The organism is Rhabdothermincola sediminis (genome assembly GCF_014805525.1).
Classification (GTDB): Bacteria; Actinomycetota; Acidimicrobiia; order Acidimicrobiales; family Acidimicrobilacustridaceae; genus Rhabdothermincola; species Rhabdothermincola sediminis.
This window is the reverse complement of the sequence record NZ_JACFSZ010000017.1, coordinates 1-57,671: the sequence shown is the minus strand read 5'-3', so window position 1 is coordinate 57,671 and position 57,671 is coordinate 1. Positions and strand designations below refer to the sequence as shown.

The window sequence follows — 57,671 nt, the reverse complement described above, 5'->3', positions numbered from 1 at the left end:
GTGCCGAGCGCGATCGAGCGGCGCTCGCCCTTCTCGTGGTACATCGCGGCGTCCGCCTCGCTCAGCAACCGGTCTCCGTCGTCGTCACCCGAGCCGACCGCGACGCCGACGCTGACCGAGACGTTGACCCGGTGCTCGCCGACCCGCATCTCCTCGGCCTCCAGGCACGCATGGATCCTGGTGGCGAGCGCTCGAGCTTCGTCCTCATCATTCACACCGTCGAGGAGCACCACGAACTCGTCGCCCCCCACCCGGGCGACCGTGTCGATGGCCCGTACCGAGTCGCGGAGCCGTCGAGCCACTTCCTCCAGCACCTGGTCCCCCGCCCGGTGCCCGTAACGGTCGTTGACGGCTTTGAGCTCGTCGACGTCGACGAACATCACTCCCACCTGGCTTCCGGTGCGCCGGGCTCGTGCCTGCGCGACGTGGAGGCGGTCCATGAGCAGTGCCCGGGTGGGGAGCCCGGTGAGGTCGTCATGGGCGGCCTTGCGGCTCAGCTCCTCGCGGACGTGGCGCCATTCGGTCACATCCCGGGCCGAGACGACGAGCCAGGTGATCTCACCCCCGGGACCGGTGCCACCGACGATCGTCACCCACATCTCCAGGGGGACCTCGCTCCGTCGCCGTACCGGCAGGTACCCGTTCCACGCCTCACCGCGCAGCAGCCTCGGCCGGATCTGCTCGTAGTAGAGCTCGAACACGGTGCCGGGGAAGAGGTCTGCGGTGGTCACGCGACGGGCCGCAGGATCGAGGCCGAGGCGCTCCCGCGCCGTGCGGTTCAGGTAGACGACCTCGCCCCGCTCGTTGGCCACCCCGACCAGGTCGGTGGTTCGCTCCAGGTACGCGACGAGGTGCCGGGCCACCTCGGGCGTCGGGTAGCGAGCCCCGGAGGATGCGGCGCTCATCGCCGGCTTCCTACCCCAGATCCGGGGTGATGCGACCGCCGATCATGGCAGTCGCGCTGAGCGATGTGCTCCCCAGCGGAGCGGGTGTCCGGATGGATCACCCGGACCCGGAGAGGCTGCGGACACCCTCGAGGAGGAAGGATCGGGGCCGGGTCCCGAGGACCTGCTGCACTCGATCGATCCTCGGTCTCGGTGTTCGTCTCGGCATTCCTCAGCGGTGTGGCCGCCCGCCGTGACGCGGGAGTGACCACCGATCGCTACGGTGTCGCCGGTGCACGCCGATGACCCGACGCCGGCGACGCTGGACGTGGACGCGTACCTCGCGGACCCCGAGGACGAGCTGCGGCGGCTCGCCGAGTCGTACTGGTACGCGAAGGGGGCCGACGCGCACGGCCAACCGGTGCCGTTCGTGCTGAGCATGGACGGGGTGCGCGAGGTACTGCGCGACCGGCGCCTGTCAGCCCGGTCGTTCGTGGAGGACATGGTGGCCGGTGGCGTCTCGCCGGAGACCGCCGCCCAGTTCACCCCACTGTTCGGCCGCGACGGCGAGGAGCACCGCCGGTTCCGGGCCTTGTTGTCCGCCGCGTTCACCCCACGGCAGGTGGAGCGTCTCCGCCCGGTCGCCGCAGCGACCGCCGACCGTCTCGCCGGCGATATCGCCGAGAAAGGAGGCGAGTGCGAGTTCGTGGGGTCCTTCGCCGCACCCCTGCCACCGGAGGTGTTCGCGGTGCTGTTCGGTCTACCCGTCGAGGACGCCGGCCGGCTGGCCCGATGGGCGACCGTCATCGCCCGGGCGTTCATGCCCCCCCTGGCGCCCGAGGACCTCGCGGCGGTGGAGGAGACCGCGGCGGCGATGCGCGACTACGCCCGGGCGCTCATCGAGCAGCGCCGGCGCGCGCCGGCCGACGATCTCGTCACCCACCTGCTGGAGGTGGACCTCGACGGTGACCGGCTCGGCGACACCGACGTCATCGCGGTGATCACCGGCTTCGTGTTCGCCGGATCGGAGACCACCAAGCAGCAGCTCGTGGAGCTGATCCTTGCGTTCGCCGAGTACCCGCAGCTGTGGGAGCGCGTGGGGCGCGACCAGGCGCTCATCCCGGCGGCGGTCGAGGAGGTGCTGCGCCACCGGCCGATCGTGCCGGGTCTCTCCAGGCTGGTGATCGAGCCGGCGAGCCACCGCGAGCTGGAGCTGGCGCCCGGCGACCGGCTCATGGTCTCCTTCGTCACCGCCAACCACGACCCCGCCCAGTTCACCGAGCCGTGGCGCTTTGACATCTGCCGGTCCAACGCCTCGGATCACGTCACCTTCGGTTGGGGCGCCCACTTCTGCCTCGGTGCCGGCCTGGCCCGGGTCGAGCTCCAGGAGGCGCTGCGTGCCCTGGTCGAGCGGTTCGGTCCACCCCGGGTCGAACCGGAGTTGCTGGCATCGCCAGCGGTGCGCGGCTGGTCCACTGAGCTCCCGGTGGTCTTCGAGCTGCGGGCGCGCTGAGCCTCCGAGCTCTCAGTTCACTGGGACGAGAGGATGGCGGCCAGCTCGGCCCGCAGGTCCCGGTAGGGGTCGCCTCCCACGTCGATCACCGCCCGGTGGATGGTGCCGGTGAACCGGAACGGAGCTTCGTAGTCCAGCGAGACCGCAGGGCCGACCTCGTAGCCGCAGGTGAGCCCCGAGCCGGCGATCGAGAACCGGGCCGGGGTGGTGAACGGCAGCTCGCCCTCACCGGCGAGCCGGTCGTCGACGTAGAGCCGGCCGATGCCCGCGAACTCGGCGGTCTTGGTGTACTCGAACCCCAGTCGGTGCCGGCCGGGCGGGAGAGGGGGATGCTCGCCGAGCACCCGGTGGCGTTGTGCGCCGGCCACGTTGTGCTCGTAGCGCAGCACGCCGCCGAGCAGGTAGAGCGTCCACCCTCCGAGCACCGACCCCTGGGCCAGCAGCACCCCGCTGGGGTCACGCCCGGGCTCTACGGTCACCTCCACCGCCATCACGTGGTTGCGGTTGCGGACCTGCACCGACACCGCTTCGGGCACCGGCGCGGTGTGCGGGAAGTAGACGTAGCGCTGCCGCTCCCGGATACGGCTGGGCCTGGGTGCCTCCAGGGCGGCCAGCGGCCGGTTGTCGAGCGGCAGCACCTGGTGGGCCTCGGCCTCGGCCCACCATCGCTCCACCAGATCCGCCAGCTGGTCGGGCTCCGTCTCGGCCAGGTCGTGCACCTCCGCCGGGTCGACCGCCACGTGGTACAGCTCCCAGCGGTCGTCGTCGAAGGGCGCGTCGGGGTCCAGCCCGTCGTCGTAGAGGCCCCCCAGCGGCTTGAACGTCACTGCCTTCCAACCGTCGTGGTAGATGGCCCGGCTGCCGAGCATCTCGTAGTACTGCGTGGTCCGCGTCGGTGGGGCCTGGCCGTCCCGCAGCACCGGCAGGAAACTCCGGCCTTCGATCGGCGACTGTGGGACCCCACCGAGAGCCTCCGGAGCGTCAACGCCGATCGCGTCGAGGATGGTGGGGAGCACGTCGATGGCGTGCGCGTACTGGTGGCGCACCGCCGACGGCTCGGCGTCGAGGCCCCCGGGCCAGCACACGATGCACGGATCGGCGATGCCGCCCTCGTGGACCTCCCGCTTCCAGCGGCGGAAAGGCGTGTTGCCGGCCATGGTCCAGCCCCACGGATAGTTGTTGTGCGTGCTGGCGGTTCCGATCTCCTCCAGCCGGGCCCGCAGCTCTTTGCGGCCCGCCGGGATGCCGTTCCAGGTGCGGGCATCGTTGATCGAACCGTTCCGGCCTCCCTCGGAGGACGCGCCGTTGTCGGACACGACGATCACCATCGTGTTCTCGAGCTCACCGAGCCCCTGCTCGATGAACTGGATCACCCGACCGATCTGCGCGTCGGCGTGGCTGAGGAAGCCGGCGAAGCACTCCATGAACCGCGCGGCGACCCGCTGGTCCTCGGGGTCGAGCTCGTCCCAGGCGGGCACCCACGGCGGGCGCGGGGAGAGCTCGGTGCCGGGCGGCATCACCCCGAGCTCGAGCTGCCGGGCGAAGGTGGTCTCCCGCCAGCGGTCCCAGCCGCCGTCGAAGTGGCCGGCGTAGCGCTCGATCCACTCCGGAGGGGCATGGTGGGGTGAGTGGCAGGCGCCGAAGGCGAGGTAGGCGAAGAACGGGGAGTCGGCGTCCACCGCCCGCAGCTCCGCCAGGTACGAGATCGTGCGGTCGGCGAGGTCCTCGCTCAGGTGATAGCCGTCCCCGGGCCCGGCCGGTGGCGGCACCCAGTGATTGTCCTCGAAGAGGGTGGGCACGAATTGGTGGGTCTCGCCTCCGTGGAAGCCGTACCAACGCTGGAAGCCTCGACCGACCGGCCAGCTACTGCGGTCGGCCGCCATGTGGGTCTGGTCCTCGGGGGTGAGGTGCCACTTGCCGACGGCGATCGGCAGGTACCCGTTGGCGGCGAGGATCTCGGAGGCGAAGCCATGCTCGCGACCGATCATCCCGTTGTGGCCCGGGAATCCGATGGCGAGATCCGCGATGCGGCCCATGCCCACCGTGTGGTGGTTGCGTCCGGTCAGCAGGCAGGCCCGGGTCGGTGAGCAGAGCGAGGTGGTGTGGAAGTTGGCCAGCCGCACGCCCTCGGCGGCGAGGCGATCCATGACCGGGGTGGCGATGTCCGAGCCGTAGCAGCCGAGCTGGGCGAAGCCCACGTCGTCGAGCACCACCAGCAGTACGTTCGGCGCGCCCGCTGGCGCTCGGACCTCTGGTGCCCACCAGGGCGTGGACTCCCGCCAGCTCGGACCGATCACACCTTCGAAGCTCGTCATGGCCGGAGTCTCGCGGATACCGGCCGTTCACGCGGCTCCCCCCGTAGCCTGGCGGGGATGGCTGGCGTGCTGCGCGACGCGTTTTCCCTCGGTTTCCAGTGGCCGACCTTCGACCCGTTCCTGTTCTGCGTCCATCACCTCGACGAGTACCCCGCGGGGAACGAGCAGATGGGCCCCGCAGCGTCGCTGCACGGTCGTGAGCTCGGTATGGACTTCGCGGGCATCGACGGCTGGCGGATGTACCACGGCACCGTCGTCCCGGGATTCCCCGGCCATCCGCACCGGGGCTTCGAGACCGTCACCTACGTCCGCCGTGGCGTGATCGACCACGCCGACTCGCTCGGGGCTGCGGCCCGGTTCGGCCGCGGTGACGTGCAGTGGATCACCGCCGGCTCCGGGCTGGTGCACGCCGAGATGTTCCCCCTGCTGGACCGCGAGGGGCCCAACACCCTCGAGTTGTTCCAGATCTGGCTGAACCTGCCCGCCGCGGACAAGATGGCCGAGCCGTACTTCGCGATGCTGTGGGATCAAGACATCCCCCGCCACGTGGTGGAGGAAGCCGGGCGCCGGGCGGCGATCACCGTGATCGCCGGCGCGTTGCACGGCCTGCAGCCCCCGCCGCCTCCCCCTCGCTCATGGGCCGCCAGGCCCGAGGGCGACGTGGCCATCTGGCACGTACGCCTCGAACCCGGCGCTCGTATCGACCTGCCCCCGGCAGCGTCCGCTGGCACGATCCGCACCCTGTACCTGTTCGACGGGGGTCCGCTCGTGGTGGCGGGGGAGGCGGTCGAGCCTGCCACCGGTGCGGTCGTCCAGCCCGACGTCTCCGTCGAGCTCGCCGCGCCCAGCGGGGCGGAGGTGCTCGTGCTGCAGGGCCGACCGATCCGGGAACCGGTGGCGCAGTACGGGCCGTTCGTGATGAACGACCGGGCCGGGGTGCAGCAGGCGCTGGAGGACTACCGGCGCACGGGCTTCGGCGGGTGGCCGTGGCCCACCGACGATCCGGTGCACGGCCGGGACGAGACCCGCTTCGCCCGGTACCCCGACGGTCGGGTGGAGCGGGCCCCTGTCTGAGCGCCCACGATCGCGGGCCCGTCACCAGGCGATCTACAGTGCCGCCGGCCCGCATCCGGCGAGAGGACTTCGACATGGCTTCCATCCGCTATCACGCCCGCATCGACCGCTCACCTGACGAGGTCTGGGCCCTGGTGTCCGACGCCGGCGGCCTCGAAGCGTGGTTCCCGGGCGTCGACGCCTGCACGTTCGACGGTGAGGTGCGCACCGTGTCGACGATGGGCATCGAGATCGAGGAGCGGGTCGTCCTGTCCGACCCCGACCTGCGCCGCTTCCAGTACACGATCGTCGGGGGGCCGATGGTGCCCGAGCACCACCTGGCCACCGTCGACGTGCTCGAGGACGGCGACGGGTCGCTGCTGGTCTACGCCTGCGACGTCCGTCCCGACGACGTGGTGGCCCTGCTCGCCCCGGTCTACGAGAGCGCGACCCGCGCCGTGAAGGACCACCTCGAAGGCACGTCCGGCTGACGGCCCGGCACCACAGGCTCAGCCCTCGGGCGCCCGAGCGATGTCGATGATCGTGAGGTCCTCCGCCACCACGACATCCGGGAAGACCTCGGCTGCTTCCCGCAGGTGGCCCTCCGCGCTCGGGTATCGCGAGGAGAGGTGGGTGAGCACGAGCTGACCGACCCCTGCCTCGCGGGCGATCGTGGCGGCCTCTCGGGCCGTGAGGTGCCCGTACCCGACCGCCAGGTCCACCTCCGACTCGAGGAAGGTCGCCTCGCACAGCAGCAGGTCGGCGCGCTCCGCCAGCGCCACCGCGTTGTCGCAGGCCCGGGTGTCCATGACCACCGCCACGGCCATGCCGCGGCGGATCTCGCTCACGTCCTCCACGTTGATCCGGCGCCCACCGTGCTCGACCCATCCCCGCCGTTCCAGCTCACCGACGGCCGGACCGGCGAGGCCCAGCGCCTCCAGTTCGGATCGCAGGAAGTGCCTGCTCGCCGGCTCTTCGAGTCGCCACCCGAGCGTGTCGACCCGATGGTCGAGGGGCAGGGCGGTGATGCGCAGTGGCGGTCCCTCCTCGACCAGGCCGCCGGTCACGGGCACGGGATCGAGGCGCACGGCCTGGCGGCGGCCGATGCTCGCGTCGCAGAGTCGCTCCACGTAGGGTGCGCCGCTGGCGGGGAAGTGGATCGGGATCTCATCCGCGCTCGCATCGAGGGCCAGTCTCTGCAGGATCCCGGGCAGCCCGAGGCAGTGGTCGCCGTGCAGGTGTGTGAGGCAGATCCGGTTGATGCGGCCGGCGGACACGCCGGCGAAGGTGAGCTGGCGCTGGGTTCCCTCACCGGGGTCGAAGAGGATGGCCTCGCGGTCCCACCGCAGGAGGTACCCGTTGTGGTTGCGCGATCGGGTCGGCACCTGGCTGGCGGTCCCGAGCACGACCAGGTCACGTCCGCTCATCCGTGTGAGTCTGGCCGACCGTGCGTCGCAGGGGTGTTCGGTGGACCCGACTGCGCCGGGTGATCAGACGGGATGGCCGATCTCGGACCACGCCTGCGCTAGCGACGCGGACGGGATCACCGGATCGGCGGCTTCCCCCACTTCGAGGTGCAGGCCGACCAGGTGCGCGGTCGCCACCTCGATGGTGCCGGTGAGTGCCTCCACCCGGGCCATGAGCGCACGGACCTGCTCGTGTGGTTCGCTGGTCTCCGGGTCGGGCGCGATGACGGAGCCGACCGCGCACAGGCGCGCCGCGTCACTCACGCAGGTCCCCACCGCCTTGCGTATCGACCGGGCGCGCTCGGCCAGCGGCCCGTCGGGCAGCAGGTTGGCGACCGCGGCGAATCGCGCCGCTGCCTCGTCGACCAGGGATTCCAACTCGGCCCAGGTGCTGGCCGAGGTCGGAGGGGCAGGGGCAGGCGCGCCGTTGAGCCGCGCCGCCACCGCGAGACCCCAGCGGCCGTTCTCGTCGCGCAGGGCTTCGAGCGAGTAGGTGCCCTGGTAGCGGAAGGGGCGGGGGCGATGGCGCCGGGGCCGGCCAGCGGCGTGGAACACCACCGCGCGCCAGCTGGCGGCGAGCTGCTCGGCGGTGCGCCGGTCGGTGCATCGCCGCTGCAGGGCAGCCAGCGGTGTCACGGTCGAGCCGCAGAGGGCCCGCACGAAGCGCTCACCGTCGAGGTCGGCCCGGTCCTGGGGGCTCATCGCCAGGTCGAGTAGGCACCCGTCCACCCCACGGGGCCCGCCGACGAGGCGGATGACCGTGCTCTGGCTCGTCGTGGCTGCATCCATGGGGACCTCCTTCACGGGCGGGGGAGACGACCGCTACCCACCTTCGACCGTCGAGAGCCCGGGAGCAAGCCCCTTGTCAGGGCTGGAGCGCCGCGGCGGTGGCGGCAGGCTCAGCTGTCTGAGTCGACCCTGTTGAGCTCGTCGACGACCCGGAGCAGGTCTCCCTGGTCGTAGAAGTTCACCCCGACGATGTTCGGGAACAGGTTGCGCTCTGCCCGGCACTGCTGGACCCGGGCCATCAGCACGTCGTAGGAGTTGACCTCCCGTGCCTGCTCGACCGATGGCGGTTTGGTGTTGGTGATCCAGTGGTTGATCTGGAACAGCGGTGCGTTCGCCGGGCCCCGGTTGGGCGCGCAGCTGAACTGGCTCGGGTCGGCGAACGTGTAGGGGGTGTCCTGCCAGAGGCCGTAGCCCTGGACGTTCCATGGTGGGGGCGGGCCGGAGTTCTCCTCGAAGAGGAGGATGTTCTGCTTGGACTCGATCAGCTGCCGGAGCGTCGGCAGCGGCTGGTCGGGGTCGTACTGCCAGAGCCGGTCGAGCAGTCCCGCCTGCTGGAAGGACGCCTGTGTGTCCTCGGTGGTGATGTAGTCGCCGGCGAAGAGGATGATCACCTCGTGGGGGTTGCGAGCGAGGAATCGCTTGATCGAGGCCAGCACGTCACTGAACTTCGTGGCCCCCAGCTCGCAGTAGACGTGGCAGAGGTACACCTGCTTGCCCACGTTCGGCACCTGGGCGTTGGCCGCGATCTCACGGGCCTTCGCGGCCGCTGCGGGTGAGATCTCCTCCTCCGAGGCTCGGGGCCGGGCCGCGGTCTCGGCCGCCTTGTCCGTGACCACGATCTCCGCGCCGCCCACCTTGACCCCGGTCGGCACCCCGTAGTGGGTCTTGATCAGGAACGCTCGGATCCCGTACTCGAGTTGTTGGGGGATCCCGAACAGGTTCTCGGCGAACAACCAACCGGGATCGGACGCGGCCGACATGGCGTTGTGGGCGCCGGCGAAGGCGACCTGGTCGATACGTCGATCACACAGCTCGGTCGACCCGTTGCATCGCAGCTCCGTGGACGCCCGCGCTTGGGCCCGTGCCCGCTCGGACGACACGTAGAGCCCCGCCCCCAGCACGCCGATGACGATGGCCGTCGCCCCGACGAGGACCGTGCCCTGCCGGAGCAGCTTGCGTTGCCCGGCGGTGGGCGCGAAGCGGGCCCGGGCGTCGGCGCGGCTGCGCGCGCCGGTGATCTGGAGCACGCGGAACAGCCCTCGGTACACGAGGTAGGCGCCGGTGAGGCTCAACAGCATCGGCACCAGCGCGTCACGCAGCCCGACCACCAGGAGGCCCGCGACGATGATGGCCAGGCCTTTCGCAACCTCGAGGCCGGGGCTGGCCTGTTGTTGGGCGGAGACCCGGGCCCAAGCCCACCGGGCCAGCTCCACGGGATCGACCGGCTGGCCCTGGGGCGCCACCGCAGCGGCGAGGGCGATGGCCACGGCACCGAAGCCTGCGAGCCAGAAGCCGAAGGTGTGGAGATCGCCCATGAATGCCGCCGAGCCGTCCTCGACCGCCTGGGACAGGTCCGGGTTGCGGAAGGCGTCGCCGGCCGCGATCGGCACGAGCGTGGTGATGCCCACGACCACGATGCCCGCACCGACCACCGCGAACCCCGCCTTCACGAACCCGCGAGCCCGGTGCGGGTCGAGCGCGACCGTGCCTGCCAGCGCGCCGATCGCGATCAGCAGGAGCGCCGCGGTGTCCCGAGGGAGAGCCGGTTCGAGCTGCCACAGCCCGAGAGCTCTGAGCTGGTCGGAAACGTCGACGATGATCGACTGGGTGCTCTGCGGGAGGCGTTCGGCCACCTCGGGGTTGATGATCTCGAGCGTCGAGGTGACCACCTCGAGCGAGTTGCTCAAGTTGAGGAAGAAGTCCTGCCCGCCCTCGGTGAACACGATGCGATGGGCCTCGCGCAGGGCGTCGAACAGGATCTCGCGGAAGCCGTCCGTCGCGGTGACCTCTTCGATCACGGTCACGAGCACGGAGCGGAACTCGACGAGCACCGACGATGCCTCGATCAGCTCGTCGGTGATCTCCTCCGCCAGGGCGTGGCGGACCGTTCTCGACTCGAGCATGGCGGTCGTGCGGCGAGCGAATTCGTCGCCATTGAAGATGGCGTCGTCGACCCAGGCCACGACCACCGCCGCGACGAGAGCGAACGTCGCGAAGAGCGCGAACACAGTCGACCCGTGCTGCCGCCACCGGATCCGCCGATGATCCGTCCCGACCCTCCTCGCTGGTGCCAGGCCCCCGTTCATCCACTCCCCTCAAGCTCCGGGACAGGCACGCTACCTGGCCACACGGGGGCATGGCGGGCAACCCGGCATGGTGGGCGGCGACGGACGAGCGAAGGGAGCCGTTCGGACGAGGCTCACGGGACCTTCGGCCCTAGGGGGTGACGAGAGCGTGCCGTGAAATGCAGAGGCAGGATCCGTCTCGTGTCAGCGCACGGGATTCTCGTCGGGGTGCCGGCCCATCCCCTTCCCCTTCTTTCGGCCGGCGCCCCGGCGCTCGTCGGCGGGGCTGGTACAGGGGCCTCGGGTGCCCGCACGGAGCAGTGATCGGTGGGTCGCCCCTTCAGGCCGTTCCGTAGGCGGCCGTCACCTCCCAGGTACGTGGACCGTGCTCACCACTGGCCCGTGCTCCTGCTCAGAATCGGATCGTGAACACCGCGCCCGGGCCCGGAACGGTGTCGTCGACGCTGATGGTGCCGTCGTGGGCCTCGATCACCTGCCGCACGATCGCCAGGCCCAGGCCGGAACCAGGCATCGCCCTCGCGGCGTCGGTGCGATAGAACCGCTCGAAGATCCGCTCCCGCTCGGCAGGGGGGATGCCAGGGCCGTGGTCGCGAACCGACAGGGAGCCCTGCGTGACCACGATCTCGATGGGCGTGCCTCGCGGGTTCCACTTGCAGGCATTGTCGACCAGGTTCTGCACCGCTCGCTCCAGCATGGTGGGGCGCCCCCAGGCCAGCCAGCCCGGCCCGCTCACGGTCACCACCTGGCCGGTTCGCTTGCTGGCCCGCTCGGCCACCCGCTGGGCGAGGGCTCCCATGTCCACTTCGACCTCCTGCTCGACCTGGCGGGTGTCGGTGGCGAGCTGCACGAGCTCGGCGGTGAGCTCGGTGAGCTCTTCCACCTCGGTCCGGATGTCGGAGACGATCTCGGCTCGGGTGGCGTCGTCGAGGTCGCTGCGCCTGAGCAGGTCGACGTTCGTGCGGATGCTGGTGAGCGGGGTTCGCAGCTCGTGGCTGGCATCGACTACCAACCGTTGCTGCTGCTCGCGGGAGAGCTTCAACGCGGCCAACATGTGCGAGATGCTCGCGGTCAGCTGACCGATCTCGTCGTCGTGGGTGGCAGCCAGCGGAACGTCGAACTCGAGCGTGTCGGCCACGTGCTCGGCCGCGCGGGTCAACTGCTCGACCGGCCGCGCGGAGCGGCGCGCCACCCACCAACCGACCGCCGCGGCGAGGACCGTCCCGGAGATCGACACCGCCACCAGCGCCAGCGCGAACCGTGAGAGGGTGGCTTCCACCTCGTGGAGCGGGCGGGCGATCTGCACCGCGACCTGCCTGCCGGTGGATGCCGTCACCATCCGGTAGCGCTCGCCGTCGATCGAGACGGTACGCAGCCGGGTGGTGCCGTCCGGGCGGGTGGCGATGGCCTCGTCGGCCGCGTCCACCGGGAGCTCGTCGGTCTGCGTTGGTGGCGTGGTGATGGTCCCGTCGGCGCGCACCACCTGGAAGAGCACGTCGGTGGGCAGGGGCTGCCCTCGGCGCGCACGGAGGGCCAGACCGGGGCGCCGGGCCTCGCTGGCCCCGGCCAGCTCCGGCAGGGCAAGCGGCTCGTCGGTCGCACGCCGGAGGAGGTCACTGTCGATCTGCGCCACCATCTGCCGGCGCACGGTGAGGTAGCCCACGACGGAGCAGGCGATGACCGCGGCCACGAACGACAGGCCGGCGAGCAGGGCGATGCGCCGACGGAAGGTCATTCGTCGCCCGCTCTCAGGACGTAGCCCACGCCTCGCACGGTGTGGATCAGTCGCGGATCCCCGTACTGCTCGGTCTTGCGTCGTAGGTACCCGATGTACACGTCGAGCGAGTTGGAACTGGTCTCGAAGGCGTATCCCCAGATCCGCTCGAAGATGAGGTCGCGAGTCAGGACTTGGCCCGCGTGCTCGGCCAGCAGCGACAGCAGCTCGAACTCGGTCTTGGTGAGGACCAGCTCCCGCTCGCCGCGCATCACCCGCCGGGACCGCCGATCGATGCGCAGGTCGCCCGCCTCGATCACCCCGTCGTTCGTCGGTGAGGCGCGGCGGATGAGGGCTCGCAGGCGAGCCAGGAGCTCGTCGAGCGCGAACGGCTTCACCAGGTAGTCGTCCGCGCCGGCATCGAGACCCGCGACCCGATCGGCGGTCTCGTGGCGCGCTGTGAGCATGAGGATCGGTGTGCGGTTGCCCCGTTCCCGCAGGCGGCGGCAGACGTCGAGGCCGCTCAGGTACGGCATCATCATGTCGAGGACGACAGCGTCCCATTGGGCGCCTTCGATGCCTTCGAGGCCGGCCAGCCCGTCGCTCGCCTCCTCGACGTCGTAGCCGTCCAGGTCGAGGGCGCGTCGCAGCGCTTGCCGGAGGTGTGGATCGTCTTCGACCACCAGGATCCGAGGCATGCCCATGTGACTGTATTGAGCGTCCTGGCGGCTCTCCCGGGTTCTTAGGAGCTTCTTAGTTGACGTTCAAGGAGATCTGAGGTCAGCTCGCCACGATGGGCTTCGAAGCGTGAGAGCCACGCTTCGGACAAGGAGGTATCGATGAACAGCACGGTCCGAAGCCTGCTGGTCAGTACCGCACTGGTCGGCGGCCTCGCGGTGACCGGTGCCGTCGCGTTCGCCCAGGACGGCACGACATCGAGCACATCGACGGAGGTCCCGACCACGGAGGCCCCCTCGACCACGGCCCCGTCGGTGGAGACCCCCTCGACGGAGAGCCCGTCCACGGAGGTCCCCGCTCCGGACGCCGCTCCCGACGGCACCGCTCCGGAGGGTTGCGCGCGGGGCCATCGGGGTGAGCACCGGGACCGGTTCGATCAGGCCTTGGCGAACCAGCTCGGCATCTCGGTCGATCAGCTCCGGTCCGCACGGGACGCAGCCCACGAGGCGGTCGTGGCGGAGATGGGTGAACCGGAGCGCCCCGAGGCTCGGCCCCCCACCCAGGAGGAGCGTGACGCGCTCCGCCAGCAGTTCGAGCAGCGCAAGGCGCTGTTCGACCAGAAGCTCGCCGAGCAGCTCGGTATCTCGGTCGACGACCTGAAAGCCGCCCGGCAGGCGGTGGCCGAAGCCGGGATCGCCGAGAAGGTGGCGAGTGGCGAGATCACCCAGGAGCAGGCTGATCGGATGCTCGAGGCTCTGCGCAATGGTGACCCTCCACCGTTCGGGCTCGGTGGTCACGGGCCTGGCGGCTTCGGTCGGGGGCTCGGCCGGGGCCCACGCTGACCTCCAGCTCGCTCGCTCTGTGCATCGTGGTCGTGGATCGTGGGTCTCCGGGCCCGGGATCCACGACCACGAGCGCGTGGGGTGACCTACGCTCCAGGGGTGACCGAGGCGCCAGCCCCCCGAGGCGACCCGGAGCTCGTGCAGCGGCTGATCGACACGCTCCCGGCCGCGGCGTTCGTGATCGACGCCGGGGGGACCGTGCGCTTCGTCAGCGAGCCGGCGGCGGCGCTCGTCGAGCGGGACCGCTCGGAGCTCGTCGGTGAGTCCGTGCTCTCGTTCGTGGACGAGGGCACCGCGTGGGCCTATGCAGCGGCTGTGGCGATGGCGGGCGACTTCGGCCACGTCGTCCTCGGTCCGCTGCGGGTCTCGTTCGTCACGGCCGGAGGCCAGTCCCGGGCGGCCGACCTGTGGGCGATCAACCAGCTCGACGATCCCGTGGTCCGGGGCATCGTGTGCCTCCTGACCCCGGAGACCGCGGCAATGGGGTTGAGCGAAGCGATCACCGCGCTGGTGGGCGACGCCCCGTTCGCCACGGTCGCGGCCCGGGTGGTGCGGGCCATGCAAGGTCACCCGACGGTGGCCCGGGCTGCGCTGCTCGCGGCCGGGCCGTCGGGCATGCGCCTGGTCGCGGGCACCGACGACGACCTGCCCGACATGAGCGGGGAGGGTCCCTGGGAGCAGGCGGTGCGCACGGGTATGCGTCAGCTCGCCGCCGACCTCGGTGAGGTGCCTGCAGCGGTGTCCGAGGCGGCCCGCGCTGCGGGCTGCGCCACCGTGTGGGTGGAGCCCGTCTCGAGCGGGGAGCTGCCGGCTCGTGGAGCACTGGTGCTGTGGCGGACGTCCACTGGCCGGCCCACCCCGAACGAGCTCCATGCCATGCACCAGGCGGCTGCCGTGCTCGCGCTGGCCTGGGAGCGCCACGACCGGGTGGCGTGAAGGCTTGCCGGTCTCAGGCGACCACCCCGCGGGCGCGCAGGTCCTCGAGGCGGTCGGCACTCACCCCGATCCCGGCGAGGACCTCGTCGGTGTGCTGGCCGATCTCCGGCGCGGCCCAGCGTCCCTCGATCGGCTGCCCGTCGAACTGCGCCGGGCTGGCCACCAGTCGGGTGGTGCCCCGAACAGGGTGCTCCACCTCCACGAGGTACCCGTTGGCCCGGACCTGGACATCATCGACGTACTCCGACGGCGGTTGCACCGGAGCCCACACGATGTCCTCGGCGTCGAGGTGCTCGGCCCACTCCGCCCGTGGCCGGGTGGCGATGATCGACCGGAGCAGGTCGTGCAGCTCCTCGTTGGCGGCGGCGCGCTTCTCCGGTGTGTCGAACCGCGGGTCGCTGAGCAGGTCGACCTCCAGTGCCCGGCACACCGCGGGCCAGTACGCCTCGGGGTTCATCATGGTGAAGACCAGCCGCTTGCCGTCCTGGCACTCGTACCAGGTCATGAGTGGGCCGGCGCCGCGCCCGTCCGGCCCGCTGCGGGGCAACTCGAAGCCGTTGGTCAGGAAGTTGGCGATGTCCGGGCCGATCATCCAGGCGCCCGAGGCCAGCAGGGACACCTCCACGTCGACCCCTTCACCGGTTCGTTCCTTGCGGACCAGCGCGGCTGCGACGGCCCCGGCGAGGAAGTTGCCCGCCGTGGTGTCGATGAATCCGGCTCGCTGGCCGGTGAGCGGGCCGCCCTCCGGGGTGAGCCGATCACCCACCCCGGCCCGGGCCCAGGCCGACACGTAGTCGTAGCTGGGACGCTCGGCGTCAGGGCCCTTGCTGCCCTGCCCGGTGGCCAGCGCGTACACCAGGCTCGGGTTGACGGCTCGCAGATCCGCGGGCTCGAGGCGGAACTTGCGCCGAAGCGGCGGCAGGTAGTTGGTCAGGAACACGTCGCTGGAACGCACCAGGTCGTCGAGCAGCGCCCGCCCCTCCGCGGTCGCCAGGTCGATGCCGACGGAGCGCTTGTTGCGGTTCCACTGCTCGTGGAGGAAGTTGACCATCGCCCCCTCGGCGAAGCTCACCGCGCCGAAGATCCCCCGCAGGGGGTCGCCTCGCCTCGGATCCTCCACCTTGACCACGTCCGCGCCCCAGTCGGCGAGCACCGTCCCCGCCGAGGGGGCGAAGCCCCAGTTGTCGACCTCCACCACCCGGATGCCCTCGAGCACGCGCGTCATCGGTTCCCCCCTGGTCTCGTCAACCGCTGCGACGGCGGTCGCGAGCCTACGGTGTGGTCTCGGAGCGCGTGTGATCGCCGTCCTCGCCGGCGATCATGGAGAGCTGGCCGGGCGCGTCGAGCCGGGCCACCACACCGCAGCACTCGCGGTCCGCGAGCCGAGCCGCGACGTCGCGGTCGCTCGACACCACGACCGAGCGGGCCCCACCGGCTTCGACCACGGCCACGGCCCGGCCTGGCTCGCCCCGGTCGTGGATCACGGTGCAGGCGAGGATCACCCCGTCGCCGGTCAGGTCCGGATCGAGTGGCAGGACCTCGGTGGCCGCCGCCGCTTCGGCGGTGACGTCCCGGGCCTGGAAGGGACCCCGGGGTGCCTCGGACGACCACAGACCGATGCCCGGCTTGGTGAGCATGCCACTCACCGAGGTGACCGCTCCCCGAGATCGGGGATCGGCGCGCAACCGCTGTGCCATCGCCACCATCGCCTGCAATACGTAGTTGTTGAGCGGGCCGCCGGCGAAGGTCATTCCGCCGGTCACCGTCAGGCCACGGGGGTCGTCCAGGCTGAGCCCCAGCTCGGCCGCCTGGACCTGCACCGCGGCGGGGAAGCAGCTGTACAGGTCGAGGTGCGCCACGTCGTCGATATCGCAGCCTGCGGCCTCGAAGGCGGCGCGGGCGCAGGCCCGGAAGGCCGGCCACCGCCCGATCGAACGCCGGCACGGCAGCGGCACCATGAGATTCGACTCAGCGGCCACCAGCGGGAACACCCACCGGTCGCGCTCGATGCCCAGCGCGCCAGCCACCTCCACCGAGCACAGCAGGAGCGCGGCCGCCTGGTCGACGTTCCACTGCGAGCAGAGCAGCTTCGTGTAGGGCGTGGCCACCATGCGGTTGGTCGCGGTGGGCGTCACGATGGCCTCCGGGGGGAGGGCGTCGTGGCTCCAGGCGAGGGGGTTGCGCGCGGCCACCGCCGCGAACCGGGACCACAACGCACCGAGCGCGGCCCGGTGCTGGGCGGGCGAGCGATGGGCGGCGGCTCGCAGCGCGCTCTCGACCAGCGCGTACTGGTGCGCCGGCACGGCCAGTTCCCGCTCGATCTCGGTGGCGGTGAGGATGTCCCCGTCCGGCAGGAGCAACTCGTCCGGTTCCGTCCCAGGTGGCTGGCTGGTTTCGGGTGCCTCGGCGCCGGTGATCGCGGCCCGCAGCGAGCGGTGCTTGGCCTCGCCCCCGCAGATCGCCACCACCCGTACCCGTCCTGCGGCGATGTCGGACGCAGCCCGGGTGATGAGCGTCTGCTGGAGCACCCCCACCTCGGCCAGGACGGTCCGAGCGGATGCCCCTGCTCGTTCTGCCAGGAGCCGCCCCGGGTCGGGGTAGCTCCAGGTCCCGTTGGGTACCGCGATCACGTCGATCCGATCCAGCAGCGCTCGGGAGCCGGCGTCGTCGGCCGCGGCGAGGAGTGCCTGCTCCATCAGCACGATCGCTTCCGCAGCAGCGGACGGGTCATCAACGCGTTGGGTGAGCGCGGCCGCGCCCACCAGCACCGGTGTGCGGGGATCGAGTGCCATGCCGGCGGCATCCTCCTTCGCTCGTCGGCCCCCCGCTGCACCCTAGGCTGCCAGCCGATGGTCTCCGAGCTGTTCGATCCCGCCGCGTGGCGCCCCGTCGAGGGCTTCGAGTTCGCGGACATCACCTACCACCGGGCAGTCGATCACGGCACGGTGCGCATCGCCTTCGATCGGCCCGAGGTCCGCAACGCCTTCCGGCCTCGCACGGTCGACGAGCTGTACCGGGCGCTCGACCACGCCCGCATGACCAGCGACGTCGGGTGCGTACTGCTCACCGGCAACGGGCCGTCGCCGCGGGACGGCGTGTGGGCCTTCTGCTCAGGAGGCGACCAGCGCATCCGAGGCCGGGACGGGTACCGGTACGCCGAGGGCGAGACCGCCGACACCATCGACCCCGCCCGCACGGGCCGCCTCCACATCCTCGAGGTGCAGCGGCTCATCCGCATGATGCCGAAGGTGGTCATCTGTGTGGTCCCCGGCTGGGCCGCGGGAGGGGGCCACAGCCTGCACGTGGTGTGCGATCTCACCCTGGCGAGCCGCGAGCACGCGCGCTTCAAGCAGACCGACGCCGACGTGGCCAGCTTCGACGGCGGGTTCGGCTCCGCCTACCTTGCCCGCCAGGTCGGCCAGAAGTTCGCCCGGGAGATCTTCTTCCTGGGACGCGAGTACACCGCGGAGCAGGCGCACGCCATGGGGATGGTCAACGAGGTCGTGGCCCACGAGGACCTGGAGCGGGTGGCACTGGAGTGGGGCCGGATGGTGAACGGCAAGAGCCCGACCGCGCAGCGCATGCTGAAGTTCGCGTTCAACCTGATCGACGACGGCCTCGTCGGCCAGCAGGTCTTCGCCGGGGAGGCGACCCGGCTGGCCTACATGACCGAGGAAGCCGCCGAAGGCCGTGACGCGTTCCTGGAGAAGCGCCCCCCCGACTGGTCGCCCTTCCCCTGGTACTTCTAGCGGGTCCGGCACACGCACCCGTGCCGGTCGTCCGGAGGTCGGGTGGTGCGCCCGGGTCACTTAGGCTGCAGACATGGCAGACCCGCGCACGATCGCTCCCGCCACCGGCCGGCTCGGCGTCCTCACCCCTGGTCTCGGTGCGGTGGCCTCCACCTTCATCGCCGGGGTGATGGCGGCCCGCGAGGGCCACGCCGTGCCCGTCGGTTCCCTCAGCCAGCTCGCGCACATCCGGCTCGGTGATCGCAGCGAAGGACGCAACCCCCTGATCCGCGACTTCGTGCCGCTGGCCTCACTCGACGACCTGGTGTTCGGTGGTTGGGACCCGATCTCGCCCAACGCGCTCGAGGCGGCGCGCACGGCGGGGGTGCTGGAGGAGCGCGATCTCGCCCCGGTGTCCGCGCAGCTTGAGGGTGTCGTGGCGATGGACGCGGTGTTCGACCGTCGATGGGTCAAGAAGCTCGACGGGCACCGGGTGAAGCCTCAGACCTCGAAGTGGGACCTCGCCCAGGCGTTGATCGACGACATCGAACGGTTCCGCGCTGACAACGACTGTGACCGCCTGGTCATGGTGTGGTGCGGCTCGACCGAGGCGTACCAGGAGCCGTCGGCGGTGCACGCGTCGCTGGAGGCGTTCGAGCAGGGGCTGCGCGACGACGACGAGAACATCGCACCGAGCCAGATCTACGCCTACGCGGCCATCGCCTCCGGGGTGCCGTACGCGAACGGTGCCCCGAACCTTTCGATCGATCTCCCCTGCATGCTGGAGCTGGCCACGGCCCGGCAGGTCCCGATCTGCGGGAAGGACTTCAAGACCGGCCAGACCCTCATGAAGACGCTGATCGCACCGGGGCTCAAGGCCCGGATGCTCGGCCTGCGGGGGTGGTACTCGACGAACATCCTCGGCAACCGCGACGGCGAGGTGCTCGACGACCCGGAGAACTTCAAGACCAAGGAGATGTCGAAGCTCGGGGTGCTCGACACGATCCTGCAGCCGGAGCTCTACCCGGAGCTCTACGGCAACATCGACCACGTCGTGCGCATCAACTACTACCCGCCTCGCGGTGACAACAAGGAGGGGTGGGACAACATCGACATCTACGGCTGGATGGGGTACCCGATGCAGATCAAGATCGATTTCCTCTGCCGGGACTCGATCCTCGCAGCCCCGCTGGTGCTCGACCTCGCGCTGTTCCTCGACCTCGCGGCCCGTGCCGGGCAGAGCGGGGTGCAGGAGTGGCTCTCGTACTACTTCAAGTCCCCGCAGCCGTCGGGCGGTCTGCCCCCGGAGCACGATCTGTTCATCCAGCACATCAAGCTCAAGAACACCTTGCGGGAGTGGATGGGGGAGGAGCCCGTCACCCACGCCGAGGACGGCTGAGCCCACCTCGGCGGCTGTTGAACAGAACCTCTACTATGTTCAATAGTTGGGCCGAGGGGGAGCCGATGACCACGACCACGCTGGTGTACGACCCGGCGGACCCCGCGACGATCCGGTCTCCGTTCGACACCTACCGGCGTCTGCGCGAGGAGGCGCCCCTGTACCACCTCGGGGGGCGGGTGTGGGTCCTGTCCCGCTTCGCCGACGTCTTCGCCGCTGCTCGGGACACCGAGACCTTCTCCTCTGCCCAGGGTCTGTCCTACGAGGGTGGCGACATCGAGTCCCTCGGGCTGCTCCCCACGATCGTGATGATGGACCCACCCGAGCACACGGCCTACCGGCGGCTGGTGAGCCGGGGGTTCACCCCCCGCAGGGTGGCCGGCCTCGAGCCCGCGGTCCGGGCCTTCGTGGTCGAACGGATCGGCGCGATGCACGACGTGATCCGCGACCAGGGAACAGCCGACTTCATCGCCGAGCTGGCCGGCCCCCTGCCGAGCTTCGTGGTGGCCCACTACCTGGGCGTGCCGCAGGCCGATCGAGGCCGGTTCGACGGCTGGACCAACGCGATCGTCTCGGCCAACGCGGACGGCGACGTGATCGGCGGCGCCCAGCAGGCCGTCGGCGAGTTGTACGAGTACTTCACCCATCTCGCCGAGCGGCGCCGCCACGAACCGGGTGACGACATCATCTCCCAGCTGGTGCATGCCTCCCTGGAGGACGAGCCGGTGCGGATCGAGGCCGTGCTCGGGTACGCGTTCGTGATGGTGGCCGGCGGGAACGACACCACCACCGGCATGCTCGGTGGTTCGGCCGAGCTGCTGACGCAACGGCGGGACCAGCGCCAGGTCCTGCTCGACCGGCCGGAGCTCATCCCCGATGCGGTGGAGGAGCTGCTCCGGTTGACGTCCCCGGTGCAGGGGTTGTCGCGCACCACGACCCGCGAGGTCGAGCGGTACGGTCAGACGATCCCCGCCGGCAGCAAGGTGCACCTGCTCTACGCCTCGGCGAACCGCGATCACCGCGAGTTCGGTCCCACGGCGGAAGAACTCGACGTCCAGCGCCGAATCGACCGCATCATGACCTTCACCAGCGGGCCGCATCACTGCCTGGGGGCCGCGGCGGCCCGGTTGCAGTCGCGGGTGGCGCTCGAGGAGCTGCTCGTTCGCCTGCCGGACTTCGAGGTCGACTGGGATGCCGGGGAGTACGCGCCGGGGGCGTTCGTGCGACGGTTCACGTCGCTGCCCATCACCGCCTCGGTATGAGGGAAGCGATCGGAACCGAACCGCGGTGGGGCCGCGAGGACGATCCCGGCCAGGCGGTCGAGCGACTGCTCGACGTGGCGGGGATGGTGTTCGCCCGCCACGGGGTGTTCACGGCCAAGGTCAACGACGTCGCGCTGGAGGCAGGGTGCTCGCGGGGCACGCTGTACCGCTACTTCCCGGACGCCGATGCGCTGCGCTTCGCCTTCGTCGAGCGTGAAGCCCGCCGGATCGTTGCGGAGGTGGCCGGGCAGGTCCGCTCGATCGTCGATCCGGGCCAGCGGCTCGTCGCCGCCATCCTCGTCTCGCTGGATGCCGTCCGCGGGGACGAGGTGCTCCGGGCGTGGTTCGATCCCACCGTCGCAGGCCGCACCAAACGGCTGGCGATGCAGGTGGAGGTGGTCTCCTCGATGCTCGAGCCCCTGGTGCGGGACGTGCACGGGCGCGCCGGCACCACCCTCGCGACCGAATGGGTGGTGCGGGTCATCCTCTCCCTGCTCGCGCACCCCGCCGATCCCGCCGACGAGCGCCGCATGCTCGAGCGGTACCTGCTCCGGTCGCTGTCGTAGGCTCGGGTCGTGACCGACATCGTTGCTTCGCACCCCGTTCTGCTGGGTGAGCGCCTCGATCAGCTCCTCAGCGAGATGGACCCGGCCACGGCCGATCCCGTGGCGTTCCGCGGTCGCCAGTACGACCTCGGGCTGGCCTGGGTGCACTTCCCCGAAGGGTGGGGTGGCCTCGGCATCGCGCCGAACCACCAGAAGGAGGTCGACCGGCGCCTCCGCGAAGCTGGTGCGCCACCTGTCGACGCCCGCCTCTTCTTCGGGTTGACCATGGCCGGACCGACGGTCGTCACGCACGGGAGCGACCAGTTGCGCACTCGGTTGCTGCGGCGGATGTTCACCGGGGAGGACGCCTGGTGCCAGCTCTTCAGCGAGCCCGGCGCCGGTTCGGACCTCGCGGGTCTGTCCACCCGGGCGGTGCGCGACGGTGACGAGTGGGTGATCACGGGGCAGAAGGTCTGGAACACCCTGGCCCACCTGGCCGATCGAGGGATGCTCGTGGCCCGCACCGATCCCGAGGCGCCCAAGCACAAGGGGCTCACCTACTTCGCGCTGGACATGCACGCCCCGGGCGTCGAGGTGCGCCCGCTGGTCCAGATCACGGGTGAGGCCGAGTTCAACGAGGTGTACCTCACCGAGGTGCGGGTGCCCGACGCTGACCGCATCGGTGAGGTGGGTGAGGGTTGGCGGGTCGCCATGACCACGCTCATGAACGAGCGCACCACCATCGGCGGAGGCTCCGGGCCACCGGCCAAGGGGTCGGGGGCGATCGCCGAGGCTGTGCGGATCTGGCGGGAGGAGGCCGTGGAGCGTACGCCAGTGGCCAAGGACCGGCTCATGCAGCGGTGGATCGAAGCGGAGGTGCTGCGGCTGACCAACATCCGCGCCGCCCAGAACCGCAAGGCCGGCAATCCCGGGCCGGAGGGCTCCATCGCCAAGTTGATGTTCGCGGAGGTGAACAAGGACATCTACGAGCTGTGTGTGGATCTGCTCGGTGCCCAGGCCCTGGTGGGCTACGACTACTCGCACCAGCGCACCGAGAACCTGGGGTTGGTCGGCCCGCCGGGCTCGGCGCGCAAGATGTTCCTGCGGTCACGGGCCAACTCCATCGAGGGTGGCACGTCGGAGATCCAGCGCAACATCATCGGCGAGCGGGTGCTGGGGCTCCCCGGCGAGCCACGGGTCGACAAGGACCTGCCCTGGTCGCAGGTCCCCCGCAGCTGAACGCCCCGCGGCCCCAGCGGGCCGGTGCCGAGCTGGCACGCCGGGCGCGGCCCTGCCGGCACGGGCTCGGGATCGGGGCGCTCAGCGGTGCCAGCGCCAGGAGCACGACACGCGGGGCCGGCACGGCGGACCTTCGGCACGCCGTGCTCCCAGTCGGCCTGGCAGCGGCCGCCCATGACCAGCAGGTCACCCGATCCCGGCGAGAGGTCGCGGGAGCGGCCACCTTCCCTGGGCCTCACGAGGAACGGCCGGCGGGCGCCCAGTCCTCGAGAGCGGGATGGGGCACCGGCTCGCCGGCCCGGTACCAGCGTGAGAGTCGGGGATCCTCGGCCACTCGGTCCCACATGCGGCGGCGCCCCTGCCGCCAATCCACCGAGTCCACCAGCTCGTCGAGGACCTGGTCGGCGCCGATCAGCAGGTGGCGGGAGAGGTCGACCCAGGAGTGCTCGTCGAGCTGCACCCGCTCCACCGTCGCCTCGCGGCGGAGCGAGGGCTCACCGGAGCCGAACAGGTCGCGTTGGTGGACTGCCATCGCCGACAGGATACCGAACAGACGTTCGGCTGACGCGCTGCTTGCCGGGGCGGGCGAAGCACGCCACGATGCCGCGATGAGCGAGCAGCCGAATGAGACCCTGACCCGCTCCAGCCGTGACCCCGAGGAGCTCCGGGAGCGCCTCGAGCGCTGGTTGACCGGCACCTTGGGCGAGCCGGCCAAGCCATCCGTGATCGGTGTCGAGGTGCCGTCGTCCAACGGGATGTCGAGCGAGACCTTGCTGTTCGACGCGGTGTGGGCGGAGGACGGGAGGGAACGGCGCGGCTCGTTCGTGGCCCGGGTGGCGCCCGATCCCGCCGACGTCCCGGTCTTCCCCAGCTACGACCTGGAGCTGCAGTTCCGGGTGATGCAGCTGGTCGGCGAGCACAGCGACGTGCCGGTGCCGAGAGCGGTGTGGCTCGAGCTGGACGATCGGGCACTCGGCGCGCCGTTCTTCGTGATGGAGCGGGTGGAGGGCCGGGTGCCGCCCGACGTCATGCCGTACAACATGGGCAGCTGGCTGCTCGAGGCGGCCCGGGCCGAGCAGCGAGCGCTGCAGGACGCCAGCGTCGCGGTGCTGGCGGGGATCCACGGGATCGATCGCTCGAAGGTCGACACGGCGTTCCTCGAGTACGGCACCCCGGGTGATTCGCACCTGCGCCGGCACGTCGAGCACTGGCGCCGGTACTACGACTGGGTGCGGGGCGAGGCGCGCTACCCGGTGCTGGAGGCGACGTTCGATTGGTTGGAGCGGCACTGGCCTGCCGACGAGGGCGAGACCGTGATCAGCTGGGGCGACGCGCGGATCGGCAACATGATGTTCGACGGGTTCCGGCCGGTCGCCGTGCTCGACTGGGAGATGGCGGGCCTCGGGCCGCGGGGCATCGACGTCGGGTGGATGGTGTTCCTGCACGGCTTCTTCGAGTTCGTCGCCCACCAGCTGGAGATGGAGGGGATGCCGCACTTCCTGCGAGCCGACGACGTCCGTGCCACCTATGAGCAGCTCTCGGGGAGCGAGCTGGGTGATCTGCGGTGGTACGAGGTGTACGCCGCCTTGCGCCACGGCATCGTCATGGCTCGGGTGCACGCCCGCCAGGTGCACTTCGGTGAGGCGGAACCTCCCGCGGAGCCCGATGACGCGGTGATGCACCGCCCGGTGCTCGAGCAGATGCTCGAGGGCAGCTACTGGGACTGACGGTGATCGGCTCCGCCGTGCCGCGAACCTCGTCAGCGCTCGAGCGCGTGCCGGTTCGGTGATGGCGACGCAGCGGTTCGACCGCAGGTACTTCGATCACTGGTACCGGGAGGAGGGGTTCGGGTCTCCTGCTCGCCTGGACCGCAAGGTGCGCTACGCGCTCGGTGCAGCCGAGTACCTGCTCGAGCGGCCGGTGCGCTCCGTGCTCGACGTGGGCTGCGGGGAGGGCCCGTGGTTCGGGTCGCTCCGGGCGGCACGGCCGAGGGCCCGCTACGTGGGGGTCGACCCGAGTGGGTACGCGGTGAGCCGTTACGGGCGTTCGCGCCACCTGCGACTCGGCGGGCTCGCGGATCTCGACCGGCTGGGTCTGCGCGGCCCCTTCGACCTGGTGGTGTGCGTGGACGTGCTCGCCTATGCGCCCGATCCCGACGTGCGGGCCGGGCTCCGCTCGATGTCGCGTCTGTTGGGGGGCGTCGCCCTGATCGAGGTCTTCACCAGTGATGACCACTTCGTCGGGGACACCGAGGGCTACCGGCGCCGGCGCCCGGCGACCTACCGCCGGTGGTTCGCCGAGGCCGGGCTGTGCCGCATCGGCCCCAGCCTCTTCGCCGGCGAGTCGCTGCGACCGCACCTCAGCGTGTTCGAGCGCGGGTGGTGACCGGTCGGCCGCACTCGTGGCCCGACCCTCACACCTCGGCCGCGCTCGCGGCCTCGGGCAGCGCCGTCGGGACGGCAGGGGCCCGGGCCGCTCCGGGCTGCTGGCGGATCGCCATGGTCATCGGTGCGGCGGACAGCGCGGCCAGGACCCCTGGCAGGGCGTACGCCCAACCGAAGCCGGCGGCATCGGCCACGGCCCCCACTGCGTAGCCGCCCACACCCTGCCCGACGTCCATGAACGCCACCAGCGATCCCAGCGCGCTGCCGCGCTGGGCTTCGGGCACGATGGCGGACATCCAGGCCACGATCGCGGGGAACACCAGCGCCCAGCCGGCGCCGACGAGCGCCACCCCGGCGACGGCGGTAACCGGGCGGTCCAGGAGTGACAGGACGAACAGGCCCAGGGACAGCGAGGCGATGCCGGGGAAGATGACCCGGACCGGGCCGACCGCGTCGGCGAGGCGCCCCGAGCCGAGCCGCACGGCGAGCACCGAGATGGCGAACGTGGCGTACAGGACGCCGGACGAGCCGAGTCCGATCGAGCGGGCGTACAGCGCCGAGTGGGCGGTGATCGACGTGTAGCCGACGCCGAGGGCCAGCAGCACGACTCCCGGGAGGACGGCTTGGCGGTGCAGGAGCGGCTGCCGAGCGTCGACGGCCGTGGCGCCGGACGCCGCTGCCGGCGCAGGTGGCCGGGTCTCGGACATGGTCGCCGCGATCGCCGCCCCCACCACCATCACCAGGGCCAGAGCGGTCCACGCCGTGGCCGCTCCCCGGTCCATGAGCAGCTCGCCCAGCGCCGGGCCGCAGGCGAAGCCCACATAGATGGCGATCGACAGGCGGGCCACCGCCGACGCACGCCGCTCGGGTGGAGACAGATCGGTCGAGGCGGTCACCGCCGCCACGTAGAACGCCGAGCCCGCCGCACCTTGCACCACCCGCAGCGCCAGGACCACGGGCACCCACCGGGCACCGTGGAAGCACAGCATCACCCCGGCCATGACGAACGGCGGCCCGACGAGGAAGGGGCGGCGGCCGACTCGGTCGATGAGGCGACCGGCGACCGGGCGGGCCAGCACCGCGGCGAGGAAGAAGATCGACACGGAGAACCCGGCGACCGCCCGGGTGCCACCCAGCTCCTCGGTGACGAAGCGCGGCGTGGCCGAGAACATCGCGCCCAGCGCGAGGTAGATGAACACCGCGCCCAGATCGAGGCGCCATTGGCGGGTCACGGGGTGACCGTAGCCGTCGCCGCAGCCGCCGCCCTCGAGCGCCACCGGCCCTACACTCCGGCCGTGACCGCCCCTGACCCGAGCACCTCGTCGACCCCACCCGTGGCGCTGGTGACCGGCGCCAGCCGGGGCATCGGGCGGGCGGTGGCCCTCGAGCTGGCCAGGCGCGGCTATGCCGTCGTCGCCACCATGCGCGACCCGTCGATGGGTGCGTCCCTCACCGAGGAGCTGCCCGCCGGCACGGGAGGGATCACCGTCCGGCGGCTCGACGTCACCGAGCCCGGCAGCATCGAGATCCCGCCCGTGCTCGACGTGCTCGTGAACAACGCGGCGGTCGAGCTCGGCAACCTGCCCGTGGAACACACGCCGATCGAGGACTGGCGCACCACCTTCGAGACGAACGTGTTCGGAGCGGTCGAAGTCATCCGGCGGTCGATCCCCGCGCTGCGACGCAGCGGCCGGGCGGTGATCTGCAACCTCACCTCCAGTGGGGTGCTGGTGCCCATGCCGTTCTTCGCCGTGTACCGGGCCAGCAAGGCCGCGCTGAGCGCGGTGGGTGAGTCGCTACGGGCCGAGCTGGCGCCGTTCGGCGTGCGGGTGGTGGAGATCCTGCCGGGACCGATCGACACCGACATGCTGGCGGCGTCGATGGTCCTGCCCGAGGCCGCCCGCCACGAGGACTACCGGCTGCTCGCCGAGCGGGTGGCGCAGCTCCGTGCCGGCACGGTCGAAGGCTCGACCGCGGCGGAGAGCGCGGCCCGGGCGATCGTCGACGCCGTCGAGGACCCGCAGTCACCGCTGCGGGTGGCCTGCGATCCGATGGGAGCCGCTCTGCTGGAGGCCTGGCGGGCGTGCAGCGACGAGGAGTCGATGGCCGGGTACCTGGCGGCCTTCGACGTGGGTTGCGCTCAGCCGGCCCGGCCGAGCAGGACCTGACCGGGCCGGCACGCGACCAGCAGCTCGTCGCGCTCCTCAACCGGTAGCGTGCCCAGGCGTGCCGGGGGCAGCCCTCGCACCATCGCACCGGCGCGGTCGACGAACCCATCGTCGGCGGGAAGCTCGAAGAAGGACGCGATCTGCGCCAGCACGTCCTGCGGGGTGGCCACCAGGTCCTCGAAGCGCACCTGCAGGAACTGGTCGCGGTCCAGCCGAGGCAGGGCCCGGAAGCCGCGCAGCACCTGATCGGTCCAGTACCGGCCGACCGCCCAGCACGGTGGCGGCGTGCCGACGACGCGGTCGATGATCGCGGCTTCGTCCTCGCCGTCGGCGACCTCGGGGAAGAGATCGAGGAAGAACGTCACGCCGAGCCGGAAGAACGGGTGCTCGCGGATGGAGAGCGCAGCTTCGGGCCCGTCGCGATGGATGTGGACGAACCGGGCGTTCGGGTACAGGTCGATCAGCCCGTCGAGGTAGTCGAGCGACGAGCCCGATCGCTCGATCCAGACCGACCCGCCGCAGCGGGCGGTCAGCAACTCGAACAGCGAGCGGTAGTGATCGGCCAGTGGCGCGTCCGGTCTGGCCCTCGCGAACCCCAGGACCTCCTCGAAGAGCGGATCGGGATCGTCGGTGAGGCGGCTGAGCATGGTGACGAGCAACCACGGCACGGGATCACCGGGTCGGTAGCGAGCTTGGGGAGCGCCGAACGGGTAGCGGATCTCGTCACTGGTGTACCCCCGGGCCAGGACCGCGGTGGTGACCGGCTGCTCTGCCCCGATGAGGTCGGCGAACTGGGCGCCGCTCACCGGACCGGGCGCGAACCGGCGAGCCCAGTCGAGCCCGGTGAAGAACTCGTGGATGCTCACCACCTCGCGGTGCTCCGCCAGCATCGTCGACAGCAACGTCGATCCGCACCGCCCCGTGCCCACCACGAACCGCTCCACGGCTACCTCCGGTACCGGCGCATCACGGCTCGCCGCCGCCGCTCGATCACCGCCCGCCGCCCCGCGGGGTCGAGGCGGGGCGTGTCGGCGGGTAGCTCTCCCTCGAGGTCGTGGCGGGCCACGGTGTGGTACCGCATCGTGGGCAGGTCGCCCACCTCGGGCAGCAGGTAGCGCAGTGCCAGGGTGCCTTCCCGGTGCCCGGCGGGATCGAGCCAGTTCGCCACACCGGGGTCGTCATGGCTGATGACCCCGACGAAGCGACCGCGGCCCGTGAGCGACGCCTGGGCGGAGTTCAGCGACGACTGGTGGTTGGCGAAGTCGATGCTCTGCCAGAAGCGGTCGCACAGCGACACGCCCCACATCCGGCACGGTGGCGGGTCGAGCGTGAGGATCACCGCCTCGTCGGGTTCGCAGCGCCACGCGCCCATGCCGTAGGCCTGGCCCTTGAGCCCGGATGCCTCCGCCGGTGGACGGAAGGGCGTGAGATCGCCGGGCGTGCCGGCGAGGATGCCCCGGCTGATCGCATGCCAGCAGCGCGCCCCCACCTCGAGCCACTGGCAGAGCAGCTCGACCCGGGCCCCGATCGCCCCGGTGCTCAGCGGTGCGGGCGGGTAGGGGAAGCCGACCTGCTCGATGACCAGCTCCGCAGGGCGTTCGTGTTCCCAGTCGTCGAAGTACTGGCGGACCAGCAGGAAGCTGGCCGTGTCGTCGAGGCGCATCCAGTTGCCGGCGGTGTGCTCCTCCGGCGACAGGAACAGCTCGAAATCCTCGTCGGGATCCGTGGCCAGCTCGTCACCGGACATGGCGGAGACCGTCCGCCAGCCGGCGAAGTCGCCGTCGGCCATGTGGCCGGTGTTGACCTGCAGCTCGAGGTGGCGGGCGGTGCCCCGGTTGCCGCTGACGCGGTAGGTCGCGCCGCCGCGGATCCGGGTGTAGGAGTAGTTGCAGTCGGGGTTGTCGAGACCCCAGCTCATGCGGTTCTCGATGTACCGACCGAGCTCCGGGGTCTCGGTGTCGTCGTACTCGATGCACGCCGCGATGCCCGCGGCGAGGAAGCGCAGCAGGTAGCGCAGACCCTCTGCCCGCACCACCGGGTCCGCCGGCACGTCCTCGGCCCATACCAGGGACCGGAGGCCGGCGAGCTGGTCGAGGAGGAGGTCCCACAGTTTGCCGTCGAGGACCCGGGGGTCCGGTGGTCGCTCGGTGGGGTGCTCCACGGGGGCGCTCCTCGTCAGCGGTCCTGGAAGTCGGGCCGCCGGCGCTCGGTGAACGCCAGCCCGCCTTCCACGGTGTCGTGCATGGCGACCAGCGCGGCGGCCTGCCGGTGGCCGAGGGCAAGGGCATCGGCTGGTGGCAGCCAGGCACCCTTGACGACCAGCTCCTTGAACGCCCGCAGCGCCGCGGGGGCGAGGGCGGCGAGCCGATCCGCCCAGCACAACGCCTCGTCGAGCGCCTGGCCCGCGGGCACCACCCGGTTGATCCAGCCCATCTCGTAGAGCCGGGCGGCGGGGAGGCGCTCGTCGGCGAGCAGTGCCAGTTCGAGGACGTGGGCGGGGAGGAGCTGGCGAGCCAGCGCCCCGAGCCACTGCGCCGGGAGGTTCCAGCGGGCTTCGGGGAGGCCGAACTCGGCGGTGTCACCGGCGATGCGCAGGTCGCAGCCAGTGGCGATCATCATGCCGCCGCCCAGGCAGCGGCCTTCGATGGCGGCGATCACCGGCTTGCGGGCCAAGCCCTCCGCCACCTCCGGGTACGGCGGGTCGTCGAAACCGCCGCCCGCGGCGGCGGCCACGTCGGCGCCGGCGCAGAAGGCTCGCCCACCTGCGCCGGTCAGTACCCCCACCCGGAGAGCGGGGTCGTCATCGAGCCGGCTCCACACCGCCCCCAGTGCCTTGAGGCCGGGGCCGTCGTACGCGTTGAGCTTCTCCGGGCGATCGAGGGTGACGAGCAGCACCGGTCCACGAGCTTCGGCGGTGAGGTAACTACCTTCCACGCGCCACACGGTAGGTGCTGTCGGCGGGCTCAGCCCGGCGTGGGATCGGCAGCCAGGTGCCAGCAGCCCCTGCCTCGCCGCTTGGCCTTGTACAGGGCGCGGTCGGCGCGCTCGAGCAGCTCATCGGCATCGAGGTCGGCAGTGTCCACGGTGGCGATGCCGATGCTCGCCCCGATCCTGATCGTCTCGGTGTCGACCACGAAGGGCTCGTCGAGGATCCGCAGCACCCGTTCGGCCACCGCGATCGCCGCGTCGTCGGTCGCGAGCTCGTGGCACACCACCGCGAACTCGTCGCCACCGATGCGCGCCACCGCGTCCCCCGGCCGGAGGGCGGCGGCGAGCCGGCTGGCGGCTTCGGTGAGCACCTGGTCGCCGACGGTGTGCCCGAGGTGGTCGTTGACCCCTTTGAAGCCGTCGAGGTCGATGTAGAGCACACCGACGTTCGTGGGGCGAGGCTCCCGGCGGAGACTCTCCAGGAGCGCCCAGAACTGGGCCCGGTTGGGTATGCCGGTGAGCGGGTCGCGCCGAGCCGCGCGGCGGAGTCCGTCGACGTGATCGCGCCAGCGCAGCACCGCCCGGAGGTTCTTGCACATCACCTCCAGCGCGTAGCCGAAGATCTCGGGAGCGGGGCCGTCGCGGCGGGCGAAGGCGACCACCGCCGCGCTGTCGTGCAGCGGGTCGTCCACCGGCATCGCCCAGGTGTGGGTGAACCCGGCGCGCCCGGCCCGGGTGGCGAAGTCGGGGTGCAGGTCCGAGACGGCGGCGAGCCGCTCCTCGCGGGTGGCGGCGGCTTCCGCCCACGGGGTGGTCGGATCCTCCAAGCCACCGAGCTGGATCAACGCCGCCGAGCCCGTTGCTGCCGGGCAACCGTCGTCGTCGAGGTAGAACACCGCGTAGTTGACAGCAGGTTGGCGCCAACGCCCGAACTCCGGCACCATCCCGACCAGCACGTCGGTGGGGGCGTCCTCGGTGAACAGCTCGATGAGCCGGTCCTGCAGGTCGTGGTCGCCCGAGTACCGGCCGATCACCACGAGCAGATCGCCGTCGGGACCGGGGACGAGCGTGGCGTTCAGCTCGACCCGCCGCCACTGGCCGTCACCCGCCCGCAGCCGGTAGAAGGCCGGGGTCGTGTCGATGTCCCGGTCGCCAGCCCTGATGCGCTCGATGACCTCGATCGCCCGGTGCAGGTCGTCGGGGTGCACGAGTTCCGAGACCGGGCGGCCGATCACCTCGTCGGCCTCGAGGGCCAGCAGGTCGAGCGCGTACGGGTTGGCGTGGAGGATGCGCCAGTCGGCGCTGACGACCACCGCCAGATCGGTGATGGCCTCCAGGGCGTTCACGGCCCATCGGCCGTCGACGTCGAGACGGGTGCCTTCCCGGTCCGCCGCACTCACACCTCCACTGTGCCAGAGCGCCTCCGGCCCTGCTCGGCGCCTACGATCCGGTGAGGTCGTCCGCTCACCCAAGGGGCTTCGGTTGGAAGAGCTCGGTCATCCCGTCTTCGACTGCGACAATCACTACTACGAGGCACTCGACGCCTTCACCCGCCATCTCGACCCCTCCCTCGGACCGAGGTGCGTGCAGTGGTGCGAGATCGACGGCCGCCGCTACCACGTGGTGGGTGGCCGGGTCAGCCGGGCGGTCACCAACCCGACCTTCGACCCCGTTGCCAAGCCGGGCGCGATGCACGACTACTTCCGAGGCAACCCCGATCAGCGCAACCCTCTCGAGTTCCTGCAGGACCGCGAACCCATCCGTGCCTCGTACCGCGACCGCTACGCCCGCCTGGCGGCGATGGACGAGCAAGGCCTGCAGGCCTGCTGGCTGTTCCCCACTCTCGGCATGCTCTACGAGGAGCTGCTCAAGGACGACCCGGAGGCGGTGTGCCTCACCTTCCGGGCGTTCAACCGCTGGGTCGAGGAGGACTGGGGCTTCGCGTACCGTGACCGCATCTTCGCCGCCCCGTACCTCACGCTGGCCGACGTGGGCTGGGCGGTTGAGGAGCTGGAGTGGGCACTGGATCGCGGTGCCCGCACGATCGTGATGCGGCCGGCCGCACCCACCACCGCCACGGGTCAGCGCAATCCGTTCGAGCCGGCGTTCGACCCGTTCTGGGCCCGGGTGAACGAGGCGGGCATCACGGTGGTGCTGCATGCGGGCGACAGTGGCGGCTCGTCGAACGGCTACGCGCCCGACGGCTTCGGAGCCACCTTCCAGGGCGGATGGAAGCCGTCGATCAAGATGTTCGCCATCGAACGGGCCATCTTCGAGTTCCTCCTGTCGTTGATGTTCGACAATCTGTTCGTGCGCTTCCCGAACCTGCGCATCGCCTCGGTGGAGAACGGCGCCGAGTTCCTCCCCGATCTGTTCGCCAAGATGCGTTCGATGGCCCGCAAGGTGCCCGGATGGTTCCCCGAGGATCCGGTGGAGCTGTTCCGGCGCCACGTGTGGATCAACCCCTTCTGGGAGGACGACGTGAACCGAATCGTCGAGTGGATGGGCGACGACCGGGTGATCTTCGGATCCGACTGGCCACACATCGAGGGCATGCCCTCCCCGCTCGACTACGTCGTGGAGCTCAAGGAGCTGCCCGCCGAGGCCCGGCGGCGCATCCTGCTCGACAACGTGAGTGAGCTCAACGTGCTGCGCCCGTAGAACAGTGCGCATCCTCGTCACCAACGACGACGGCATCGGCTCGGAGGGCATCCACGTCCTCGCCGGGGCGCTGCACCGCGCGGGCCACGACGTGTTCGTGGTGGCGCCCGCACACGACTGGAGCGGCGCGTCGTGTGCGCTGGGGCGGATGCACCCCGACGAGCACGTCGAGGTCACCCGCGTCGAGCTGCCCGCTGCGCCGGAGGTCGAGGCCTGGTCGCTCGACGGTCCCCCGGGCCTCGCGGTGCTGGCCACCGTGTTGGGCGGGTTCGGTGATCGCCGCCCTGACCTGGTGGTGTCGGGGGTCAACGCGGGGCTGAACACCGGGCGGGCCATCCTGCACTCGGGCACGGTCGGCGCGGTGCTCACCGCCCAGAACTTCGGTCTATCGGGGCTCGCGGTCAGCGTGCAGTCGAGCGAGCAGTGGTACTGGGGGACCGCGGCCGCACTGGCGGTCGAGGCCCTCCCACTGGTCGCGGAGGCACCGGCCCGGACCGCGCTGAACCTCAACGTTCCGGCCCTCCCGCGCCAGCAGGTCCGCGGGCTGCGATGGGCTCGCCTGGCGCCGTTCGGTGAGGTCCGCGCCGGCGTCGAGGGCCCGGCCCAGGACCGGTTGCAGTTCGTCCTCCGGAGGGTCGAGATGGACCACGACGAGGACACCGACCAGGGGCTGGTGCAGACCGGTTACGCATCGCTCACCACGCTGGTGGGGGTGGTCGAGGCCTGGCCCGACGAGAGTGGCCTCGAGGCCGGGCCGACCGAGCTGGCCGAGCGGCTGGTGCCGGGTGCACCCGTGCATCCCGTGCACCGGGTGCCGGACCCGTCCAACGGCGGGGTGCTGCGGAGGCCTCGCCTCGGCGAGGGTTGACTACGCTGGCCGCCCATGCCGTTGCCGGCGCAGGGACGATCCAAGGACGACATCCTCGAGGAGCTTCGGGCCAAGCAGGCTGGCGACGTGCGCTGGCAGGACGGCAAGACCTTCGGGATGGTCTACGACGGCGGCCCGTCGCTGCACGAGGTGCAGGAGGCGGTGGCGGTCGAGTTCCTGCACGAGAACGCGCTGAACACCCTCGCCTTTCCGAGCCTCGGGGCCATGCAGTCCGAGGTGGTGCGCATCACCGCTGACCTGTTACACGGCGGGCCCGACGCCGCCGGTTTCATGACCTCGGGTGGCACCGAGAGCATCCTGATGGCGGTCAAGTCGGCGCGCGAGCGGGGCCGGGCCGAGCGGGGGATCGAGCAGCCGAACCTGGTGGTGGCGGAGTCGGCGCACGCCGCGTTCCACAAGGGTGCCCACTACTTTGGCCTGGAGATGCGGAAGGTCCCCGTGCGGGCGGACTGGCGGGCCGACGTCGACACCATGGCGGCCGCCATCGACGACAACACGGTGCTGGTCGTGGGCTCGGCGCCCCAGTACCCCCAAGGCGTCATCGACCCCATCGGGGAGCTGGCAGCCGTCGCCGCCGAGGCGGGCGCGAACTTCCACGTCGATGCCTGCATGGGGGGCTTTGTGCTGCCCTTCATGGAGGAGCTGGGCTACGAGCTGCCGCCGTGGGACTTCCGGGTCGAGGGCGTCACGAGCATCTCGGCCGATCTCCACAAGCTGGGCTACGCGCCGAAGGGCGCGTCGGTGATCGTGCACCGCGACAAGGAGCTGCGCCGCTACCAGACGTTCGTGTTCGACGGCTGGCTCGGTGGCTTCTACGCCTCACCCGGTATGCAGGGCACCCGGCCGGGACTGCCGATCGCCCTGGCGTGGGCCACGCTGCAGCACCTGGGCAGGGAGGGCTACCTGCGGCTCACGAAGATGGCCATCGACGCCGCCCGGCGGATGGTCGAAGGTATCCGGGCGATCGAGGGCCTCACGGTGCTCGGCGAGCCCGAGGCGCACCTGGTGGCCATCGCCGCCGACCCGGCACGGCCGGAGCCGCTGGATGTGTTCGCGGTCGGTGACGCGCTCCTGGCCCGAGGCTGGTTCCACGATCGCCAGACCCCACCGGATTCGCTGCATGCCACCGTCAGCGCGGGGAACGCGCCCGTGATCGAGGACTACCTGCGCGACCTGGCGGCATGCGTGGCTGAGGTCGCCGGCGCCCGAGCCGACGACCGCGCCACGAACTACGCCACCTTGGAGTAGACGGGCACTTGCCGGGTGCCTCCGGCGCGTGCTGGCTGCCGGGCGAGCAGAATGCAGGGGTGCTGCGGGTTCGCCTGCTGGGCGCTTTCGAGATCGACGGCGCGGACGTGATGAGCATCCGCTCCCGCAAGTCCCGCACCCTGTTCAAGGTGCTCGCCCTGGCGAGAGGTCAGCCGGTGTCGGTCGATCGGCTGGCCGACTGCCTGTGGGGCGACTCGCCCCCGGCCAACCCGACGCGGGAGGTGGCGGTGCACGCCAGCCGGATGCGCCAGCTCGTGGGCCCGGAGCGCATCGTCCGCGAGGGCGCGGGCTACCGCCTGCTGGTCGACTGGCTCGACGTCGAGGCCCTGATGGCGCTCACCACGGAGGCGTCGGATCGCCTGGCTCGGGGAGCGCCGGTGGCGGCTCGCGCCGCGGCTGACGCCGGCCTCGCGCTGGTCCGCGGTGAGCTGCTGGCCGACGAGGGGGACGCGGAATGGGCGGCCGCCGACCGGGCCGCTGTCGAGCGATCCGTCGCCGCGCTCCGCCGCATCGGTGCTCAGGCGGCCCTCGATGCCGGCGACGCGCCCGAAGCCGCTGCGGCCGCGGCCGGGGCCCTCGACCACGATCCCTACGATGAAGCCGCGCTGCGACTCCTCATGACGGCACACGTGGCCGCGGGCCGGCCGGCGTCGGCGCTCAACGCGTACGCCGAGGCGCGGCAACGGCTGGCGGAGGAGCTCGGCGTGAGCCCGACGGAGGAGACCGAGCAGCTTCAGAGGGCGATCCTCCGGGGAGAGCTGCCCGTGCCAGCGGCCGCCCCTCCCCGAGCTCGCCCGACGCCGGCGGAGACGCTCCCGGGGCGCAGGGCCCAGATCGACCAGCTCGACCGAGCGTGGCACGAGGCGGCGTCCGGCGTGCAGGTCGTGCTGGTCGAGGGCGAACCTGGCGCGGGGAAGTCCACCTTGCTGCGGGTGTGGTCCTCGGGGCTGGCCTCGAGCGGCACTCCGGTGCTCTGGGGGCGGTGCGATGAGCTCGGGCGCGCGTTGCCGATGCAGCCCGTCGGCGACGCGCTGGCCAGTCACCTCCGCGGGCTCGACCGGGAGGAGGCCGGTGCGCTCATCGAGGACGACGCCATCCTGCTCGGCCCCTTGATCGGCCGACCCCGGCCGGCGAGGGGGGATCGGACGACCCCCCCGGCGCCGGGCGCGACGCCCGAGGCCATGCAGGTGCTCGTCTTCGAGGCCCTCCTGGGGCTGTTCCGCCGGATCGCCGGCGCCGGTGTCGCGGTCCTCGTTCTCGATGATGTACAGCACGCGGGTTCCTCGACCATCGAATGGCTCCGGTTCATCCGTCGCCGTAGTGTCGGTGTGCCGCTGCTCGTGGCCGTGGCGTGCCCGACGGGTGAGGGCCCCGCGCTCGACGTGACCCGGATCGACGTTGGCCCACTCGATCTCCCCACCGTCACGGCGCTGGCCGGAGCCGAGCGGGCCGCGGAGCTGCTCGAGCGCAGTGGCGGCAACGCGTTGCTGCTGAGCGAGCTGCTGGCCGGTGACCCGGACGACGGCCCGCTGCCCCGGAGCATCCGCGAGATCGTGCGGAGCCGGCTGGCCGGGCTGGGCGGCGCCGCGGGCACCATGCAAGCCGCCGCGGTGCTCGGCGAGCCGATCGATCTCGACCTGCTGGCGTCAGTCGTGGAGCGCTCGCCCATCGAGGTGCTCGGCGACCTCGAACGGGGCGCGGCGCAGGGTGTCCTGGACGAGCACGGGACCCGGTTCGTGTTCCGGCACGGACTGGTCCGAGAGGCCCTGGAGGCGGACGTGAGCGCCGCCCGCCGGTCGCTGCTCCACCGGCGGGCTGCGACCGCGCTGCGGGAACGTCCGGACGTGGAGCCGTTGGATCTCGCGCACCACGCTCGCCGGAGCGGGGATGTGCAGGTCACAGCCCAGGCGCTGGTCGAGGCCGCCGCCATCGCCACCGCACGTCATGCCTTGGCCGATGCGGAACGGCTGCTCGACGAATCCATCGAGCTGTGCGACGGCGCGGCCGCCCGCCTGGCGCGGGGCCGGGTGCGCATCGCCCGAAGCGACCTCGACGGTGCGGAAGCCGACGCCATCGATGCCGTCGGCCTCGGCGCGGGCGCCCGGGCGGTCGAGCTGCGGGCCTGGATCGCGCGACACCGGCACGACATGGAGCTCGCGATCCTGCTCGGCGAAGAAGGTGCCAGTTCGACCGATGAGCCGAGTGTTGCCGCGAGCTGCCTGCTCGTCATGGCGTTTGCCCATCGGGGTCTGGGTGATCTCCCGAAGGCCGACGACGAACTGGCTCGTGCGGTCGCGCTCGTGCCCCGCGATCCCGCGATGCGAGGATGGCAGGGCGTGCTGCGTACCCACCAGGGTTGCACTGATGACGCGCTCGCCGCGCTCGAGCCGCTCATCGGCGCCGAAGTCGACACGGCTCACGGCTTCTGGGTCGAGCACGTCCTGCAGATGGCGGCTCACGCCCGAGCGATGGCCGGCCGGCCCGCCGAGGCGCTCGAGCTGCTCGACCGTCTCACGGCGGAGATGCAGCGTCGGGGCAGCGACCTGCGCTACCAGGGTCTCGACGAGAACTACCGCAGCTGGATCCTGCGCAACCTGGGCGACCCCAGCGCTCGCGAGCACAGCGAGCGGGGTCTGGAGGCGACCGGTCCGCTCATCGAGGTGCAGGTGCAGGCACAGCTCGACCTGGCGGACGACCATCTGCGCGCCGGGGACCTCGACCAAGCCGGGCGGTGGCTGACGGATGCCGAAGGGGGTCTGGGCGCCCGCTGGTTCCAGAACCGGTGGCGTTGCGAGCAGCGGCTCGCGCTCCTGCGTGCTCGGCGCCTGCTCGCCGCCGGGGAACCCACGGCCGCGCTCGAAGTGGCCCTTGCCGCCACGAGCGCAGCCGAGCGGCGGGGGGACTTGCGCTACCTCACGCTCGGGCGGGTCCTGGTGGCGAGCGCCGAGCTGGCGAGTGGCCGCCGGATCGACCCGGCCTCGCTGGAGGACGATCTCGTCCGTCTGCCGCGGGTCGCGGCCCTCGAGGCCTGGTGGATGCTCGACGACCTCGCCCGCCACGCCGGCATCGAGCGCTGGCGCCAGTGGGCCGAATCGCTCGCCAGCGGGCTGGCGGCAGCCGCCGGCCGCTACGAGGCCACGTTCCGGCGGCACCTCGCCGCTCGCAGCACTCGCGGCTGATCCCGGCGCCACTGCACCACCAGCTTGCAAACCCGTTGCAGCAGTCGGGGGAGACGCTCCGTCTCGGCGGTGGCGATCGCCACCGCCGAGCATGGCCCGACGGCGAAGGAGAACGGAGCACGTCATGACGACAACGGTCAACGAGGACAAGCTGAACGCCCTGGTCGAGCAGGCGGTCGGCGACTTCAGCGCCGCGCTGGTCTCGGCACTGGTGGTGGTGGGCGACCGCATCGGCCTCTTCCATGAGCTGGCCGCTGCGGGTCCGGTGAGCAGTGAGGAGCTGGCACGCCGTACCGGGACCGCCGAGCGCAACGTGCGCGAGTGGCTCAACGCGCTCGCTGCCGCGGGGTACGTCACCTACCGGGACGGCGGGTACTCGCTCAGTGCCGAACAGGCCGAGCTGCTCACCAACGAGGACAGCCCCGCGTTCGTGGTCGGCGGCTTCCAGGTGGCCACCGCAGCTGCCAAGGCCGACGACCTGCTCACGGAGGCGATCCGCACCGGCGAGGGCTACGGGTGGCACCAGCACCATCACGACCTCTTCTACGGCACCGAGCGGTTTTTCCGCCCCGGCTATCAGGCGAACCTCGTGCAGTCGTGGATCCCCGCGCTCGAGGGCGTGCAGGAGAAGCTGGAGCGAGGGGGGACGGTCGCCGACGTGGGCTGCGGGCACGGGGCGTCGACGGTCATCATGGCGCTGGCCTACCCCCGGTCGAGCTTCGTCGGCTCCGACTACCACGCCGCGTCGATCGAGGCGGCGGCGAAGGCCGCCGCTGATGCCGGGGTGTCGGATCGCTGCCGGTTCGAGGTCGCCTCGGCCAAGGAGTTCTCCGGCACGGGCTACGACCTCATCTGCTACTTCGACTGCTTGCACGACATGGGCGACCCCGTCGGCGCGCTGCGCCACGCCCGGCAGGCCATCGCCGAAGACGGCACGGTCCTGCTGGTGGAGCCGCACGCGGGCGATCGCGTCGAGGAGAACCTGAACCCCGTCGGGTGCGTCTTCTATGCCGCCTCCACCCTGATCTGCACGCCGGCGTCGCAGTCACAGGAGGTGGGCCTGGCGCTCGGGGCCCAAGCGGGCGAGGCTCGGCTGCGTCAGGTGGCGGAAGAAGCCGGCTTCACCCGGTTCCGCCGGGCGACCGAGACCCCGTTCAACCTGGTGCTCGAAGCTCGCCCGTGACCAGCCTGACCGGCAGCGCGCCGTTCGAGGAGCGGAGTCGTTCCTCGAACGGCACCGCCACCTGTGCGGCCAGGCGCCGGTCCGCGACCAGCAGGCCGATCGACCATCCCGGGAACCGGGTACGAGCGACCTGGCCGAGGCGGGCGTAGAGGTCGCGCAGGTCACCACCGGAGGCGATCCGCTTGCCGTAGGGCGGGTTGGTGAGGATCCAGCCGGGAGTGCTGGCGGGCGGCTGGAGCTCGGAGATGCTGGCTCGCTGCAGGTCAAGGTGGTGTGCGACCCCGGCGCGCTCGGCGTTCGCCGTCGCCGCCTCGATGGCCCCGGCGTCGCGGTCGCGCCCGACGATCACGAGCTTCCCGCACCACTCGGCGGCCTCGCGGCCGGCCCGGGTGGCGGATGCGAGCACGCTGGCCCAGGTTCCCGGAGCGAAGCTCGGCCACCGCTGGAACGCGAACGCGCGGTCCGCCCCTGGTGGTCGACCGGTGCCGAGCAGTGCCGCTTCGATGGGGATGGTGCCGGACCCGCAGAATGGGTCGACCAGTGGTCGCTCGGGATGCCACCCCGTGGCGAGCAGCATCGCCGCGGCGAGGGTCTCCCGCAGCGGCGCTTTCGCGGCCGCCAGCCGCCAGCCTCGCCGGTGCAGGGCATCGCCGGAGCTGTCGACGCTGATCGTGAAGGCGTCTCGCCGCGCGCGGACCACGAAGAGCTGCTCGCTCGTCCCCTCGCGGGATGGCGCTCGACCGGCGGCCTGCTCCGCCACGGCCACCAGGCGTTGCGCGATCGCGCCGGTGTGGTAGAGGCGCGACGAGCGTGAGCTCACCCGGAACACCGGCTGGGTGCCTGCTCCGAGCCAGCTCGCCCAGTCCACCCCCCGCGCCGCTCGCTCCAGCTCGGCGAAGGAGCGGGCCTCGAACCGCGCGGCCCGCACCACGAACCGGGTGGCGACGCGCGACCAGAGGTTCGCGGCGTACAGCTCGCGGGTCGTGGCCCGGAAGGCCACGCCACCGGTACCGGTCCGTCCCCGGATGCCGAGTCGTCTGAGCTCCCCGTCGAGCGTCTGTTCGAGCCCGGGGGTGCACACCGCGAACGCGTCGTGGCGGGACGAAGGCGAGGGCACGATGAGGACTTCAGCCCCGGACGAGGTACTCGCTCATGGTGTAGGTCCGCAGGGTGGTCGAATCGCAGAAGACCTTCATGCTGTCGAGCATGACCCGGATGTTCTCCGCCAACTCGTCACTGTCGGTGGTGCCGAAGAACCTGAACGGATCGGTCAGGTGCTCGAGGGTCGGCCAGTCCTCCTCCACGATGGCTCGGAGTGGGGGAGCACCCGGGGTCAGCCGGCGGGCCACCGCGTTGCGCACGTAACGGACGCGGGGCTGCATGGCCGCCGACATGGTCGACTGGTGCCCGTACCAGTGGGCGTAGAACGTCTCGTCGTCGAGTCCGGGCTTCTTGTCGAACACGGTGAGCACGCACACGCCGGGGGAGCGATCGCCCTCGGGCCAGTCGCGGGCGCTGGGCCAGTCAGGAGTGGATCCGTAGTCCTCGAGCAGGGACTCGGTGACGAGGTAGCCGGCACGGCGGACGCCCAGCCCGCCCAGCACGGACTCGAACGGCTCGCGCCGATCATGGGCGTCGAGCCAGATGGAGAACGCGGCCCGGATCGGCAGCTCGTCGTCGGGCACCGGCACGGGAGGCGGGACCTGGGCACCGGCATCGTCGACGGCGACCCAGAGTGCCGATGGTTCGAGATCGAGCAGCTCGCCGGTAGCCTGTTCGACCCGCTCGCCGTACTCGGCGGGCTCGATGCTCGGTCGATCCCACACCAGGTAGACGAGCTTCTCCACGACGGGCCTCCACGTTCAGCTGGCGAGCGTGACGCTCGGCACGGTACCGGAATGCGAGAGAATGCAGCGATGACTGCTGGGGCCAGATGACCGCGCCGACCACCGCCTCGCGCGCCGCGGTCCCGCCTCTCTCGACCCGGCTGCCCTACATGCCCGGTCTCGACGGGCTGCGGGCCCTCGCGGTCATCTCGGTGCTCGTCTACCACGCCGGCTACGGCTGGGCCTCGGGCGGCTTCCTCGGGGTCGAGGTGTTCTTCGTCATCAGCGGCTACCTCATCACCGCGCTGTTGCTGGCCGAATGGCGCGACTCCGGGTCGATCACCCTCCGGGAGTTCTGGTTGCGCCGGGCCCGCCGCCTGCTCCCGGCGCTGTTCCTGCTGCTGATCCTGGTCAGCGCGGTGGCGGTGATCTTCCTTCCCGGCGAGGTGGCGAGCCTGCGCGGTGACGTCCTGTCCGCGATCGCCTACGTGACCAACTGGAACTTCATCATCGGCCAGAAGTCCTACTTCGAGTTCGTCGGCCGACCCTCGCTCGTCACCCACCTGTGGTCGCTCGCCGTCGAGGAGCAGTTCTACCTGGTGTGGCCACTGGTGTTCATCGGCGGCATGAAGCTGCTCGGCCGGCGCCTGTTCCCGGCGGCGGTCCTCGCCGCCGCGCTCGGCTCGGTGGCGCTGATGTGGGTGCTGTTCGACCCGAACGCCGGCGACCCGTCCCGCGTCTACTACGGCACCGACACCCGCGCCGCCGGGCTGCTGCTCGGGTGCGCGCTGGCCTTCGTATGGTCGCCGTGGCGGCTCCGGCGAGATGTCGCTCGCGGCGCAGCGGTCGTGCTCGACACCGTGGGAGCGACCGCCCTGCTGGTGCTCGTGTACCTGCTGACGTCCACCGGGGAGTTCGACCCGGCGCTGTACCGAGGGGGCTTCCTGCGACTCGACATCGTGACCCTGATGGTGATCGCCGTGGCGGTCCACCCGGCGGCGCATCTTGGTCGGGTGCTCGGGATCGCACCGATGCGATGGGTCGGGTTGCGCTCGTACGGCATCTACCTGTTCCACTGGCCGGTCTACCAGCTCACCCGCCCGGGCATCGACGTCTCGTTCGACGGGGTGCCGCTGTTCGCGCTGCGGCTCGCGATCACCCTGGCGCTGGCCGAGCTGTCGTACCGGTTCGTGGAGCTGCCGATCCGGCGCGGGGCCTTCGGACGGCGCTGGCGGGAGCTTCGCTCCGCAGTCGGCGAGCGGCGCCAGCAGCTCAGGCTTCGGTGGGTGACGGCCGGCACCGCCGGATTCGCGCTGCTCGGGTTGCTGGCCGTGACCATCGGGCTGGCAAAGCCTCCCCCGCCACCCGACTACCTGGCGGTCGGCTCCACCGGGCCCATCGTCGAGCTCCCACAGCTCACCACCACCACCGATCTGCCGGCCACGACCACCACCACTACCACGCCGGTGGTCGACCCCGCTTCGGTCCCGGTGGTCACCGAGCCTCCCACCACCGTCGCGCCCCCGCCGCCACCGGCAACCATCGCGCCGACCGCGACGGTCACCGCCATGGGCGACTCGGTGATGCTCGGCGCGGCGTCGACCCTGCAGGCGCTCGGACCCGGCGTGCAGGTCGACGCAGCGGTCGGGCGGCAGGTGCAGGTGGGGTTGGAGATGCTCGCCTGGTACCGCGATGCCGGGCTGCTGGGCCAGACCGTGGTAGTGCACCTGGGCAACAACGGCACGTTCACCGCTGCGCAGTTCGACCGCCTGGTGGAGCTGCTCGCCGGGCATCGCATCATCGTGCTCACCGTCAAGGTGCCCCGCGGCTGGGAGGCGCCCAACAACCAAGTGATCTTCGAGGGCGTGCAACGCCACCCCTCCGTGGAGATGATCGACTGGAAGTCGATCGGGGAGGCGCATCCTGAGTTCTTCTACGACGACGGCATGCATCTGCGGCCCGAGGGAGCCCGCTTCTACGCGGACACCATCGCGTACGTGCTCAACGGTTGACCCGCTCGACCGGTGGTCTCTCGGCGTGGACCGCCCGCCGCGCCGAGCTAAGGTGAGCGCCGTTCGTTTTTGTGGAGGGGAGAACGGGATGAAGCGGCTGTCGGGGGTCGTCGTGGCGCTGGCGCTGGTGGCGGCGGCGTGTACCTCGGGAGGCGGGGGGGAGAAGACGGTCGCTGCCGCCTTCTCCGTCACGCCGGGGGTCAACCAGGTGACCGTGACCGGGGCGCAGCCTGGGGAGCAACTCACCCTCGTCTCACCCGCGGGGGAGGACCTGGCCACGCTCACCGCAGATGACCACGGCCAAGCGGTGTTCCTCTACCTGGAGGAGCAGGCGAGCGGCGTGGAGCCCGGCGACGGGTACACGGTGCGGGACGAGACCACCTCACCGGTCGAGCAGGCCGGTCCCTTTCGGGTGCTCGGGGTCGGCGACACCCCGCCGGTCGAGCACTACGAGCGCCAGAGGATCGGTGAGGGATTCGGCTACGTGGAGATGCGCGACGGTGTGCAGCTGTCGGTGATGGTGCGCTTTCCGAACAAGGACCTCTACGGGGAAGGTCCCTACCCGACGGTGATCGAATACTCCGGCTACTCGCCGTCGAACCCGTCGAGCCCCGAGCCGGGCACCAGCATCGCGAACCTCCTGGGCTTCGCCACGGTCGGGGTGAACATGCGCGGCACCGGCTGCTCCGGTGGGGTGTTCGACATCTTCAGTCCCGCTCAGCAGGCCGACGGCTACGACGTGGTCGAGGCGATCGCCCGCCAGCCGTGGGTGCTGCACCACAAGGTGGGCATGGTCGGGCTGTCGTACTCGGGCATCTCCCAGCTGTATGTCGCCTCCACCCGCCCCCCGAGCCTGGCCGCGATCACCCCACTTTCGGTGATCGAGGATCCGTGGCGGCTGCAATGGCCGGGTGGCATCTACAACAGCGGCTTCGCCCGCCAGTGGCTGGCCGAGCGCGACCGTCAGGCCGCGCCCGGGGGTCAGTCGTGGGTGAGCGACCGGGTTGCGGAGGGTGACCAGACCTGCGCGAGCAACCTCGTGCTGCGCGAGCGGAACGTCGACTACGAGCAGTTCTCGCGTCGGCTCGTCGATCGGCCCGATGCCATCGACGACCGCCGACTTGCGCTACTGGTGCCCAACATCGAGGTGCCCGTGTACCTGACCGGCGCCTGGCAGGACGAGCAGACCGGCCCGGCGTTCGCCACCATGCTCGACCGCTTCACCGGCACCGAGCACAAGCGGTTCACCCTCTTCAACGGGCGGCATCCCGACGGCTACAGCCCGATGGTGCTCACCCGCTGGTATGAGTTCCTGCAGTTCTATGTCGCCCGGCGGGTGCCGAGGCTCTCGCCTGCGGTGCGGGCGGCTGCGCCGGCGGCGTTCAAGGACGCGTTCGGTGTCGACGGCCTGGGCTTCGAACCCGACCGCTTCGCGCAGTACAGCGACGATCAGTACGAGGAGGCGCTCGCCGCGTACGAGGCCGAGCCACAGGTGCGGCTGCTGTTCGAGTCCGGCGCTGCGGGGCCCGTCCCGGGTGCACCGGCGTACCGCTTCGAGGCCACCTTCGACTCGTTCCCACCGCCGTCGGTCGAGGCGCGCCGCTGGTACTTCGGTCCGGACGAGACGCTCACCGACGCGCCTCCCACGACCGCGGGCAGCGACGGCTTCGTGTTCGATCCGGCGGCGGGATCTACCTCCTACACCACCGCTGCCGCCCACGACTTCATCAAGCCGCTGGTTCCCTCGGATTGGACCCAGGCGCCTGAGGGTGCTTCGCTCTCCTACCTGACCGCGCCGTTCAGCGAGAACGTGGTGATGGCCGGCCCCGGTTACGCCGACCTGTGGTTGCGTACCGATGAGCCGGATGCCCACCTCGAGGTGGTGGTCAGCATCGTGCAGCCGGACGGCAGCGAGTACTACGTGCAGCACGGCCTGCTGCGAGCCAGCGCGCGCAAGGTCGACGAGAGCCGGTCCAACCAGCTGCTGATCGAGCAGAGCTTCCGCGCCCGTGATCGGGAGCCGTTGCCGGCCGGTGAGTGGGTGCAGGTGAAGGTGCCGATCTTCCCGTTCGCCCAGGTCTTCCGGGCAGGCAGCCGCCTGCGGGTGCAGGTCAACACCCCAGGGCGCGACACGCCGCTGTGGCAGTTCGAGAACCCGCCACCGACCCGACCCGATCCGGTGTACGAGATCGGCCGCTCGCCGGAGCACCCGTCGGGGGTCGTGTTGCCGACCGTGAAGGCGTTCCCGGTCGACATCCCTGCGGGCTTCCCGCCGTGCCCGTCGCTGCGGGGGCAGGTCTGCCGACCGTTCGTGCCGACGAAGAACCGGGTGGTCAGCTGACGCTTTCACCCGCTCCACTCTCGGCTTCTGGGGATCTGAGCGAGCTTTGGGGCTGAGCGTGTTCCTGCTTGCGCCGTGAGGGGTCGTGTGCCGACACGGTGACCGTCACCGCGGGCGCGGTGGGCATGGAGTACTACTTGCAGGGGAGCACGCGTGGCGGCAGAGGCGAGCGGTTCGCCCGGGGTTGGTGTAGAGAGTTCGTTGCACGTGAGGTTCGCATACACATAGGATGCGCCCTCATATAGCTGTTGCTACAGGGTCGCGACGCGCCTGCTGTAGGGCCGTGCGACGATGCTGTTGAGAGGGGTGGGCGCGTGGTGCGACGTGGCGGGTCGGGGGGTGCGAGGTCCGGTGTGCGTGCGACGGCGTGCGTCCTCGCGGTTTGCACTGTCGCGTCGTTGGTGGTCTTGGGTGACCACGGCCGAGCGATCGCCTGGGATATCTCAATCATTGCGGGCGGGAACGCAGGGTACGCCGATGGGTCGGGCCTCGCGGCTCGTTTCGATCGCCCAGTTGATGTGGCTATTTCGGCGGATGGTGCGTTCGCGTATATTGCAGATGCGGGAAACGGGAAGATCCGTAAGGTGGATCTGTCAACGGCGATGGTATCTACGTTGGCGGAGCTGTCTGCGCCGAATGAGATCGCAATCGGGGGTGATAATGCTCTCTATGTTACGAGCGGTGGGTCACCTGCTGTGTGGGGTCAGGAGGACGGCCCGGACGCTGTATGGAAGGTGCCCCTCGATGGTTCGGCTCCGAGTGTTGTGGCTGATGGTTTCTACAACCCACGCGGCATCGCGTTCGGCTCTGATGGCACGATGTGGGTCGTCGACACCTACAAGTATTCCGCCGGATCTAGTCGCGATGTGGTCAGGATTAGTCATGTTGCGGGTGGTTCACGGGTCACCGACAAGGTGTTCAACTCGTACAGTCAGATGCTCTGGTTCTCAGGCGGGGGGTCTCTTGCCACGGCGCACGACAAGCTTTACTTTGTGACTGCCGGTCTAGATAATAAGGTTAAGATATGGGATCCTGGTACTGATCAGCTCGTTGAGACACCTTGGGAGGCCGACGGCTATAGGGGTATAGCTGTCGACCGGGCGGGTACCCGGTTGTCCTGACCTCTTGACCGCGGGTTTAAGGTCTTCACAGTTGACCTTAGTGAAGTCGACCCGGCTCGGGCGTGGGAAAACAAGTCAACGTATGACCTCCCTAACGATCGAAAAGCACAGAGTGTGACTTTCGACGAAACCAGTGGCGACCTGTACCTTACGACCGCGGAGATCTCACACACTCTGCGTAAGATCGTTGAGCCTCTTGTCACAGAAGGCCCCGTAACTGCTGACGAAGCATCGTCTCGGTGTAATGCGTCAGTGCCGAATGTTGCCGGCACCCAGGCTGATGCTGGTGACCCCATTAATACGCAATGGGGAAACTTCTTCGAGCAGGTGACCGACATTGAGATCTCCGGTCGTGGGACACCGTTCAAGTGGAGTCGTTGCTACAACTCGCATTTCGCTGGTGTTGATGGGCCGCTTGGCTACGGCTGGTCGTTTTGGTGGGGTCGCCGATTGCTGGCTGATGTCCCCGGCGCCGGCCAGGTGAGTGTGGTGGAATCCAACGGCGCGCGCACGGTGTTCCGAAAGCAGAGTGACGGGTCGTTCCTAGCGGCCCCTCGTGTCGTGTCACGTCTTACCGCTCTCCCGGGCGGGGGCTACGAATTGTCATTTCCCGATGGCACGATAATGGAGTTCGATGATGGCGGACGGTTCACGGCGGTTGCGGATCGCCATGGATTGGCAACGACGCTCTCCTACACCGGTGACAGGCTCACGTCTATCACGGATGCTGACGGGCGCGTGGTGTCGATTGCGTGGGTTGGTGATCGGATCGACACCGTGACTGATGCCGCTGGGCGCGTGGTGAATTACGATTATGACGCTGCTGGGAACTTGGAGTATGTGACGGATCTGGCCGGCTATCGCTGGCGGTATGGCTATGACAGCGAACACCGGTTGACGGACTTGTACGATCCTCGCCAAGAAGGACAGACAAACCCGAGGAGTGTGCACAACACGTACACGAATGGACGGGTCACATCTCAGCGTGACCCGTTGGGGCGGACAACCACCTTCGACTATGACTATGGGGGAGTAGTCGGAAGGACGCGGATCACGGATCCGCGGGGTCGTAAGCGCTTGGATACCTACCGTGACGGTGTTCTGATTTCGACCACCACAGGATTCGAGACTGCCGAGGCTGCGACTTGGCGGTATCGCTACGATCCGGACACGCTTGGTCGGATCAGCGTGATCGACCCCGACGGGAAGGTCTCGATGACCGCGCGGTACGACTCGGCGGGCCGTGTGGTGAGCTCGACTGATCGGGCGGGCCGGCGGACGACGATGGGGTATACGGCGGGGTTTGGGTTGCTTGATTGGGTGACGGTGGGCGCGCACGCGTCGTGTCCGATCACGACGGATTTTCAGTATGACTCGTCGGGGGCGCGGTTGGTGGCAGTGGAGACGCCGTTGAAGGACTTGGTGTCGTGCACGCTGTTGGGGGTGCAGCGCCACGAGTACCGCTACGACGACCCTGATCACCCGTCGGATGTGACGTCGATGGTGGATCCGGGGAACAAGGTGTGGAGCTACAGGTACGACCAGTTCGGGATGCGCACGTCGGTGACGGACCCGAACCAGCACACGACCTACTTCAGCTTCGATGCGGTGGGGCGTCCTGCGTACATGGTTGCTCCGAAGGGTGGATCGCCGACTGACACGGTGTATCGGACGGTGTTCGAGACGGATGGGTTCGGGCGGGTCACGAAGATCGTCGATCCGAACGGGCACGAGTCATCGAGGGCGTTTGACCCTGCTGGGAACCTTGTGTCGGTGACGGATGCGAACGGCAACACCACCCGCTACGAGTACAACGAGGCGAACGAGTTGCGGTTCGTGCGCCGTGCTGACGGTTCGACGCTGGAGAACCAGTATTGGCCGGATGGGTCGCTCAAGGCGCAGGTGGATGGTGCCGGCAACGCGACGCTGTACGACTACGACATGGCGGGGCGGGTGATCTCAGTCACCGACCCGCAGAACCGGACCATCCGCTATGGCTACGCCCCAGATGGGCGGATGCTCTGGAAGCAGGAGCATGGCGGGAACTGCGCGGCGATCCCGGCGACCAAGTGCATCAGCTACGGCTATGACCCCGCGGGTCAGCTCAAGACGATCGACTACAGCGCGTCCGACACGGTGGATGTCACCAACATCACCTACGATCCGCTGGGGCGCCGGGATGTGATCACGATGGCTGACGGCAGGAGCGTCGACTGGGATTGGGATTCGCTGGGTCGGCTGACCCGCACCGTTGATGGGGCGGGGGTGGTCACCTCGTACGGTTATGACCTGCGGGGGAACCTGACCCGCATCGTGTACCCGGGGAACAAGACCGTGACCCGCGGGTTCGATGACGCCAGCCAGTTGACCTCGGTGCGGGACTGGCTGGGCAACGTGACCCGGTTCGGGTATGACGCCAACGGCAACCAGGACAGGATCACGTACCCGGCGGGCACCGCGAACGTGGACACGTTCAGTTTCGACAACGCGGACCGTCTGATTGGCGTCGCCTTCAACAAGTCCGGCAGCGCCTACGCCCAGTTGAGCTACACGCGCCGCAACAACGGCGATCTGAGCTCCACCACCCAGGTGGGGTTGCCGGGCCCGGCCAGTGAGACCCACGGCTACAACCTGCGGGACCAGCTGACCAGCTCCGGCGCGGCGAGCTACGACTATGACGCCGCGGACAACCTGGTGCGCCTCGCGGATGGCACCCGTCAGGTGTTCGATCCTGCGCAGCGGCTGTGCTATTCGGTGCCAGCGGGGGTGCCGGCGACCGCGCCGTGCAACCAGCCACCCACAGAGGCCACCCGCTTCAGCTACGACAACAACGGGAACCGCACCAAGGTGTCACCTTCGGGGGACGCGACCTGGGATCTGTCTTATGACCAGGAGAACCGGTTGACCAAGGCGGTTGTGCCGACCGGTAGCGGTCATGACGGTGAGTTCACCGCCGCGACCGCTGCCCGGGTGCTCGACACTCGCTCGGCTACCCGTGCTGGTTCGTGTAGCGGGGCGTGCACGACGATCGCCCCGGGTGCTTCGTTGACGGTGCAGGTTGCGGGTGTGGGTGGGGTGCCTGCTGCCGGGGTGGGCACGGTGACGGTGAACGTGACCGCCACCAACACCACCGGTCGGGGGTATCTGGTGATCCATGCTGCGGACGAGCCGCGGCCGGGTACTTCGAATCTGAACTTCGTGGCCGGGCAGACGATTGCGAACGTGGCGGTGACCAGGTTGTCTTCGGATGGGAAGGTCACCATCTTCAACGGTTCTCATCCTGGGGTGGTTGGGCACGACTCGCCGGTGGATGTGGTCGTGGATGTGCAGGGTTGGTTCTCGACGGAGTCGGGTCCGGCGGGCGGTACGTTTAGGACCGTGTCCCCCGCCCGGGTGCTCGACACTCGCTCGGCTACCCGCACCGGCAGCTGTTCCGGTGGGTGCGCCACGATCGCGGCTGGGGCGACGCTCGAGTTGCAGGTCACCGGCGTAGGTGGTGTTCCTGCCGCTGAGGTGGGTGCGGTGGCGGTGAACGTGACCGCCACCAACACCACTGGGAGCGGGTATCTGAACGTGTACCCTGCGGGTGGTGTGGAGCCGGCTACGTCGAATGTGAACTGGCAGGCCGGTCTGAGCCGGGCGGGGTTCGTGATCGCCAAGGTGGGTGTCGGTGGCAAGATCGTGATCGCGAATCACTCTGGGGCGCCGGTGGATGTGGTGGTGGACGTGTTCGGCTGGTTCGCCACCGGGGTGCAGAGCTCGGGCACCGAGTTCGACCCGGTCACCCCCACCAGGGTCTACGACACCCGCCCCACCAGCCAAGGGGGGTTGTGTTCGAACAGCTGCAACCCGCTGACCAACAACACCCCGGTCACCATCGCGGTCGCGGGTCGAGCAGGGATCCCCGATGACGCCACCGCGGTGGTGGTGAACCTCACCGCGGTCGCGCCTGACGCCAGCGGGTATCTCAGCGTCTACAGCTCTGGTTCGGCGCCACCCACCTCGAACCTGAACTTCGCGGTCAGCGAGACGGTCGCGAACACCGCGGTGGTCAAACTCTCCGCCAACGGCACCTTCCGGGTCGTTGCCGGCGGCGCGGTCAACACCGCCCACCTGGTGGTGGACGTGGTGGGCTCCTTCTCACCCACCCGGGACACCTGGACCTACACCTACGACCCCACCGGCATGCGAGCCACCAAGAAACGCACCGGCGGGAACCTCACCACCTACAGCTGGGACCACGCCAGTCGCCTGCCGATGCTGCTCACCGAAACCACCGGCGGGGCCACCACCTACTACATCTACGGACCCGGCGGGCTACCCGTCTCCCAGATCAACCCCGACGGCAGCACCTGGTACTACCACCACGACCAGCTCGGCTCCACCCGCGCCCTCACCGACCAGGCCGGCAACACCATCGCCACCTACACCTACGACCCCTACGGTCAACTCACCGTACGCACCGGCACCGCCACCACCCCCCTCGGCTACACCGGCCAATACACCGACCCCGAAACCCGCTACCAACACCTCCGCAACCGCTACTACGACCCCACCACTGGCCAATTCCTCACCAGAGACCCGGCCAACGCCCTCACCCGAAGCGCGTACGGCTACGTCTACGGCAACCCCCTCAACATGACCGACCCCTCGGGGCTGTTCCGCATCCCCGGCACCGACTGGTGTGTCGATATCGCCGACGACAACTGCAACAGCATCGCCGAGCAGAACGCAGCCGGATCGCAGGCAGCGGCGGATACGGCAGGTGGCGTGATCAACGGCATGCTCCTCGGGCACGGGCAGGGGGCGCTTGATGCAATCGGACTTGGAGACCGGGTTGACCTGGAGAGCGACGACGCACGGTTGGGCCGCTACGTCGGAACCGGGATCGTCGCTGTGGCTTCGCTTCAGTATCCCGTCGCCTTCGGCTACTACTCGTCCGCCACGGGGGGCTACGGCATCTATCAGGGCTGCATCGAGGGTCCGGGGCCGCATCCCGGGTGTGCAAGCGCTGTAGCGACCAACACCCCCAGCTTCATCCTGGGCGGGTGGGCCGGACTCATAGGCAACCGGACCGGGACGTTCGTCTCGATCCTCCTGAGCCTCCTGAACGGCCACATTGACGACAACGGCTTGAGCTACGAGCTGGCGTGTGCCTGACCATGTTCGCTCTCGCGCTGACAGACGCCGGTCTCACCACCCTGATCTCTTTGTTCTTCCTCATCCTGGGGCTGCTGACGCTACGCCGTGTGAACCTCGGCAAGTACGCCCCGGAGAAGCTCGCCGGTGCGCGAACGGGCGCGTGGGTCGCATTCGCAGCGTCCGGCCTGTTCCTGGTGCTGGCAGTCCGCGAGCTGATCACGGGCTGATCCGCGACCCTCAGCCGCACATCCGCTACTACGACCCCACCACCGGCCAATTCATCACCCGCGACCCCATCACGCCGCTGACGAGGGAGCCCTACGGGTACGTCTATGGCAACCCGCTCAACATGACTGACCCCAGCGGGTTGTGGCCCGACATCGACTGGGGTGCCGTTGGACAGGGAGTGGCTGATTTCTCGGGCGGTGTACTCAACGGAATCACGCTGGGCCACGCGGACGTGTTCATCGACGAGGACAAGGTTCGCTGGGACTCGAACTGGACGCGAGCCGGAAACGTCGTCGGAGTCGCCCTCGACATCCCGCTGCTGATCCCTCAGGCCGCAGGGGCCGTCGGGATCGAGGCCACGGCAGCGGGTGGCGGGCTGCTGTTCGGATCGAAGATCGCCAGCGGCTTCTACGGCGCTTCGCTGACCGCTTACGGCTTCTATGACTTGAAGCAAGCGAATGATGTCTGCCAGCGAAGCCCCGGCTCGCCTGCGTGCGAGCGGGCGATGGAAGAAGCGTGGGTCCAGACCAGCGTTGGCGGCCTGGCAGGGTTCTTCCCCGGTGCCGGCGGGCTTGCGGCCCTTCTGTTCGGGATCTACGACTGCACCAACGACTACTCCGATCGATGACTATGGAGGCTGCACTCCCAGCGATCATCGTCTCGATCCTCTGGATGGTCGGATGGTCGTGGCGGGTTCGCAGGGGCCTTCTTGAAGAGGCGACTTCACGCGGCCAGGTGGTTGCGCTGGTTGTCCTGGTTGCTGCCGTACCGATTGGCTGCGTCGTGCTCCTGATCTCGCTGTCGAGAAGTTCGTGACCACGGGGCTCTTACTCGCACCCACTTCGGTCGTCCGCGTCTACGACCCCACCACCGGCTCGTTCCTCACGAGCTCAGGCTTGGCCGTCTACGACTATGACGCCGCGGACAACTTGGTCCTGCTGCCTGACGGGAGCCGTCGGGTGTTCGATTCTGCGCAGCGGCTGTGCTATTTGGTGCCAGTGGGGGTGGCGGCGACCGGGCCGTGCGATCAGCCGCCCGCAGAGGCGATCCGCTTCAGCTATGACAGCAATGGGAACCGCACCAGGGTGTCGCCTCCGGGGGACGCGATCTGGGATTTGTCTTGTGATCAGGAGGACCGGTTGACCAAGGTGGTTGTGCTGACGGGTAGCGGTCATGACGGTGAGTTCACCGCGTTGACCGCTGCTCGGGTGCTCGACAGTCGCTCGGCTACCGGTGCTGGTTCGTGTAGCGGTGCGTGCACGACGATCGCCCCGGGTGTTTCGTTGACGGTGCAGGTGGCGGGTGTGGGTGGGGTGCCTGCTGCCGGGGTGGCTGCGGTGGCGGTGAACGTGACCGTCATCAACACCACTGGGAGCGGGTGTCTGAACGTGTACCCTGCGGGTGGTGTGGAGCCGGCTACGTCGAATGTGAACTGGCAGGCCGGTCTGAGCCGGGCGGGGTTCGTGATCGCCAAGGTGGGTGTCGGTGGCAAGATCGTGATCGCGAATCACTCTGGGGCGCCGGTGGATGTGGTGGTGGACGTGTTCGGCTGGTTCGCCACCGGGGTGCAGAGCTCGGGCACCGAGTTCGACCCGGTCACCCCCACCAGGGTCTACGACACCCGCCCCACCAGCCAAGGGGGGTTGTGTTCGAACAGCTGCAACCCGCTGACCAACAACACCCCGGTCACCATCGCGGTCGCGGGCCAGGCCGGGATCCCCGATGACGCGACTGCGGTGGTCAAACTCTCCGCCAACGGCACCTTCCGGGTCGTTGCCGGCGGCGCGGTCAACACCGCCCACCTGGTGGTGGACGTGGTGGGCTCGTTCTCACCCACCCGGGACACCTGGACCTACACCTACGACCCCACCGGCATGCGAGCCACCAAGAAACGCACCGGCGGGAACCTCACCACCTACAGCTGGGACCACGCCAGTCGCCTGCCGATGCTGCTCACCGAAACCACCGGCGGGGCCAGCACCTACTACCTCTACGGACCCGGCGGGCTACCCGTCTCCCAGATCAACCCCGACGGCAGCATCTGGTACTACCACCACGACCAGCTGGGCTCCACCCGAGCGCTCACCAACGCCGCCGGCAACACCATCGCCACCTACACCTACGACCCCTACGGTCAACTCACCGTACGCACCGGCACCGCCACCACCCCCCTCGGCTACACCGGCCAATACACCGACCCCGAAACCCGCTACCAACACCTCCGCAACCGCTACTACGACCCCACCACCGGCCAATTCCTCACCCGCGACCCCATCACGCCGATCACCAGGGAGCCCTACGGCTACGTCTACGGTAACCCCCTTAACAACACCGACCCGACGGGCTTGTTCGGGTTCGGCGATCTTGTCGATGCAGCCGGCGACTTCGTCGGTGGAGTCGTCGATGTTGGTGCCGAAGTCGTACGCGTAGTTGGCAACAACGTGTCACCGATGCCTGGAATCCCGAGCATCAACTCCGTCGCCATCACGTACGGGATGATCACGTCGGGTGGCAACTGCCACATTCGAAGCGGCCGACTCGAATGCATCGGTGCCGCCTCGCCGATCTCGGGCACGGCCTTCACCTTCGGCGACGTGGTGATGAACCCGGGGACCGAAGAGCTCTCGCCCGATCTCTTCGCCCACGAGAGCAGGCACTCCTACCAGTGGGGAGCTCTGGGCTGGGCGTTCGTCCCGGCGTACCTTGCCGCCCGCCACTTCCAAGGTGATTGCAACATCTTCGAGGGCGGTGCCGGTTTCGTGTCAGGCGGCTATGACGAGTGCGCCGAGCAGGCGGCCTGTGGTTCGACCGGCGGATCGCCGGTCGTGGGAAACCGTCCGGGCGGCTGACCCGATGACCAGCCGCGCACGGACTCCGATCGTCACCACGGCTCTTGTCGGAGGACTCATCCTCGCGGCGCTCCTCGTCGCCCTTGTCGTGGGTGTGGGGGTGTCGTGGGTGATGGGCGAGCGGTCGGGGCTGACGGGAAAGTCGATCGGGATCGCGACGATCGGTGGCGCTCCTACGATCGTTTCATGTCGCCCAGGGGGTATCGGCGACGCCGAGATCGTGGCAGGCAACTCGAGCAGGTCCCCGGTCGTCTGGTCCGCGACGGCCGTCGCCGGCTCCGCATCGACCCTCCCGATCAGTGAGTCCGTCCACGGGTACGACGTCCGTTCCTCCACGGTGGTCGGGCCCGATGGGACATTCGCCCTCATTCGGCTGACGAACGACAGAGGTGTGAACGCACTCGGATCGATCATCTCGTTCGATCCGGCAGAGATCCCGGAGGGCTCCGTCCGTACGGGCGACGGCCAAGTGATCACAATCACTGACTTCAAGGCCCGCAACGAAGGTTGTGGGCTGTAAGCGATGGTCCGCTACTACGACCCCACCACCGGCCAATTCCGGCGCTTCGCGTTTCAGCGGGGTGTGATCGTGGCGAGTAGATCCCAGTTGGGTTTGCCGGCATAAAGCAGGGCGCGGATCTGGTAGTGGGCGAAGTGGCGAAACCCGAACGCCACTCGCTTCACTCTCTTGATCAGGTTGTTGATCGCCTCCGTGGGTCTGTTCGACAGGTAGGCCTGGTGCCGGGCAGCGATCTGGTTGGCCCACCGCACGATCGTGCGGCCGAGCTGACGCACCTCGGGCGGACACGAGTCGTCTAGGAGGTCGTGACCGAGACGGAGGACGAACTCGCCGGCAAGGCCGGAGTCGTCGATGTCGTAGATGCCCCGCACCGTCTCCTTCGCATGCCACGCCATGCGCACCTCGCCGCGAGGGTCGCCCGCTTCGAGCAAGCTCAGCAGCTTGGTGGAGACTGCGCGCATTCATGGGGTGAGGGCGGCTGGTCTCGGTGGCGATGATCGTATGGCGGGGCACGCGAGGATGCCTCGGGCTTCGAAGTTCGCGCGGTTGGTGAATCCGAACGCGACGCGTCGCAGGACCTGGAGCTTGTTGTTGGTGCGGTCGAGTCGGCCGTTGCTGGCCCGGTCCACGGTCGGGTCGTGGTAGGCGAGGATCTCGTCGCCCCAGGCGATGATCGTGTCGACGACGTGGTGGAACTCGGGGAGCTCGCCGGTGGCGTAGAGATCGCAGAACCGGTCGAGCGCGGCGAGCGCCCCGTCGCGGTCCTCGGCGAGGTACAGCCCGTAGAGCTCCTGCAGCGCGTGCCAGCCCGCGGCGATGCGGGGGTGGCGTTCGAAGAGCTGGTCGAGGCGTTCCCGATCCGCGTCGGTGAGGGTGTCACCGCGACGGACGAGCGCGAAGCGGGCCCGGAACACCTCGGGGTCGAACGCGGGCGTGACCTGCCCGCGTGGTTCGCGGCGTTGGGTGTTGCGGCGCACGAGCGTGAGCCCCGCGGCGAACCAGCGCACCACGTGGAACCGGTCGAGCACGTGGCGGGCGTGACCGAGATGCCGGTCGATCGCCGCCTTGTAGGAGGTGGACCCGTCGGACACGACGACCTGCACGCCCCGGCACCAGCGGTGCCCCTGGGCAGCCAAGAAGGCGCTGCGCGTGAACGTGGGATGAGGGTCTTGTAGAGGGTCCACCTTCCAGGGTCGGGGCCCCGCTGGACTCGGTGTTGTCGAAGATGCCGAACCCAGGAGGCCCCGATGGCACCCGACTGTATGCAGGTGCGGTTGCACCTGAGGTTGATCCGCGTGGTGAAGGTTCTCGTGGACACGATCGACGCGCTCGTCGTGTCGGTCGTGTCGACGAGGTCGTGGTCGGGTTGCCCGCACTGTGGGTTCCGCTGCCGCGAGGTGCATGACACCCGCATCCGCAAGATCCGGGACCTGCCGGTCTCGGGCCGGCCGGTGACACTGGTGTGGCAGCGCCGCCGGTTCGTGTGTGGGAACTGCGGGCAGCGTCACCTCGAGTGCCATGACGAGTTCGAAGGCCGCCTCACCCGCCGCCTGGCGCGGGTGTTGGTGGCGGACGCGAAGGTGATGTCGATCCGGGCGGTCGCTCGCCGTCACGGCATCGCCTGGAAGACCATCATGGCGCTCGTCTCGTCGTGGGCGGAGGCGGTGGGTGCGCACCGCCGGTCGAAGCGGTGTCGGGTGTTGCTGGTGGACGAGACGTCGATGCGTCGCCGGCACCGGTACGTGACGGTGTTGCAGAACGGCGAGACCGGTGAGGTGCTTGCCATGGTCGCCCACCGCAACGAGGCCGCCCTGTCGGGCTTCTTGGCGAGACTGCGCGCATTCATGGGGTGAGGGTGGCTGGTCTCGGTGGTGATGATCGTGTGGCGGGGCAGGCGAGGATGCCTCGGGCTTCGAAGTTGGCGTGGTTGGTGAACCCGTACGCGACGCGGCGCAGGACTTGGAGTTTGTTGGAGACTGCGCGGTTTCATGGGGTGAGGGTGGCTGGTCTCGGTGGTGATGATCGTATGGCGGGGCAGGCGAGGATGCCTCGGGCTTCGAAGTTGGCGTGGTTGGTGAACCCGTACGCGACGCGGCGTAGGACTTGGAGCTTGTTGTTGGTGCCTTCGAGTCGTCCATTGCTGGCCCGGCCGACGATGGGGTCGTGGTAGGCGAGGATCTTGTCGCCCCAGGCGATGATGGTGTCGAGGTCGTGGTGGAACTCGGGCAGCTCGCCGGTGGCGTAGAGGTCGCAGAACCGCCCGAGCGCGGCGAGCGCGCCGGCTCGGTCGTCGGCGAGGTAGAGG

General features: G+C 69.9%; 47 protein-coding genes (1 of these 47 running past the window's edge). 27 read left to right on the top strand and 20 right to left on the bottom strand.

Translation table 11 applies throughout. The features are described 5' to 3' along the window. On the bottom strand, positions 1-905 hold the 5' portion of the coding sequence (locus HZF19_RS13455; protein ID WP_208029309.1) for a diguanylate cyclase domain-containing protein. The gene continues 901 nt to the left of window position 1, outside the view; 905 of the gene's 1,806 nt are visible here — the first part of the coding sequence; it begins with the start codon at positions 903-905; the stop codon falls past the left edge of the window. Between the two features lie 271 nt (positions 906-1,176). Here HZF19_RS13455 and HZF19_RS13450 point away from each other — a divergent pair, with 271 nt between their 5' ends. Further along, positions 1,177-2,397: a cytochrome P450 gene (locus HZF19_RS13450; protein ID WP_208029308.1), complete on the top strand. Its 1,221-nt coding sequence runs from the start codon at positions 1,177-1,179 to the stop codon at positions 2,395-2,397. A gap of 17 nt (positions 2,398-2,414) precedes the next feature. On the opposite strand, the gene HZF19_RS13445 is transcribed toward HZF19_RS13450, so the two are convergent. Next, positions 2,415-4,712 (bottom strand): arylsulfatase, encoded by a 2,298-nt coding sequence (locus HZF19_RS13445; protein ID WP_208029307.1) that lies wholly within the window; start codon positions 4,710-4,712, stop codon positions 2,415-2,417. A 57-nt stretch (positions 4,713-4,769) separates the two neighbouring features. Between HZF19_RS13445 and HZF19_RS13440 the strand changes: the two genes are divergently transcribed. Continuing rightward, positions 4,770-5,786, top strand: coding sequence for a pirin family protein (locus HZF19_RS13440; RefSeq protein ID WP_208029306.1), 1,017 nt, complete (start codon positions 4,770-4,772; stop codon positions 5,784-5,786). 74 nt (positions 5,787-5,860) lie between these two features. Continuing rightward, entirely contained in the window at positions 5,861-6,256 is a 396-nt protein-coding gene (locus tag HZF19_RS13435) for an SRPBCC family protein (protein ID WP_208029305.1), read from the top strand. Between the two features lie 18 nt (positions 6,257-6,274). Here the strand turns inward: HZF19_RS13435 and HZF19_RS13430 are convergent, their stop codons facing one another. The 5 genes from HZF19_RS13430 to HZF19_RS13410 form a co-directional block, all read right to left on the bottom strand. Next, positions 6,275-7,192: a ribonuclease Z gene (locus tag HZF19_RS13430; RefSeq protein WP_208029304.1), complete on the bottom strand. Its 918-nt coding sequence runs from the start codon at positions 7,190-7,192 to the stop codon at positions 6,275-6,277. A 63-nt stretch (positions 7,193-7,255) separates the two neighbouring features. Further along, a complete protein-coding gene (locus tag HZF19_RS13425) occupies positions 7,256-8,020 on the bottom strand; it encodes a hypothetical protein (protein ID WP_208029303.1) in 765 nt (254 codons plus the stop codon). 110 nt (positions 8,021-8,130) lie between these two features. Then, positions 8,131-10,248, bottom strand: a complete 2,118-nt coding sequence (locus tag HZF19_RS13420; protein ID WP_208029302.1) for a phosphoinositide-specific phospholipase C-related protein — start codon at positions 10,246-10,248, stop codon at positions 8,131-8,133. Positions 10,249-10,717: 469 nt separating this feature from the next. Beyond that, complete coding sequence (locus HZF19_RS13415; RefSeq protein ID WP_208029301.1) at positions 10,718-12,058, bottom strand: sensor histidine kinase; 1,341 nt, start codon at positions 12,056-12,058, stop codon at positions 10,718-10,720. After that, positions 12,055-12,735, bottom strand: a complete 681-nt coding sequence (locus HZF19_RS13410; protein WP_307781224.1) for a response regulator transcription factor — start codon at positions 12,733-12,735, stop codon at positions 12,055-12,057. Before HZF19_RS13410 ends, HZF19_RS13415 begins: the two co-directional genes overlap by 4 nt. A gap of 141 nt (positions 12,736-12,876) precedes the next feature. Here HZF19_RS13410 and HZF19_RS13405 point away from each other — a divergent pair, with 141 nt between their 5' ends. Together HZF19_RS13405 and HZF19_RS13400 are read left to right on the top strand one after the other, a co-directional pair. Continuing rightward, positions 12,877-13,557 carry a superantigen-like protein SSL4 gene (locus tag HZF19_RS13405; RefSeq protein WP_208029299.1) on the top strand — a complete coding sequence of 227 codons (681 nt, stop codon included), beginning with the start codon at positions 12,877-12,879 and terminating at the stop codon, positions 13,555-13,557. A 99-nt stretch (positions 13,558-13,656) separates the two neighbouring features. After that, positions 13,657-14,493, top strand: a complete 837-nt coding sequence (locus HZF19_RS13400; RefSeq protein WP_208029298.1) for a PAS domain-containing protein — start codon at positions 13,657-13,659, stop codon at positions 14,491-14,493. 13 nt (positions 14,494-14,506) lie between these two features. Here the strand turns inward: HZF19_RS13400 and HZF19_RS13395 are convergent, their stop codons facing one another. After that, complete coding sequence (locus tag HZF19_RS13395) at positions 14,507-15,718, bottom strand: CaiB/BaiF CoA transferase family protein (protein WP_208029297.1); 1,212 nt, start codon at positions 15,716-15,718, stop codon at positions 14,507-14,509. A gap of 46 nt (positions 15,719-15,764) precedes the next feature. Continuing rightward, entirely contained in the window at positions 15,765-17,285 is a 1,521-nt protein-coding gene (locus tag HZF19_RS13390; protein ID WP_208029296.1) for a hypothetical protein, read from the bottom strand. Positions 17,286-17,342: 57 nt separating this feature from the next. On the opposite strand from HZF19_RS13390, the gene HZF19_RS13385 reads away from it, so the two are divergent. The 5 genes from HZF19_RS13385 to HZF19_RS13365 all read left to right on the top strand — a co-directional run bounded on the left by HZF19_RS13385 (position 17,343) and on the right by HZF19_RS13365 (position 22,666). Continuing rightward, entirely contained in the window at positions 17,343-18,242 is a 900-nt protein-coding gene (locus HZF19_RS13385; protein WP_208029295.1) for a 1,4-dihydroxy-2-naphthoyl-CoA synthase, read from the top strand. 73 nt (positions 18,243-18,315) lie between these two features. Continuing rightward, entirely contained in the window at positions 18,316-19,620 is a 1,305-nt protein-coding gene (locus HZF19_RS13380) for an inositol-3-phosphate synthase (RefSeq protein ID WP_208029294.1), read from the top strand. Positions 19,621-19,685: 65 nt separating this feature from the next. Then, complete coding sequence (locus HZF19_RS13375; RefSeq protein WP_208029293.1) at positions 19,686-20,882, top strand: cytochrome P450; 1,197 nt, start codon at positions 19,686-19,688, stop codon at positions 20,880-20,882. Then, the gene (locus tag HZF19_RS13370) at positions 20,879-21,448 is read left to right on the top strand and encodes a TetR/AcrR family transcriptional regulator (protein ID WP_208029292.1); all 570 of its coding nucleotides are present in this window, start codon (positions 20,879-20,881) and stop codon (positions 21,446-21,448) included. Before HZF19_RS13375 ends, HZF19_RS13370 begins: the two co-directional genes overlap by 4 nt. Before the next feature lie 9 nt (positions 21,449-21,457). Beyond that, positions 21,458-22,666, top strand: coding sequence for an acyl-CoA dehydrogenase family protein (locus HZF19_RS13365; RefSeq protein ID WP_307781223.1), 1,209 nt, complete (start codon positions 21,458-21,460; stop codon positions 22,664-22,666). Positions 22,667-22,901: 235 nt separating this feature from the next. On the opposite strand, the gene HZF19_RS13360 is transcribed toward HZF19_RS13365, so the two are convergent. Further along, positions 22,902-23,198, bottom strand: a complete 297-nt coding sequence (locus HZF19_RS13360) for a hypothetical protein (RefSeq protein WP_208029291.1) — start codon at positions 23,196-23,198, stop codon at positions 22,902-22,904. Between the two features lie 76 nt (positions 23,199-23,274). Here HZF19_RS13360 and HZF19_RS13355 point away from each other — a divergent pair, with 76 nt between their 5' ends. Both HZF19_RS13355 and HZF19_RS13350 read left to right on the top strand, forming a co-directional pair. Further along, the gene (locus HZF19_RS13355) at positions 23,275-24,393 is read left to right on the top strand and encodes a phosphotransferase family protein (RefSeq protein WP_208029290.1); all 1,119 of its coding nucleotides are present in this window, start codon (positions 23,275-23,277) and stop codon (positions 24,391-24,393) included. Positions 24,394-24,454: 61 nt separating this feature from the next. Then, a complete protein-coding gene (locus tag HZF19_RS13350; protein ID WP_208029289.1) occupies positions 24,455-25,051 on the top strand; it encodes a class I SAM-dependent DNA methyltransferase in 597 nt (198 codons plus the stop codon). A 28-nt stretch (positions 25,052-25,079) separates the two neighbouring features. Here HZF19_RS13350 and HZF19_RS13345 read toward each other — a convergent pair whose 3' ends face one another. Then, on the bottom strand, positions 25,080-26,327 hold the full coding sequence (locus tag HZF19_RS13345; protein ID WP_208029288.1) for an MFS transporter: 1,248 nt from the start codon (positions 26,325-26,327) through the stop codon (positions 25,080-25,082). Between the two features lie 18 nt (positions 26,328-26,345). Here HZF19_RS13345 and HZF19_RS13340 point away from each other — a divergent pair, with 18 nt between their 5' ends. After that, on the top strand, positions 26,346-27,218 hold the full coding sequence (locus HZF19_RS13340; protein WP_208029287.1) for an SDR family NAD(P)-dependent oxidoreductase: 873 nt from the start codon (positions 26,346-26,348) through the stop codon (positions 27,216-27,218). Here the strand turns inward: HZF19_RS13340 and HZF19_RS13335 are convergent. From HZF19_RS13335 to HZF19_RS13320, 4 genes are read right to left on the bottom strand one after another with little or no spacing between them, the layout of a single operon-like run. Beyond that, positions 27,191-28,162: a sulfotransferase family protein gene (locus HZF19_RS13335; RefSeq protein ID WP_208029286.1), complete on the bottom strand. Its 972-nt coding sequence runs from the start codon at positions 28,160-28,162 to the stop codon at positions 27,191-27,193. The two genes, HZF19_RS13340 and HZF19_RS13335, sit on opposite strands and share 28 nt — an antisense overlap. 2 nt (positions 28,163-28,164) lie before the next feature. Next, entirely contained in the window at positions 28,165-29,379 is a 1,215-nt protein-coding gene (locus HZF19_RS13330; protein WP_208029285.1) for a hypothetical protein, read from the bottom strand. Positions 29,380-29,393: 14 nt separating this feature from the next. After that, positions 29,394-30,152, bottom strand: a complete 759-nt coding sequence (locus HZF19_RS13325) for an enoyl-CoA hydratase/isomerase family protein (protein WP_208029284.1) — start codon at positions 30,150-30,152, stop codon at positions 29,394-29,396. Positions 30,153-30,181: 29 nt separating this feature from the next. After that, positions 30,182-31,546, bottom strand: a complete 1,365-nt coding sequence (locus HZF19_RS13320; protein WP_208029283.1) for a diguanylate cyclase domain-containing protein — start codon at positions 31,544-31,546, stop codon at positions 30,182-30,184. Positions 31,547-31,628: 82 nt separating this feature from the next. Here HZF19_RS13320 and HZF19_RS13315 point away from each other — a divergent pair, with 82 nt between their 5' ends. The 5 genes from HZF19_RS13315 to HZF19_RS13295 all read left to right on the top strand — a co-directional run bounded on the left by HZF19_RS13315 (position 31,629) and on the right by HZF19_RS13295 (position 39,327). Beyond that, the gene (locus tag HZF19_RS13315; RefSeq protein ID WP_208029282.1) at positions 31,629-32,807 is read left to right on the top strand and encodes an amidohydrolase family protein; all 1,179 of its coding nucleotides are present in this window, start codon (positions 31,629-31,631) and stop codon (positions 32,805-32,807) included. A 4-nt stretch (positions 32,808-32,811) separates the two neighbouring features. Next, positions 32,812-33,675 (top strand): 5'/3'-nucleotidase SurE, encoded by an 864-nt coding sequence (gene surE, locus HZF19_RS13310; RefSeq protein ID WP_208029281.1) that lies wholly within the window; start codon positions 32,812-32,814, stop codon positions 33,673-33,675. A gap of 15 nt (positions 33,676-33,690) precedes the next feature. Further along, on the top strand, positions 33,691-34,944 hold the full coding sequence (locus tag HZF19_RS13305) for a pyridoxal phosphate-dependent decarboxylase family protein (protein ID WP_208029280.1): 1,254 nt from the start codon (positions 33,691-33,693) through the stop codon (positions 34,942-34,944). A gap of 59 nt (positions 34,945-35,003) precedes the next feature. After that, positions 35,004-38,144 (top strand): ATP-binding protein, encoded by a 3,141-nt coding sequence (locus HZF19_RS13300; protein WP_208029279.1) that lies wholly within the window; start codon positions 35,004-35,006, stop codon positions 38,142-38,144. Between the two features lie 124 nt (positions 38,145-38,268). Next, on the top strand, positions 38,269-39,327 hold the full coding sequence (locus tag HZF19_RS13295; RefSeq protein ID WP_208029278.1) for a methyltransferase domain-containing protein: 1,059 nt from the start codon (positions 38,269-38,271) through the stop codon (positions 39,325-39,327). Here the strand turns inward: HZF19_RS13295 and HZF19_RS17245 are convergent. Both HZF19_RS17245 and HZF19_RS13285 read right to left on the bottom strand, forming a co-directional pair. Continuing rightward, entirely contained in the window at positions 39,299-40,444 is a 1,146-nt protein-coding gene (locus tag HZF19_RS17245; RefSeq protein ID WP_208029277.1) for a THUMP domain-containing class I SAM-dependent RNA methyltransferase, read from the bottom strand. The two genes, HZF19_RS13295 and HZF19_RS17245, sit on opposite strands and share 29 nt — an antisense overlap. Before the next feature lie 10 nt (positions 40,445-40,454). After that, positions 40,455-41,174: a hypothetical protein gene (locus HZF19_RS13285; protein WP_208029276.1), complete on the bottom strand. Its 720-nt coding sequence runs from the start codon at positions 41,172-41,174 to the stop codon at positions 40,455-40,457. 86 nt (positions 41,175-41,260) lie between these two features. On the opposite strand from HZF19_RS13285, the gene HZF19_RS13280 reads away from it, so the two are divergent. The 8 genes from HZF19_RS13280 to HZF19_RS13245 all read left to right on the top strand — a co-directional run bounded on the left by HZF19_RS13280 (position 41,261) and on the right by HZF19_RS13245 (position 55,366). Further along, a complete protein-coding gene (locus HZF19_RS13280; protein WP_208029275.1) occupies positions 41,261-43,165 on the top strand; it encodes an acyltransferase family protein in 1,905 nt (634 codons plus the stop codon). A gap of 88 nt (positions 43,166-43,253) precedes the next feature. Continuing rightward, positions 43,254-45,506 (top strand): CocE/NonD family hydrolase, encoded by a 2,253-nt coding sequence (locus HZF19_RS13275; RefSeq protein ID WP_208029274.1) that lies wholly within the window; start codon positions 43,254-43,256, stop codon positions 45,504-45,506. A gap of 401 nt (positions 45,507-45,907) precedes the next feature. Next, positions 45,908-46,627 (top strand): hypothetical protein, encoded by a 720-nt coding sequence (locus tag HZF19_RS13270; protein ID WP_208029273.1) that lies wholly within the window; start codon positions 45,908-45,910, stop codon positions 46,625-46,627. A gap of 114 nt (positions 46,628-46,741) precedes the next feature. Next, positions 46,742-51,787 carry an RHS repeat-associated core domain-containing protein gene (locus HZF19_RS13265; RefSeq protein ID WP_208029272.1) on the top strand — a complete coding sequence of 1,682 codons (5,046 nt, stop codon included), beginning with the start codon at positions 46,742-46,744 and terminating at the stop codon, positions 51,785-51,787. Continuing rightward, the gene (locus HZF19_RS13260) at positions 51,778-51,996 is read left to right on the top strand and encodes a hypothetical protein (protein WP_208029271.1); all 219 of its coding nucleotides are present in this window, start codon (positions 51,778-51,780) and stop codon (positions 51,994-51,996) included. The genes HZF19_RS13265 and HZF19_RS13260 overlap by 10 nt, the downstream gene beginning before the upstream one ends. Next, positions 51,930-52,625, top strand: a complete 696-nt coding sequence (locus tag HZF19_RS13255) for an RHS repeat-associated core domain-containing protein (protein WP_208029270.1) — start codon at positions 51,930-51,932, stop codon at positions 52,623-52,625. The genes HZF19_RS13260 and HZF19_RS13255 overlap by 67 nt, the downstream gene beginning before the upstream one ends. A 184-nt stretch (positions 52,626-52,809) precedes the next feature. Continuing rightward, positions 52,810-54,846 carry an RHS repeat-associated core domain-containing protein gene (locus HZF19_RS17240; protein ID WP_208029269.1) on the top strand — a complete coding sequence of 679 codons (2,037 nt, stop codon included), beginning with the start codon at positions 52,810-52,812 and terminating at the stop codon, positions 54,844-54,846. A gap of 4 nt (positions 54,847-54,850) precedes the next feature. Further along, positions 54,851-55,366 (top strand): hypothetical protein, encoded by a 516-nt coding sequence (locus HZF19_RS13245; RefSeq protein WP_208029268.1) that lies wholly within the window; start codon positions 54,851-54,853, stop codon positions 55,364-55,366. A gap of 53 nt (positions 55,367-55,419) precedes the next feature. Here HZF19_RS13245 and HZF19_RS13240 read toward each other — a convergent pair whose 3' ends face one another. Both HZF19_RS13240 and HZF19_RS13235 read right to left on the bottom strand, forming a co-directional pair. After that, positions 55,420-55,827 (bottom strand): transposase, encoded by a 408-nt coding sequence (locus HZF19_RS13240; RefSeq protein WP_208029267.1) that lies wholly within the window; start codon positions 55,825-55,827, stop codon positions 55,420-55,422. Next, positions 55,828-56,550 (bottom strand): transposase, encoded by a 723-nt coding sequence (locus HZF19_RS13235; protein ID WP_307781222.1) that lies wholly within the window; start codon positions 56,548-56,550, stop codon positions 55,828-55,830. It lies immediately after the preceding gene. A gap of 63 nt (positions 56,551-56,613) precedes the next feature. Between HZF19_RS13235 and HZF19_RS13230 the strand changes: the two genes are divergently transcribed. Further along, the gene (locus HZF19_RS13230; protein ID WP_208029265.1) at positions 56,614-57,219 is read left to right on the top strand and encodes a transposase family protein; all 606 of its coding nucleotides are present in this window, start codon (positions 56,614-56,616) and stop codon (positions 57,217-57,219) included. Between the two features lie 133 nt (positions 57,220-57,352). Here the strand turns inward: HZF19_RS13230 and HZF19_RS13225 are convergent. After that, positions 57,353-57,671 (bottom strand): transposase (locus HZF19_RS13225; protein ID WP_208029264.1); only part of this gene is annotated, 319 nt, incomplete at its 5' end.

What these genes read in the sequence shown, in the direction of transcription:
- HZF19_RS13445 (WP_208029307.1), bottom strand. Translation starts at nt 4,712, where the DNA reads ATGACGAGCTTCGAAGGTGTGATCGGTCCGAGCTGGCGGGAGTCCACG.
- HZF19_RS13440 (WP_208029306.1), top strand. Translation starts at nt 4,770, where the DNA reads ATGGCTGGCGTGCTGCGCGACGCGTTTTCCCTCGGTTTCCAGTGGCCG.
- HZF19_RS13435 (WP_208029305.1), top strand. Translation starts at nt 5,861, where the DNA reads ATGGCTTCCATCCGCTATCACGCCCGCATCGACCGCTCACCTGACGAG.
- HZF19_RS13430 (WP_208029304.1), bottom strand. Translation starts at nt 7,192, where the DNA reads ATGAGCGGACGTGACCTGGTCGTGCTCGGGACCGCCAGCCAGGTGCCG.
- HZF19_RS13425 (WP_208029303.1), bottom strand. Translation starts at nt 8,020, where the DNA reads ATGGATGCAGCCACGACGAGCCAGAGCACGGTCATCCGCCTCGTCGGC.
- HZF19_RS13415 (WP_208029301.1), bottom strand. Translation starts at nt 12,058, where the DNA reads ATGACCTTCCGTCGGCGCATCGCCCTGCTCGCCGGCCTGTCGTTCGTG.
- HZF19_RS13410 (WP_307781224.1), bottom strand. Translation starts at nt 12,735, where the DNA reads ATGCCTCGGATCCTGGTGGTCGAAGACGATCCACACCTCCGGCAAGCG.
- HZF19_RS13405 (WP_208029299.1), top strand. Translation starts at nt 12,877, where the DNA reads ATGAACAGCACGGTCCGAAGCCTGCTGGTCAGTACCGCACTGGTCGGC.
- HZF19_RS13395 (WP_208029297.1), bottom strand. Translation starts at nt 15,718, where the DNA reads ATGACGCGCGTGCTCGAGGGCATCCGGGTGGTGGAGGTCGACAACTGG.
- HZF19_RS13390 (WP_208029296.1), bottom strand. Translation starts at nt 17,285, where the DNA reads ATGGCACTCGATCCCCGCACACCGGTGCTGGTGGGCGCGGCCGCGCTC.
- HZF19_RS13385 (WP_208029295.1), top strand. Translation starts at nt 17,343, where the DNA reads ATGGTCTCCGAGCTGTTCGATCCCGCCGCGTGGCGCCCCGTCGAGGGC.
- HZF19_RS13380 (WP_208029294.1), top strand. Translation starts at nt 18,316, where the DNA reads ATGGCAGACCCGCGCACGATCGCTCCCGCCACCGGCCGGCTCGGCGTC.
- HZF19_RS13375 (WP_208029293.1), top strand. Translation starts at nt 19,686, where the DNA reads ATGACCACGACCACGCTGGTGTACGACCCGGCGGACCCCGCGACGATC.
- HZF19_RS13370 (WP_208029292.1), top strand. Translation starts at nt 20,879, where the DNA reads ATGAGGGAAGCGATCGGAACCGAACCGCGGTGGGGCCGCGAGGACGAT.
- HZF19_RS13360 (WP_208029291.1), bottom strand. Translation starts at nt 23,198, where the DNA reads ATGGCAGTCCACCAACGCGACCTGTTCGGCTCCGGTGAGCCCTCGCTC.
- HZF19_RS13355 (WP_208029290.1), top strand. Translation starts at nt 23,275, where the DNA reads ATGAGCGAGCAGCCGAATGAGACCCTGACCCGCTCCAGCCGTGACCCC.
- HZF19_RS13350 (WP_208029289.1), top strand. Translation starts at nt 24,455, where the DNA reads ATGGCGACGCAGCGGTTCGACCGCAGGTACTTCGATCACTGGTACCGG.
- HZF19_RS13305 (WP_208029280.1), top strand. Translation starts at nt 33,691, where the DNA reads ATGCCGTTGCCGGCGCAGGGACGATCCAAGGACGACATCCTCGAGGAG.
- HZF19_RS13295 (WP_208029278.1), top strand. Translation starts at nt 38,269, where the DNA reads ATGACGACAACGGTCAACGAGGACAAGCTGAACGCCCTGGTCGAGCAG.
- HZF19_RS13280 (WP_208029275.1), top strand. Translation starts at nt 41,261, where the DNA reads ATGACCGCGCCGACCACCGCCTCGCGCGCCGCGGTCCCGCCTCTCTCG.
- HZF19_RS13275 (WP_208029274.1), top strand. Translation starts at nt 43,254, where the DNA reads ATGAAGCGGCTGTCGGGGGTCGTCGTGGCGCTGGCGCTGGTGGCGGCG.
- HZF19_RS13245 (WP_208029268.1), top strand. Translation starts at nt 54,851, where the DNA reads ATGACCAGCCGCGCACGGACTCCGATCGTCACCACGGCTCTTGTCGGA.
- HZF19_RS13240 (WP_208029267.1), bottom strand. Translation starts at nt 55,827, where the DNA reads ATGCGCGCAGTCTCCACCAAGCTGCTGAGCTTGCTCGAAGCGGGCGAC.
- HZF19_RS13230 (WP_208029265.1), top strand. Translation starts at nt 56,614, where the DNA reads ATGGCACCCGACTGTATGCAGGTGCGGTTGCACCTGAGGTTGATCCGC.